The sequence below is a fragment of the Micromonospora sp. CNB394 genome, assembly GCF_000374985.1.
Classification (GTDB): domain Bacteria; phylum Actinomycetota; class Actinomycetes; order Mycobacteriales; family Micromonosporaceae; genus Micromonospora; species Micromonospora marina.
Genome location: NZ_KB895832.1, coordinates 57672 through 114490 on the forward strand (window position 1 = coordinate 57672; position 56819 = coordinate 114490).

Genomic DNA, 56819 nt, shown 5'->3' on the forward strand with positions numbered 1-56819 from the left:
CCCAGCGTCAAATCGTCCCGGTGTGGGATGGAGCACCCCGGCGGGCCCGGTCAGGAGCGGTAGCCCGCCGAGCGGTACTCGTACTCCCGGTCGTCGTCGCGGTCACCGGTGTCGCGGGTGAAGTCCCAGCCGCCGGCCGCCTCACGGCCCGGACGGCCGCCCACGGCGAAGCCGCCGATCTCCTGGCCGCGCCGCCAGCCCCGGAAGTATCCGGTGGTGTTCTCGGCGAGGCTCGCCGCGTTCCGGACGATCCGCAGAGGACGCTCCTCGCGCAGCGGGGAGCCCGGCACCAGGTTGGCCTGCGGTACGCGCTTCGGCAGCCCAGCCGTGGTCTCCGCGCCGACGGACGGGCGGGCCGCCTGCTCGGCCGCCTGCCAGCCGGTGTCGGCGGTGGTGGACCAGTCCAGGTCGGCCTCGTCGCCGTGGCCGACGAACCAGGCGGACTTCGCCTGCGCGAAGATCAGCAGGTCGCCGTCACCCTCGTCGGAGACCGGCGGCGGCCGGTGCTCCTTCGGGGCGGGGCGCCGCTCGGGCACGGCGGGAAGCGGGACGCGACCCGGGCCGCCCTGGTCGACCAGACGCAGCGGGGGCGCCTCCAGACCGGGGTCGACCGGCCGGCCCATCTCGTCGCGCAGCGCGCGGTCGGCGAGCGGCGGCGGCTCCACCAGCCGCAGCATCGGCGGCTCCTGCGGCAGGTCGTCGGCGAGCCACGGTGGCGTGACCCGGCCGGGGTCGCTCGGCGCGTCCACGCCCCGTCCGTACGAGTAGGTGGTGCTCTCCCGCTCCCGGGCGGTGTCGTCCTCGTTGTTCACCAGCGGCCAGTTGGCCCGCGAGCCGGGCGGCGCCTCCGGCGCGGGCGGACGCGGGGCCGGCACCGGGATGCTCAGGTCGGTGGCGCTGAACCCACCGGTCGGCGGTTCCGGATTCTGGCTCGTCTTGGGCCGGGGCGGGATGACGGTGCGCTGCCGCTCGGCCCGCGCCTTGTTGATCGCCGCGGTGGTGAGCGTCGGGCGGAACGGCTCGCCTGCCTCGGCGGGCGGGACCGCGCCGCGCGGGGACGGGGCGATCGGTGTGATCCCGGGGGGCGGCGGAGGCGGCGCGGAAATCGGCCGGTTGGTCGGGCCGTCCACCCGCGACGGCAGCGGCGCGCCGGTCGGCTCGGGTCGCGCCGGCGGAGCCGAGGACGGCCGGCCCAGTGCTGCCGCCGGGGCGACGGGCGTGACCGGGGCCGGGGCGACCGGCGGCGGCGTGACGGGCGCGGGCGCGACCGGTGGCGGGCCCAGCGGCCGGGGCGTCGTCGTGGCGGCCGGACCGGACACCGGCTCCGGACGGCTGCGCCGCCCACCGGGGAGCGGCTCGGGACGACTGCGACGGCCGGCCGGCTCGGGTGCCCCGGCCGGATCGGGACGGTCGCGGTGCGACTCGGCGATCGGGTCCGGCTGGATGGAGCGCACCGGACGGAGGTCGGCCGCCGAGTTCGAGGTCAGCTCGTCGACCTGCTCGCCCCGGCGGGCGGCGGCCCGGCGGCCGGTCGCGGGAGTGGGAGCGGTGCGTTCGGCGAGCGCGCCGACGAGCGCGTCGCAGCCGGCGTCGCAGGTCCGGACGGAGGCGACGGCCTGGCGTACGGTCTCGGCGACGGCCGCGGTGAGTGTGCGGTTGACGGTGGCCCGCCGGGGCGTCTCGGAGATGGCCACACGCAGCGCGGTCACCGCGTCGGAGACGGCCTCGGCGTCGGCCACTCCTTCGCCGGCCAGCTGCGCGACGACCGCGTCGGCGGCCAGCGCGCCGTCCCGGCCAGCACGGGTCGCGGGACCGGTGAGCATCCCCGGCTCGGGCAGCGCGTCGAGCACCGCCAGGGCGACCCGGTCGGCCGGATCCGGGTAGGCCCGCAGCGCGGCCGGGTAGAGCTCGCGGAGCACCTCGCGCAACGTCACCGCGGCGGAGTGCCGGCCGCTCGCCAGCGCCGCGTGCGCGGCCAGGACCTGCGTGTATCCGGCGAGTTCGCGCGGTGCCGGGAGGGTCACCGCGGAGAGCGCGCCGGCCTGGAGCGCACGGGCCAGTCCGACCGCCCGGCGCTCGGCGGGCGGGGACTGCATCTCCTCCAGGGAGTCGTCGTCGGCGAAGCGCTCGGCGAAGTCGTCCACCGAGTCGTCGTCCGCGATCGCCAGCGGCCGGCCGGCGGCGCTGAGCAGCGAGGTGACGATGTGGTCGTCGCTGTCCGCGGCGATGGCCGCGCCGCTGGGACCGCCGGACCGTTCCACCAGCAGCGCGACCAGCCGGGCGTAACCGGCGGGATCGTCACCGATCTCGCAGACGTGCAGCAGACGGCCTGCGTCATCGACCACAGCGGACGTCAGCGTCGTTCCGGCCGAAGCCGTTCGGTCGGCCGGATCTGCCGAGGCCAGACCGCAGTACACGCGCACGAGCGCCACGGCGTCGTCCTCCTCCCGGGACACAGGTCTTGCTCTGCCAGAGACTGATGCTCCCCGCTTGGGGTCAGTCGCGCCAGTCCACAACCGCAGAGATCTTGCCGACAATGGTGCGCCAACCCAAACTTGCGGTTTGTGCCCCGATTTTCTTCAGCCGGCGACGACCCAGGAAACCACCGACGCCGCCGTTTACGGAAGCGCGCAGCGCCTCGTCCAGGTCGTCCAGGCTGGAGCCCGCCGAGAGCATATCCAGCACGGCGGGTAGCCGTAGGGCGTACGCCAGGTCACGGGCGACCTCGCCGGCTTCGATGAGCAGCTCGTGGTCCCACGCGTCGTGGCCGCCGCGCAGGTTCTCCACGACCAGGTCGAGCTCGTACGTGTCCTCGTCCAGCGGGGCGATGTCGGCCGGCTCGAGCCGTTCGGACAGTTCATTCCAGCTGTCCAGCTGAGACAGATCGTTTGGCGCACCGGAACGGATGAAAGTGACCAATGACTCCGGGGTCTTGAACAGCAGGAGCCGGCCCTTGTGGGTGAGGAAGACCGGCACCTCCTCGTCGCCCGACTCGTCCTCGTCCTCGTCGTCCTCGTCGTCCTCGGCGTCGTCGTCGGCCTCGGCCTTGTCGTCGTCCGAGGCGTCGGCCTTGCCCTTGCGGCGGGCCTTGGCGTCCTTCTCCCCGTCCTCGTCGTCGTCCTCGGCGGAGAGGGCGGCGAACTCCTCGTCGAGGATCACCACCTCCTCGTCCTCCTCGGTCTCGACGACCTGGCGGCGGGCCAGGAACGGGTCGTCCTGGTCGCGCTCGGTGACGTCGGTCGGGGTCAGCTCGCGCGCCTGCCGGTAGGCCCGCAGCGTGAAGCCGGTGCCGGCGGGCAGGGCGATCTCCACCGGGTCGATCCGCACCTCGTCCCAGAGCGCGCGGTCGGCCGGCGGGCGGTCCTCCTCGACCTCGTCGGCCGCGGCGGCGGCGTCGGTGTCGTCGAGCTCGGGCTCGTCGGCGTCGGGCCGTTGGGGCGACTGGCGGGCCACGCTGACCTCCGTGTGCGTTCGGGTTGCCCACCCGACGGCGTCGGCCGCCGAGTGACTCTGCGCACATACCCTAGTGGGCGACGGTTCCGACCGGGAGTCGCACCCCTTGGCGTCGCGGCGGCGCGACAAGTAGCGTTGCTACGCATGAAGGCGCAGACGCTGCACGGACACCTGGACGCGCTGCTGCTCGCCGTGCTGGAACGGGGCGCACTGCACGGCTACGCGATCATCGAGGCGTTGCGGGCCCGCAGCGGCGGTGCGCTGGATCTGCCCACCGGCACCATCTATCCGGCGCTGCGCCGGCTGGAACGGGCCGGGCTGGTGGCGAGCACCTGGAGCACTGTGAACGGCCGGGAACGCCGCACCTACGAGTTGACCGACGCCGGTGGCCGGGCGCTGGCGGGGGAACGGGCCGGCTGGCGCGAGTTCAGCGCCACGGTCGGACGGTTCCTCGGCGCGGACGAGCCGCCCACCGCACCGGCCTGACCACCGCGCCCGGCCGCCTCGGGCCCCCGCCGACGGGCAGCCCGGGGTGCCCGGGCGGCAAGCCCGACGGCCGTCCGGTTCAGCCGGCCAGCCGGCGGTCGGCGAGCATCCAGCAGCAGGCCGCGCGGGCGAGGGCGAACCAGGCCGCCGAGACCACCACCATCCCGACGATCAGGGGCGGCCAGGTGAGCGCCGCGTCCCACAGCCCGACCGACCAGCCGAACAGCGCGCCCCCGGCGACCGCACCGACCAGCAGGCTGCCGGTCAGACCGACACCGATCACCCGGGCCGGGCGGACGAGCCGCGGTGATCCCCACCGGGCGACCAGCAGCGCGGCCAGCGCCAGCGCGGCGACCACCCCCCAGATGCCGTTCAGCGCGGCGGAGAGCAGCAGGTAGCTCTGCGGCGGTGGCGGACCACTGCTCCAGCTCGACCCCTGCCAGGTCAGATCACCGGCGGCGATGAGCACCACCGCCACCACGAGCGTGCGCAGCGCCAGCCGGTGCAGCGCGCCGACGGCAAGCTCGGCCTGGAAACCCGGCACGAGCTGGGCGTCGCTGCCGAACTCGGCGACCGCCCGCCGCTGCGCCTCCGCCCGCGGCAGGCCCCCGTCCCGGTACGCCTCGACGGCGTCCTCCAGCGCGTGCCTTGCCTCGGTCAGCAGGTCGGCCTTGAGCCGGTCCGGCCCGTGCAGCCGCGTGGACAACTCGTGCAGCCGGCGGTCGACCACTGCCTCCTCATGCACCCGCATGCGGTAAGCCTGCCACCGGCGGGCGGCACCCGCGTCAGGGAAAACCCCGATCGGCCGGGTGTCAGGGTGTGATCGCCAGGTAGCCGCGCTCCGCCGCCTCCTGGCGCAGCCACTGCTCCCGGTACCAGCCGGGACGTGCCACCAGCTCGTCGTGCCGGCCGCGCTGCACGATCCGGCCGCCTTCGAGCACCACGATCTCGTCCAGCCCGGCCAGACCGCTGAGCCGGTGGCTGATCAGCAGCACCGAGTGCCCGGCCGGGGTGGCGGCGAGCGCGGAGTCCAGCACCGCGTCGGCAGCCGCCGGATCGAGCCCCTCGGTCGGCTCGTCGAGCACCAGCACCGGCGGTGCGGCCAGCAGCGCCCGGGCCAGCGCGAGCCGCTGCCGTTGCCCGCCGGAGAGCTGCCCGCCCTGCTCGCCGACCACCGTGTCCCAGCCGTCGGGCTGCTCGTGTACCCAGTCGAGCAGGCCGGCCGCCCGGGTCGCGGCGACCAGGTCCGCCTCGGTGGCGTCCGGACGGCCGAGGAGCAGGTTCTCCTTGACCGTGGCGTGGAAGACGTACGCCTCAGCGAGCAGGCCGCCGACCACCCGGGGCAGGTGCTCGGCCGGTATCTCGGACACCGGCACGCCACCTGCGGTGACCTCGCCGGTGCCGGGGCGTACCGCGCCGGTGAGCACCGCGGCGAGCGTGCTCTTGCCGGCGCCGCTCGGCCCGACCACCGCCACCCGGCGGCCGGCCGGCAGGTCGAGGTCGAACCCGGCCAGCGCGGGGGCGGCGCCCGCCCGGTAGCGGACCGTCACACCGGAGAACCGCACGTCGTGGCCGTCGGTCCCGGGCACCGGCGCGTTCGTCGGCGTCGCCGGGGCGGGTGCGGTGAGCAGGTCGGCGACGCGAGCCAGTCCGGCCCGCAACTGGGTCCGCTGGCGTGCCGCCGCGACGAGCGCGAGCGCCACCTCCACGGCGGCGAGCGAGCCGACCGCGAGGACGCCGACCAGCACGCCGCCGACCTCGGCGCGCAGCGCCACGACCACCACGGCGGCGGCGGTGAGACCGGCCACGAGGACGCCGAGCGCGTCCACCGCGAAGCCGGTGGCGGCGAGCCGGCGTTCCAGCCGGGCCAGCCGTCCGGCCCGCTCGTCGGCGGCGGCGAGCGCCGCGCCGGTCGCCCCGAACGCGGCCAGGTCGGCGGCACCGTGGGTGAGGTCGACCGCGTCCACGGCGAGCGCGCCCCGCAGCGGGGCCACCTCGTCGGCGGCGCGGCGGGTGATCCGGGAGGCGAGCGCGGGGAGCGCCACGCCCGCCACGAGCAGGCCGATCGCGAGCACGCCGGCGGCCGGCGGTGAGATCAGCGCGGCGACGCCGACGGCGAGCACGCTGACCAGGGCCGCTGCCGCTCCCGGTACGAGGACGCGCAGGAGCAGGTCCTGGGCCGCCTCCACGTCGGAGACCAGCCGGCTCAGCGCGTCCCCGGTACGGCGGCCGGTGTCGCGCCGGGCGGCGAGCGTGGCGAAGACGCGGGCCCGTACGTCGGTGATCATGCGGAGGACGGCGTCGTGCCCGGCGAGCCGTTCGGTGTACCGGAACACGCCCCGGCTGACCGCCAGCGCCCGGACCGCGACGATGGCCACCGTCAGCCGGTCCAGCGGCGGCCGGCCGGCGGCGCTCATCAGCAGCCAGGTGGCGGTGGCCATCAGCGCCAGGCCGGCGAACTCGGTCGCGGCGGCGAGCAGCCCCGCGCCGAGCAGCCGGCTCAGGTACGGCCGGGCCAGACGCAGCACCGCCCGCTCGGCGCCGGGTAGGGCGGTCGTGGGCGGCTCCGGCGTGCCGGAGGGGGCCATGGGCACTCCGGTCGGCCCGGCCGGCTCGCGGCCCACCGGCGTGACGCCGTCGCCGGCGGTCACCGGGTCACCGCCGGGCGGGCGGGGGAGACGGGGATCATCGGGGCGCCACCGCTCCGGTGGCGGCCGTGTGCAGCTCGGTGACCCGGCCGTCCTCGACGCGCAGGATCCGGTCGGCGTCGGCGAGCAGCGCGGGCCGGTGCGCGACGAGCAGCGCGGTACGGCCGGCGACCAGCCGCCGGGTCGCGTCCAGCACCACAGCCTCGCTGGCGCTGTCCAGCCGCGCGGTCGGCTCGTCGAGGAGCACGATCGGTGCGTCCCGCAGGAACGCGCGAGCCAGGGCGACCCGCTGCCGCTGCCCGCTGGACAGGCCGTGGCCGCGCTCGCCGAGGCAGGTCTCCAGCCCGTCGGGCAGCGCGTCGACCACCTCGTCCAGCGCGGCACCGGTGACCGCCGCGGCGAGCACGTCGTCCGGGGTGTCCGGTGCGCCGAGACGGATGTTGTCGGCGAGCGACCCGGCGAACAGGTGCGCGCGCTGCGGCACCCAGGCCAGCTCGCGCCGCCAGGCGTCGAGGTCGGCCCCGGCCAGGTCCACCCCGTCGACTGTGACCCGGCCCGTGGTGGGTGCGACGAAGCCGAGCAGCAGGTTGAGCAGGGTGCTCTTGCCCGCACCGCTGGGCCCGATGATCGCCACCCGGTCGCCCGGCCGGACGGCCAGCGTGACGTCGCGCAGCGCGGTGGTGCGGTCGTACGCGACTGTCACGCCCTCGAAGCGGATCTCGCCCCGGCCGTCCGGCGCCGGACGCCGGGGCTCGGCGGTGGCGGCGGGTGCGTCGGCGGCGGAGAGCGTGAGCGCCTCGTCCAGCGCGGTGAGCCCTTCCATGCTGGCGTGGAACCGGCTGCCCGCGGCGCGCAGCGGCAGGTACGCCTCCGGGGTGAGCAGCAGCACCAGCAGCGCGGTGGAGAGCGTGAGGCCGCCGCCGAGCAGCCGGATGCCGACCGGCACCGCGACCAGCGCGACGGAGAGCGTGGCGACCAGTTCCAGCACCAGCGCGGACAGGAACGCGATCCGCAGCGTCTTCATGGTGGCCTGGCGGTGGCCGTCGGCCATTCGGCGTACCACGTCGACCTGCCCCCGGGACCGGCCGAACGCGCGCAGCGTGGGCAGCCCGGCCACCATGTCGAGGAAGTGCCCGCCGAGCAGCGACAGCCGCCGCCACTGCCGTTCGGTGGCGGCCTGCGCCTGCCAGCCGAGCAGCGCGCCGAAGATCGGGATGAGCGGGATGGTGAGCGCGATGATCAGCGCCGAGCTCCAGTCGGCGAACACGATCCGGGCCAGCACCGCCACCGGCACCGTCACGCTCAGCACGAGCTGCGGCAGGTAGCCGGTGAAGTACGGGTCGAGCGCGTCCAGACCGCGCCCGGCCAGCGTGGCGAGCTGCCCCGCGCGCTGCCCGGCGACCCAGGTGGGTCCGTGCCGACCGACCGCGCCGAGCAGGTCGGCGCGCAGCGCCGCCTTGACCGTGGCGGCGGCCCGCGCCGCCACCGTGCCCTGGGCCCAGCTCACAAGTGCCCGCCCGGCGACCGCGGCCACGAACCCGGCCAGCGCCTGCTGGTGCAGCCGCCCGTCGAACGCCGTCGCCAGCAGCGTCGCCAGCGCGGTGGCCTGCGCGACGACCAGTAGCGCGGTGAGCCCGCCCAGCACCGCGAGCACGGCGAGGTCGCGCCGGGCCGCGGGGACCCGGCGCAGCAGACGCGGGTCGAACGGGCGGCGGTTCACCAGTACACCGGTGCCCTGCCGTCGATCCGTCCCCGGAACACCCACCAGCACATCGCCTGAAAGCCTAGTAGGGCCGGCACGAGCGGTAGCGCGAGCCATCCCAACAGCGCCAGCGTCGGCCGGCTGGCGGCCGCTTCGGCCACCGTCAGCGACGCCGCCGGGTCGGTCGTGGAGACCAGGATCCGGGGCCAGAGCGCGGCCCCGATCAGCGGCGCGGGCAGCGCCAGCGCCGTCGCGGTCGCCGCGAAGGCCGTCCCGGCCCGGCCCCGGCGTAGCGCCGCGCGGGCCGTCAGCAGCGCCGCCACGAGCGCCAACGGCAGGAGTACGGCCACCGCCGGGCGCGCCACCGCGGCGCGTACCCGATCGGAGAGCAGGCCCAGGACGGTGGCCGAGGCGACGGCGACGAGCGCGGCGGGCACCAGGCCGGTCGCCAGCCGGGCGAGCGCCGGGGCCTCGGCGGCGGGCAGCCGGAGCGTGAGGAACGTCGCACCGTGCACCGCCACCAGCGCGAGCAGCGCCAGCCCGGCGGCGGCGACGAACGGGGTGGCGAGATGACCGGCGTCGACCACATGGCCGTCCGCGCCGAGCGGCACGCCCTGAAGCAGCCCGGCGAGCACCGCGCCCCAGCCCAGCGCGGCGAGCACGCAGCCGACCACCACCAGGCGGTCCCAGCGGGCGCGGGCGGTGGCGGCGGCCGGGCGGCTGCGCAGCTGCACCCCGGCGGTCACCAGCACCACCCCGGTCAGCGCGGCGAGCACGGCCGGGTAGAGGCCGGCGAGCAGCTCACCCTCCAGCCGGGGGAACGCGCCGAACAGGATGCCCACGGCCGCCACCAGCCAGACCTCGTTGCCGAGGAAGAACGGTCCGAGCGCGGTGAGGGTGGTCCGGCTGCCCGGTGCCGGGCCGCGTCGGGCCAGCAGCAGGCCGACGCCGTAGTCGTAGCCGCCGAGCACGAGGTAGGTGGCGAAGAAGAGGCCGAGCAGGGCGTACCAGGCGAGTTCCACGGCGGGCTCCCTCAGACGAACACGGGCTGGTGGTGGGCGTCGGTGTCGGGCGCGGGCGGCCGGCCGAGCGCGGGGTCGTGCGCGCCGCGGGCGGCGTGCCGGGCCAGCAGCATCCAGTTGGTCACCGCGAGCGCGCCGAGCAGCAGGCTGAACCCGATCAGCGAGGTGAGCATCAGCCCGGGTGAGACCGGCGAGACGGCCTGCGCGGTGGGCAGCAGCCCGTACGCGGCCCAGGGCTGGCGGCCGACCTCGCGGGCGATCCAGCCGAGCAGCATCGCCACGAACGGCAGCGGCAGGCCGAGCAGGATCAGCCAGAGCGGCGCCTTCAGCCGGATGATCCAGTCGCGCCAGAGCAGCGGCAGCAGGAGCCAGACGGTGCCGAGCGTGAAGCCGATCAGGATCATGAAGCCGAGGCCGACGTCGGAGAGCACCGGCGGTTCCCAGTCGCCGGGGCCGAACCGCGCGGTCCAGTCGGCGACGAGCGCGTCCCGGTCCGGCCCGCCGCCGAACTTGGTCGGCTGGAGCTGCCCGACCGGGCCGAACTGGGCGAAGCCGAAGCCCTGGAGCGTGGTGACCGCCAGGGCCGCGGTGACCAGGCCGAGCCGCAGCGAGGTGCGGAAGAGCGCGTAGTCGGTGGTACGCCGCAGCAGGTGCCAGGCGCTCACCGCCGCCATCAACAGGCCGCCGGTGACCAGGCTCGCCGAGATGACGTGGCCGAACGCCATGCCGAACGTGGGGTTGGTGAGCAGCGCGCCGAAGTCGGTGAGGTGGGCGACGCCGTCGCGGACCTCGTATCCGACCGGGTTCTGGAGCCAGGCGTTCGCCACCATGATCCAGAAGGCCGAGGCGTACGCGGTGACCGCCACACCCCAGAGCAGTGCCAGGTGCACGCCGCGCCGCAGCCGGTGCCACCCGAAGATCCACATGCCGAGGAACGTGGACTCCAGGAAGAACGCGACGAGCGTCTCGATGGCGAGCGGCGCGCCGAACACGTTCCCGACGTAGCGCGACAGCCCGCTCCAGTTCAGGCCGAACTGGAACTCCATGACGATGCCGGTGGCGATGCCGAGCACATAGTTGATCACGTAGAGCTGGCCCCAGAACCGGGTCAGTCGCTCGTACACCGGCTTGCCGGTGAGGAAGCCGGCCGTCTGCAACCCGACCAGGAGCGTGACCAGGCCGAGCGTGACCGCCACGAACAGGAAGTGGATCGAGGTGGTGGTGGCGAACTGGAGGCGGGCGAGGAGCAGCGGGTCCACTGTCGTCCTCCCATGGGTTGTCTCACTTGTCGTAGTCAACCTACACATAGGCTGCCTACCTATGAAGGTGCGCGAACCCGGAGAAGTCCCGTAGGGGCGAGGCCCGGATCAGCTCAGGAACAGGGCGACCGGAAGGGAGACGAGCGTGCCGGCGACCGCCAGCGCCATCGCGCCGAGCACCCGCGGCGGCCGGTCCGCGACGAGCAGCCGCTGCACGCGTACGTCGAGGTCGCGATCGCCGAGTCCGAGCGTGCCGGCCGGCTGGACCCGGTGCTCGGCGGCGGCGAACCGGCGCAGCGCACCGGCCAGCGGAGCCTCCGCGTGCAGCTCCCGGGCCTTGTCGTCGGCGCGCATCTCGACCAGCAGCGCCACCCGCGCGTGCGCGTCCCGCACCCACCGGAACCAGGGCAGCGCCCGGCACAGCGCGGTGAACGGCAACAGCACCAGGTCGTGCCGCTCCTGGGCGTGCGCCCGCTCGTGGGTGAGCACCGCCGCCAGTTCGGCCGGGTCGAGCAGGTCGAGCGTGCCCGCGCTCACCACCACCCGGGGACGCACCCCCGGCAGGCAGTACGCCGCCGCGCTCGGGTGGTCGAGCACCAGCGCACCGGGCACCGTGGGGTCACGCCGGGCCACCAGGTGCAACAGCTCCCGGTGCCGGCGCTGGGCGCGGACCGCCCCGTGCAGGCTGCGCACCGTCGTGGTGAGCAGCACCCCGCCGATGCCGAGACCGACGCCGACCAGGCTGAGGTGCACCGCGCCCACCCCGGCCGGCAGCGTGCCGTGGGCCAGGTCGTCGGCCAGGGCCAGCAGCGCGTACCCGGTCGCCCGGTCGTACGCGTCGAGCCCCAGCGCCATCGGCAGCCCCATGGCCGACAGGCCGAGCGCCAGCCCGACCGCCTGCCAGCAGATGATCGCCACCCGGGGTGCCCGCCAGGTCCAGCGCGCGGCGGCGAGGACCTGCGCGGTCAGCCAGCAGGCCAGGATGATCACGGCGAAGTGCAGGGCGTACGCCACGGCAGCCGCCCTACCGGTCCGTCGCCTCGTCGAGCGCTGGCCGACCGGGCCGGGGGTTCTCGACCCGGCCGGCCGGTCCGTCCTCGACCGTCGCCCCGGCCTCGGCGCCGAGCGCGGCGCGGAGCACGTCCGCCTCCGTGCCGGTCACCGAGCGGGCGAAGCGCACGAGTGCGGCGTCCCGGCTGCCGCCGAGGTCGAGGGCTTCGAGCATGAGCTGGGCGATGTGCGCCTCGCGGGTGGCGGCCGGACGGTACCGCCAGGCGCGGCCCTCCCGTTCGCGCTGCACCATGCCCTTGCCGGCGAGCCGGTCGAGCACGGTCATCACCGTGGTGTAGGCCAGTTCCCGCCCGTCCAGGGCGTCGGCGACCTCGCGCACCGTCACGCCGCCCGACGAGGCGGGCGCCGCGTCCCACAGCACGTCCATCACCGCACGCTCAAGGTCCCCCAGCCGAGTCACCCGTCAATCCTACCCCCGGTAGTAGAGCCCCTCCGCCGCCCCGGTTCCTGTTCCCGTTCCCGAAGATCAACACCAGTTCGGGGAGGTGGCGGTATCCGGGGTGACCTGATGCGGCCACTTCGCCGTGCTGGTGTTGTTCTTGGAGGTGCGGGAACGGGAAGTGGCGGCAACCCGGGTGGGAGTGCCGCCACTTCGGGCCGGACCGGACTGCGTCGAGTCAGACGCCCTTCGGATGCCAGACCGTCTTCGTCTCCAGCAGCGTGGTCAGCCGGGTGATGCCGGGGTCGGCGTACCAGTCGTGGCCGGCCGGGGCCCGCCGGAGCACCCGCTTGAGGTTCTCCGCGGCCTTGATCTCCAGGTCGGCGGCCAGCTCGGCGTCGGCGACGCCGGTCAGGTCGAGCGCGTTGACGTCCATGTGCGCGGCGAGCGCCGGCACGGTCTCGGTCAGCCGGCCGGTGAGGATGTTGACCACCCCGCCGGGCAGGTCGGAGGTGGCGAGCACCTCGGCCAGCGTCACCGCCGCCAGCGGCGCCGCCGGGGAGGCGGCCACCACCACCGTGTTGCCGGTGACGATCGCCGGGGCGACCACGCTCACCAGGCCGAGCAGCGCGGGCTCCCCGGGGGCCACCACCGCCACCACGCCGGTCGGCTCCGGCGCGGACAGGTTGAAGTACGGGCCGGCCACCGGGTTGGCGCCGCCGTACACCTGGGCGATCTTGTCGGACCAGCCCGCGTACCAGACCCAGCGGTCGATCGCCGCGTCCACCTCGTCGGCCGGGACGCCCAGGGCCACGAACTGCTCGCGCCGGCCCTCCAGCATCTCGGCGACCCGGTAGAGGATCTGACCCCTGTTGTACGCGGTCGCCCCGGCCCAGCCCTTCACCGCGGCACGGGCGGCCACGACCGCGTCCCGCGCGTCCTTCCGGGAGGCAAGAGACACGTTCGCCGACTGCACCAGATACGACCGTCCCGACTCGCTGCGCGGGAACTTCCCGCCGATGAAGAGCTTGTACGTCTTGCGTACCGCGACCCGCTCAGACATTGAGGTACCCCTCCAGCCCATGCCGGCCGCCCTCGCGACCGTAGCCCGACTCCTTGTAGCCGCCGAACGGCGACGTCGGGTCGAACTTGTTGAACGTGTTGGCCCACACCACGCCCGCGCGCAGGCGGTCGGCCAGCCACAGGATCCGGGAACCCTTGTCGGTCCAGATCCCGGCCGACAGCCCGTACGGCGTGTTGTTGGCCTTCTCGACGGCCTCCGCCGGGGTGCGGAACGTGAGCACCGACAGCACCGGGCCGAAGATCTCCTCGCGGGCGATCCGGTGCGCCTGGGTGACCCCGGTGAAGATGGTCGGCGCGAACCAGAAGCCGCGCTCGGGCAGATCGCACGGCGGCGACCAGCGCTCCGCGCCCTCGGCGGACCCGGCGTCGGACAGCTCCCGGATGCGGGCGAGCTGCGCGGCCGAGTTGATCGCGCCGACGTCGGTGTTCTTGTCCAGCGGGTCGCCGACCCGGAGCTGGGCCATCCGGCGCTTGAGCGACTCCAGCACGCGGTCGGCCACCGACTCCTGGACCAGCAGCCGGGAACCGGCGCAGCAGACGTGCCCCTGGTTGAAGAAGATGCCGTTGACGATCCCCTCGACGGCCTGGTCGATCGGGGCGTCGTCGAAGACGATGTTCGCGGCCTTGCCGCCCAGCTCCAGCGTGAGCTTCTTGCGGGAGCCGGCGACCGCGCGGGCGATGGCGCGCCCGACCTCGGTGGAGCCGGTGAACGCCACCTTGTCCACGCCCGGGTGCTCGACCAGCGCCCGGCCGGTGTCACCGGCGCCGGTGACGATGTTCACCACACCGGCCGGCAGGTCGGCCTGCTGGCAGATCTCGGCGAACAGCAGCGCGGTCAGCGGGGTCGTCTCGGCCGGCTTGAGCACCACCGTGTTGCCGGCGGCGAGCGCTGGAGCGATCTTCCACGCCAGCATGAGCAGCGGGAAGTTCCACGGGATCACCTGCGCCGCCACGCCGAGCGGCTTCGGGTCCGGGCCGAAGCCCGCGTGGGGGAGCTTGTCGGCCCAGCCCGCGTAGTAGAAGAAGTGCGCGGCGACCAGCGGCAGGTCGACGTCGCGCGACTCCCTGATCGGCTTGCCGTTGTCCAGCGACTCCAGCACGGCCAGCTCGCGCGAGCGCTCCTGGATGATCCGGGCGATCCGGAACAGGTACTTGGCCCGGTCGCGGCCCGGCATCGGACCCCAGACCTTCTCGTACGCGCTCCGCGCGGCGCGGACCGCGCGGTCCACGTCGTCGGCTCCGGCCTCGGCGATCTCGGCCAGCACCTCCTCGGAGGCCGGGTTCACCGACTTGAAGCTGCTGCCGGAGGCCGGGTCGACGAACGCGCCGTCGACGAAGAGCCCGTACGAGGGCTTGATGTCCACCACCGAGCGGGACTCGGGGGCGGGTGCGTATTCGAACATCGCGTTCAGTCCAGGGTGAAGTAGTCGGGGCCGGCGTAGACGCCGGTGGTCAGCTTGGTGCGCTGCATGAGCAGGTCGTTGAGCAGGCTTGACGCGCCGAACCGGAACCAGTCCGGGCTCAGCCAGTCCGCGCCGACTGTCTCGTTGACCATGACCAGGTACTTGATCGCGTCCTTGGTGGTCTTGATGCCACCGGCCGGCTTGACGCCGACCTGACGCCCGGTGGCGGCGCGGAAGTCGCGGACCGCCTCCAGCATCACCAGCGTCACCGGCGGCGTGGCCGCTACCGGAACCTTGCCGGTGGAGGTCTTGATGAAGTCGCCGCCCGCGAGCATGGCGAGCCAGGACGCGCGCCGCACGTTGTCGTACGTGGCCAGCTCACCGGTCTCCAGGATGACCTTGAGGTGGGCTGCCGGTCGCCCCTGGCGACCGCCGTCAGCAGAGCCGCAGGCCTCCTTGACCGCCTTGATCTCGTCGTAGACCTCGGAGTAGCGCCCGGCCAGGAACGCGCCCCGGTTGATCACCATGTCGATCTCGTCCGCGCCCGCCTCGACCGCCGCGCGCACGTCGGCGAGCTTGATCTCCAGTGGCGCCTGGCCGGACGGGAACGCGGTCGCCACGCTGGCCAGGTGCACCCCGCTGCCGCGCAACACCTCGGCCACGTGCGGGACCATCGCCGGATAGACGCAGACGGCGCCGACATGCGGGCAGCTCGGGTCGGCCGGGTCGGGGCGCAGTGCCTTGGCCGCCAGCGCCCGTACCTTGCCCGGGGTGTCCGCCCCTTCGAGGGTGGTCAGGTCGACCATCCGGATCGCCAGGTCGATCGCCTCGGCCTTCGCAGTGGTCTTGATGGAGCGGGTGCCGAGTTGCGCCGCCCGCTGCTCCGCGCCGACCTGGTCCACGCCGGGCAGCCCGTGCAGGAAGGTCCGCAGAGCGGTCTCGGATCGTCCCAGCTCGGTGAGGTCCGACCGGGCCGACGTCGTTGTCGCCGTCATGCCCCGAATAGTACGCACCCGCGAGTCGAGTGATCTTGGTCACTTGCAAGTGCCGCACGTGAGCGGGGTCGCTGGTCGGACCGCACCCGCCCTGAGCCGGGCCGGTAAACGGTAGGTTGAGCGATCGTGGACGTACACGTCATTGACCATCCGCTCGCCCAGACGCGGCTGACCGCCATGCGGGACGCCCGGACCGACTCGTCGTCGTTCCGGGCCGCGCTGCGCGAACTCACCACCATGCTGGTGTACGAGGCCGCGCGCTCCTTCCCGGTCGAGAAGTACTCGATCCAGACCCCGGTCACCGCCACCGAGGGCACCCGGCTGGCGAACCCGCCGCTGCTGGTGCCGGTGCTGCGGGCCGGTCTCGGCATGGCCGACGCCGCGCTCGGCCTGCTGCCCGAGTCGTCGATGGGCTTCGTCGGCCTGGCCCGCGACGAGGAGACGTACGAGCCCCGCGCGTACATGGAGTCGCTGCCGCGCGACCTCGCCGGCCTGCCGGTGCTGGTGCTCGACCCGATGCTCGCCACCGGCGGCTCGCTGGAGCACTGCTGTCGGCTGCTCGCCGACCGGGGCTGCACCGACATCACAGTGCTCTGCGTGCTGGCCGCGCCGGTCGGCATCGAGCGGCTGGAGCGCTCCGGGCTGCCGCTGCGCCTGGTCACCGCCTCGATCGACGAAGGACTGAACGACTCGAAGTTCATCGTCCCCGGCCTGGGTGACGCCGGTGACCGCCAGTTCGGCGGCATGCCCCGCTTCTGACCCGGCACACCGGGCGATTCGGCACACCGGGCGATTCGGCACTCCGGCGGTTCGGCGATTCGGCGTTCCGGCGATTCGGTGGAGAGGGCTCTATTCCCCCCGGGAAGGGCCCTCTCGCCGTGAATCGGGCGACCCCGGCGAGTCGATGCGCGGGGATGCGGGGAGGCGCTAGCGTTCCGGGCCATGACTGGTGTTGCGCTCGCCGAGGAGCTGCTGCTCCTCGCGTATGACGACGAAACCGGCAAGGCCACCATGCCGCGGATCAGCCTGGACCTGGGCATGGCCGCGGCGGTGCTGGTCGAGCTGGCCCTGGCCGGACGGGTCGCGTACGCGGACGGGAACCTGGCGGTGGTCGACCCGGCCCCGACCGGCGAGCCGATCGCGGACGCCGTACTCGCCAAGATGGCCGCGGACACGCCGCACAGTCCGTCGTCGTGGGTGCAGCGACTGCGGCACGGCCTGCGCGACCGGATCCTGTCCGACCTCTGCGGCCGGGGCGTGGTGCGGGACGTGGACGAGACCGAGCTGGGCTTCATCCACGTGCACCGCTACCCGGTGGCCGACGCCTCGGTCGAGGCGGACATCCGGCGGCGGCTGGCCGACGCGCTGACCAGCGGGCAGCTCCCGGACGAGCGGACCGCCGCGCTGGCCACGCTCGTTGCGGTGCTGCGGATGGAACCGGCGCTGGGGCTGACCGGCCCGGCCGCCGAGGACGCCGGCCGGCGCCTGGAGGAGATCGCCGCCGGCGCCGGGTTCTCCGGCACGGTGAGCCTGGACGACAGCGTGGTACGCCCGTCGATCAGCCTGGTCATCGCCGCGCTGGGCCAGGCCGTCGACGCCGCCCTGGGCAAGCGGTAAGGAAGGGCCCCCTTTTAACGCCTCCGGTAGAGGAAGGGCCCCTTGTTAACGCCAGGCGTTAACAAGGGGCCCTTCCTTCCATCCAGTGGTCAGAGGCCCAGGACGGCGGCGATCTCGTTGCGCAGCTCGGTGACGGCGGCCCGCGCCCGCTGCCGGGCCGCCGGCACGTCGCCGCCGCGCACCGGCTCCACCACCTCCAGGTACGCCTTCAGCTTCGGCTCGGTGCCCGACGGCCGGATCACCACCCGGGCCGCGTCGGTACGCAGGATCACCACGTCCGCGTCGGGAAGCAGGTCGGACGCCTCGGTCACCGGCTGCCCGAGCAGCGCCGCCGGAGTGGCCGCCCGGATCCGTGCCATCGCGTCCGCGATCACCCGCAGGTCCTCCACCCGGACCGAGAGCTGCTCGGTGTGGTGCACGCCGAACTCGGCGGCCAGTTCGTCGAGCCGGTCGAGGAGCGTACGGCCCTCCGCCTTGAGGCCGGCCGCCAGCTCGGCGACCGTCAGCGCGGCGGTGATGCCGTCCTTGTCGCGTACGTGAGCCGGCGCGACGCAGTAGCCGAGCGCCTCCTCGTAGCCGTACACCAACGGCTCCCGGCCCCCGCCGGCCCGGACGATCCACTTGAACCCGGTGAGCGTCTCGTCGTAGGGCAGGCCCCGGGCCGCCGTCATGGCCCGCAGCAGCGCCGACGACACGATGGTGGTCGCGTACAGGCCGGTCACGCCGCGCCGCATCAGGTGGTCGGCGAGCAGGGCGCCCACCTCGTCGCCGCGCAGCATCCGCCAGGACCCGGCGTCGCGTACCGCCACCGCGCAGCGGTCCGCGTCCGGGTCGTTGGCGACGGCCAGGTCCGCGCCGGTGCGGTCGGCGAGCGCGACCAGCAGGTCCACCGCGCCCGGCTCCTCGGGGTTGGGGAAGCTCACGGTCGGGAACGCGGGGTCCGGCTCGGCCTGCTCGGGCACCATGCCGGGCACGCCGAATCCGGCGCGCGCGAACGCGGCGGTCAGCACCGCGGCGCCCACCCCGTGCAGCGGCGTGTACGCCACCTTCAGGTCCCGCGGTCCGGCCGGGGCGACGACGGCGGCGGCCCGCTCGACGTACGCGGCCACCAGGTCGTCGCCGAGCACCTGCCCGGCCGGGCCGAGCGGCACCGCCGCGAGCGGGCCGACCGCCCGGATGGCCGCCTCGATCCCGGCGTCGGCGGGCGGCACGATCTGCGCGCCCGCGCCCAGCTCACCGCCGAGCTGCGCGCCCAGGTAGACCTTGTAGCCGTTGTCCTGCGGCGGGTTGTGGCTGGCCGTGACCATCACCCCGGCGACCGCGCCGAGCTGCCGGACCGCGAACGCCAGCACGGGCGTGGGCAGCGGCCGGGGCAGCAGCAGCGCCGGGCGGCCCGCACCGGTGGCCACCTGCGCGGTGCGCTCGGCGAACGCACGGGAGCCGCGCCGGGCGTCGTACCCGATCACCAGCGGGCCCTCGCCGCCCTGGGCGGCGAGCCAGCCGACGAGCCCGGCGGCGGCCTGGGTGACCACGGCGAAGTTCATGCCGTTGGGCCCGGCGCGCAGCGGGCCGCGCAGCCCGGCGGTGCCGAAGGTCAGCGGACCGGCGAACCGGTCGGCCAGGTCGGCCGCCGTCCCGGGCAGCCCGTCGAGGACCGCCCGCAGCTCGGCGCGGTCGGCCGGGTCCGGGTCGTCGGCGAGCCAGCGCTCGGCGCGTCCGCGAAGGTCGTCAAGGTCAGTGGTATCCGCCGCCATTGCCTCATGAAAGCACGGCGGCGGATCACCGCTGGCCGTCGGCCTCGACTCAGTTGGCCGCCGTGAGCTGGAACGAGCCGACCATCGCGTCGAAGATCGGCTTGCTCTCGGCGAACCGGGCGTCGGTCGAGGAGAGGTAGAACGAGTAGACCTTGCCGTCCTTGACCACGCCCCGCCAGATGCCGTGGCGCATGGACTCACCCTCGCCGCAGGTGTATTCGAGCTGGCCTGCGGTCTGGCCGGCGAGCGGCTGCTCGGAGACCGACACCTCGGTGTAGGGGGCCGGGCAGGTCTTGCTCTTGGTGCTGTTCTTGTTCAGGTTCCGCGAGGCGAACTCGGCCCAGCTGATCGAGGTGCCGCCCCACGGCTCGGCGATGACCCGCACCTTGCGGCCCTCGTCCTCCGGGTCGACGTAGTCGACGTAGAGGCCGCCGGTCTGCCGCTGCCAGCCCTTCGGCACCTGGATGGTCACGCCCTTGACGGTCTGCTCCTGCATCTCGGGCGCGGCCGCCGCCGAGGTCGAGGGCAGCGCGCCCACGATCGGCGGGGGAGCGTCGTCACCACCGCTGGTCAGCGCGATCACGCTCACCAGCAGCACCACGGCCAGGCCGCCGGCGGCGGCGAGCTGGACCTTGCGCGGCCACGCCTTCACCCGGCCGAGCAGGCCCTTGGCACCGCCGGCCGGGCCGCCACCACCGGTCGCGGGCGCGGTGGCCGGGGTGGTCCACGGCTGGCCGGTGCCGGGCACCGACCACTGGTTGCCGCCGCCGTACACCGGCTGGGTGGCGTCGACGGTGCGGCCGTAGGCGGTCGGCACCGCCTGGGTCGCGTCCGCTGCGGCACCCTGGCCGAGCCGGACCGTGGCGTCCGGCGAGATGCGCCGGGTGGCGTCCGGCGTGCCCGGCCCGGACATCGCACCGGTCGGCGTGTGCAGCGGGCCGGCCAGCGCGTCGGCGCTGGTCTCGTCGAGGGCGGCGGCACCCGCCGCGCCCTTCTCGGCCGTGGGCCGTTCACCGCGGCGCAGCGCGGCGAGCCGGTCGGTGAGCGACTCGTCCGGGCCGATCATCGCCCGGCCGCCGATCTGCCCGCTCGGGTTCGGCTTCGCGGCGATCGCCGGCGGCGTGGTCGGGCGCGGCACCGGCACCACCGCGTACGGGTCGGTGACCGAGTTGACGGCGGTGGCGGTGCTGGTCAGCGGGCCGGCGAGCAGCTCGCGCAGGTTGGCCCGGGCCCGGTGCACGTCCATCCGGCGGGCCGGGTCCTTCTCCAGCAGCCCCATCAGCACACCGGTGAGCGGGCCGCTGCGTTGCGGCGTGGCGGGCGGGTCCTCGACCACGGCGTGCATGGTCTCGATCGGGTCGCCCTTGTCGAACGGGGGCCGGCCCTCGACCGCGGTGTAGAGCGTCACGCCGAGCGAGAACAGGTCGCTCGGCGGCCCGAACTCCTGGCCCATGGCCCGCTCGGGCGAGATGAAGTGCGGCGAGCCGAGCACCATGCCGGGCGTGGTGAGCTGCACGTCGGTGGGCATCCGGGCCACGCCGAAGTCGGTGAGCACGCAGCGGCCGTCGGTGCAGATCAGCACGTTCGCCGGCTTGACGTCGCGGTGCAGCACGCCGATCGCGTGCGCCACCTCCAGCGCGCCGAGCAGCGCGATCCCGATCTTGGCGACGGCGCGCGGCGCGACCGGCCCGTCCTCGATCACCATGTCGGCCAGGCTGCGGGCGTCCAGCAGTTCCATCACGATCCACGGACGGCCACCCTCGGTGACCACGTCGTAGACCTGCACCACGGCCGGGTGCTGGATCGCGGCGGCGGCGCGGGCCTCCCGCAGCGTCCGTTCGTAGAGCGCGTCGCGGTCGCTCGGGGCGAGACCCGGCGGGAGGACGACCTCCTTGACCGCCACATCACGGCGCAGCAACGTGTCTGTGGCCCGCCAGACCGTGCCCATGCCTCCGTTGCCCACCGGGGAGCGCAGCGAGTAGCGACCACCGATGGTGGTGCCGGGCGCTGCGCGTCCAGTGGGAGGACTGGCCGGTCCGCCGCTCCACGTCGGAATCTGAGTCACAGAAAAGCCACCGGGGGATATCGAGGGGGCTGGGACACAACCCCACTATCTTGCTGGTTCCGACGCCCGATGCGAAACCCGACGCGGCGGGCGTTTGCCTACTCGACGGTATGTGGTCGCCCGTTCACCTCCGGTGGGTCGCCGCCGTGAGGTGTGCGGTATCCCTCACCCACCTGGCGGTCCGCGCGTCCTACCATCCGGTAATGAGCGATGCGCGGTCAAGCGAGTCGGGCTTCCCGATCCAGAGCGTCTACACGGCGGCAGACCTTCCGGCGGAGCTGGACGCCCGGCTGGGCGAGCCGGGCGAGTTCCCGTACACCCGCGGGGTCTACCCGACGATGTACACGTCCCGGCCCTGGACCATGCGACAGTACGCCGGGTTCGGCACCGCGACCGAGAGCAACGCGCGCTACCACCAGCTGCTGCGCGCCGGCACCATGGGCCTGTCCGTCGCGTTCGACCTGCCGACCCAGATGGGGTACGACTCGGACGACCCGATCGCGCACGGCGAGGTGGGCAAGGTCGGCGTCGCCATCGACTCCATCGAGGACATGCGCACGCTGTTCGGGGGCATCCCGCTGGACAAGGTCTCCACGTCGATGACCATCAACGCGCCCGGCTCGGTGCTGCTGCTGCTCTACCAGCTGGTGGCCGAGGAGAACGGCGTGCCCGGCGCGGCGCTCAACGGCACCATCCAGAACGACATCCTCAAGGAGTACATCGCCCGGGGGACGTACATCTTCCCGCCGAAGCCCTCGCTGCGGCTGGTCGCCGACACCTTCGCCTACTGCCGGGCCGAGGTGCCGAAGTGGAACACCATCTCCATCTCCGGCTACCACATGGCCGAGGCCGGCGCGTCGCCCGCGCAGGAGGTCGCGTTCACGCTCGCCAACGGCGTGGAGTACGTCCGCGCGGCGCTCGCCGCCGGGCTGGCCGTGGACGACTTCGCGCCCCGGCTGTCGTTCTTCTTCGTGGCCCGCACCACGCTGCTCGAGGAGGTCGCCAAGTTCCGCGCGGCCCGGCGGATCTGGGCCCGGCTGATGCGCGACGAGTTCGGCGCGAAGAACCCGAAGTCGATGATGCTTCGGTTCCACACCCAGACCGCGGGCGTGCAGCTCACCGCCCAGCAGCCGGAGGTGAACCTGGTCCGGGTGGCGGTGCAGGGCCTGGGCGCGGTGCTCGGCGGCACCCAGTCGCTGCACACCAACAGCTTCGACGAGGCCATCGCGCTGCCCACCGAGAAGGCGGCCCGGCTGGCGTTGCGGACCCAGCAGGTGCTGGCGTACGAGACGGACCTGACCGCCACCGTCGACCCGTTCGCCGGGTCGTACGTGGTGGAGGCGATGACCGCCGAGGTGGAGGCGGCGGCCACCGAGCTGATGGACCGGGTCTTCGACCACGGGTCGGCGGTGGACGCGATCGAGGCCGGCTTCCAGAAGCGGGAGATCGAGCAGTCCGCGTACCGGATCGCCCAGGAGATCGATTCAGGTGAACGGGTGGTGGTCGGCCTCAACCGGTTCCAGATCGACGAGGAGGAGCCGTACGAGCCGCTGCGGGTGGACCCGGCGATCGAGGCGGCCCAGGGGGAGCGGTTGGCCCGGCTGCGCGCCGAGCGGGACTCGGGCGCGGTCGAGCGGGCCCTGACGGAGTTGCGCGCCGCCGCCGAGGGGGACGCCAATGTGCTCTACCCGATGAAGGAGGCGCTGCGCGCCCGCGCCACCGTCGGCGAGGTCTGCGGGACGCTGCGCGAGGTGTGGGGGATTTACCGGCCCAGCGACCGGTTCTGAACCGTCCGCAGGCGGTCCCGCCGTGCACCCTCGATGTGCGGCGCGGGCCGCCTTCGCGTGTGCGAATCGGCGATTCGGGTAACCCGATCGGGTGAACGGGACGGACAGCCTGTGCGGTCGGGGGTCGGGCGCTCGTGTCACCGTCGGGAGTCTTCCGGCAGCCGAGGGTTGTCGGGCAATTGTCGGAGCGGCAGTTAATTGCCGCGACTAATGCGACAATTCGGAACGACGGGCCGATAATTGTGGTAGTCGAAACGGTTACGCGTTGTAGGAGGTGGAGGGCGGATGACGGCGTTCGACCGCGATCTACCTGCTGTCCCGCAGATATCCGACCCCTCTCACCAGGGCATTCGTGACGCTACGCGGTCCGACCGCTACGCGAAAGATGTTGCGCAGCGTCACCGCCGGAGGTCTAGGCTGTCTGCTGTCCGACCCGAAGATCCATCCACTTCTAGTGATCGAGAATTCGACGTGACGAGTGCGTTGACGCTGCCTTCCGGCGGCCTGCTGGCGTCGTCCCGGTCCGAGGCGCCGACCGGCTACCAGCCCCTGCCCTTCGAGCTCGACCATCTGCTCGCGCTGCGCGTACCCGGCCTCATCGAAACGCGCCGTCACATCCACTCCCACCCGGAGCTGTCCGGTGAGGAGTTCGAGACGGCCGCCCTGGTGCACCGCGAGCTGTCCCTCGCCGGGCTGAAGCCGCGTCTGCTGCCCAAGGGCAACGGCGTCATCTGCGACATCGACGGCCGCCCGGACGGGCCGGTGATCGCGCTCCGCGCCGACATCGACGCGCTGCCGCTGAGCGATTCGAAGGACGTGCCGTACCGCTCGACCGTCGAGGGCGTCTGCCACGCCTGCGGCCACGACGTGCACACGTCGGTGATGCTCGGCGTCGGCATGCTGCTGGCCCAGCTCGCCGACACCGGCCGCCTCGACGGCCGGGTCCGGCTGATCTTCCAGCCGGCCGAGGAGATCCTGCCCTGCGGGTCGCTGGAGGTCATCGAGGCCGGCGGCCTGGACGACGTGGTGCAGATCTTCGCGCTGCACTGCGACCCGAACCTGCCGGTGGGCAAGGTCGGCCTGCGGGTCGGCCCGATCACCGCCGCCGCCGACAACGTCACCGTCCGGCTCACCGGGCCCGGCGGGCACACCGCCCGCCCGCACCTGACCGTCGACCTGGTGGACGCGCTCGGCCGCCTGGTCACCGAGGTGCCGACGCTGATCAGCCGCCGGGTGCCGGCCAACAGCGGGCTGCTGCTGGTGTTCGGCCACGCGTCGGCCGGCACCCGTTACAACGTCATCCCGTCCGAGGCGTGCGCGGCCGGCACCCTGCGGGTGATGGACCGTGACACCTGGGACCAGGCGCCCAAGATCGTGGCTCAGGTGGTGCGGGACGTGCTCGCGCCCACCGGTGCCACAGTCGACCTGGAATACCTGCGCGGCCGGCCTCCGGTGACCAACGACGCCGGCGCGATCGGCGTGTTCACCGCGGCCACCGCCGCCGCGCTAGGCCCGGACGGCATCGCCGAGACGCCGCAGAGCATGGGCGGCGAGGACTTCTCCTGGTATCTGGAGCACGTGCCGGGCGCGCTCGCCCGCCTCGGCGTCGGCCGCAGCGGGCCCAACGTGGACCTGCACCGGGCCTCGTTCGACGTGGACGAGCGTGCCATCGAGGCCGGGGTACGCCTCATGGTCCAGACCGCGCTGCGGGCACTGGCGGCGGCGCGCTGACCGGACCACCGGGCGGCCCCGGCGGCGTCGGCACCGCCGGGCTCGGGCCGGCCGGCGGCGTCCGCCGGGCCCGCACCCGGCGTCGCCGCAGGAGCAGCAGCCACAGTGGTACGCCGATCACGACCGCGAAGGGCAGCACCGCGTCGAGCACGGTGAGCAGAACCCGGGCCGAGGCCAGGAACGCCGTCCAGCCGCCGCCCAGCCCGGCCAGGAAGCCGAGGTCCGCCTCCTCCTCGGCGGTACTGGCGTCCTGCCTCGACGGCCCCGCCCGCCGGGGCCGATACCTCGGACGTGACGCGTCATCGCGCCGGTTCCGGCAGACTGCGCTGAGGACAGCACGATTCGGTAGCTGAGGAGGCACGATGCAGGTGACCAAGTACGCCCACTCCTGTCTCCGGCTGGAGCACGACGGTGCGGTGCTCGTCGTCGACCCGGGTGTCTTCAGCGACCCGGCGGCGCTGGACGGGGCGGACGCGGTGCTGATCACCCACGAGCACCCGGACCATGTGGACGTCGCCGCGCTCACCCGGGCGTTGGAGCGGCGCCCGGTGCCGGTGCACGGTCCGGCCTCGCTCGCCGGGGTGCTCGGCGACGCCGCCGAGGCGCTGGTCACGGTCGAACCCGGACAGTCGTTCACCGTCGCCGGGGTGCCGGTGCGGGCGTACGGCGGGCAGCACGCGGTCATCCACCCGGACATCCCGGTGATCCAGAACATCGGCTACCTCCTCGCCGACGTGGTGTACCACCCGGGCGACGCGCTGTTCGTGCCCGACGCCGTGCAGGTGGACACGCTGTTCGCCCCGATACACGCGCCCTGGTCGAAGTTCTCCGAGGTGGTCGACTTCATCCGCGCGGTCGCTCCGCGCCGGGCGTACGCGCTGCACGACGGGCTACTGAACGACAACGGCTTCGGTGTGCTGGACCGGCAGTTCACGGCGATGTCCAAGACCGACTACCGCCGTCTGGAGCCGGGCACCCGGATCGACGCCTGAGCATGGCCGGGGTGCCCGTGGAGGTGATCCGGCAGCTCTACGCCACGCCGCCGGACCGGTTCGTCGCGGCCCGGGACGCCGCCGTCGCGCAGGCGCGGCAGTCCGGCGACCCGCGTACCGCCCGGGAGATCGGGAAGCTGCGCCGCCCCACCGTGGCGGCCTGGCTGGTCAACCTGCTGGCGATCCGCCGTCCCGAGCTGGTCGCCGATCTGACCCAGCTGGCCGAGTCGCTGCGCGCCGCGCAACGCGACCTGCGCGGCGGCACACTGCGGGAACTGTCCGCGCAGCGGCGCGCCGTCGTGGGCGCGCTGGTGGCCGAGGTACGCCGGCTCGCCGCCGCCGAACCCGCCGCGCCCCCGGCCGGCAAGCTGCCGCTGGGCGAGGTGGAGGCGACACTCAACGCCGCGCTGTCGGACACCGAGGTGGCCGAGCAGGTACGCGCCGGACGCCTGCTGCGGGCCAGCCACTACGCCGGGTTCGGTGAGGTGCCCCGCCCCCAGCTCCGGCTCGTGACAGGGGGTGAGGAGGCGCCGGTCGTACCGGATCGGGCGGCCGAGCGGGCCGACGCGCGCCGGGCCCGCGACGAGCGGGCGGCGCGGGCCGAACGGGCCGGGCGGCGGCGGACCGCGACCCGGGAGCTGACCCGGGCCCGCGCGGACCTCGACCGGGCCGAGAAGGAACTGGCGACGGCCGACGCGACCGAGCGGGACGGCGCCGCCACGCTGGACCGGATCGAGACCGAACTGGCCGAGCTGGAGCGTCGCCGGGCCGTGGCCGAGCAGGAGCTGAGCCGGGCCCGGCTGGCCCGCCGGGGCGCGGAACGGGCGGTCACCGCGGCCCGGCGCCGGGCCGGTGAGGTGGAGGCCGTGTTGGAGGCGCTCGACGCCGAAGAGGGGGATGCCGACAGCGGTGATCACCCGGCAGACTGAGCGTGATGAATGGCTTCGGTGGAGTGACGGCGACGGGCGGCCGATGACCCCGGAACAGCTCGCCGCCGCCTGCAAACCGCTCGTGCTCGAACTCGGGGAGGCGTTCGCCCGCTGCCCGTCCACGCTGCGCCGGGCGCGGCTGCTGGGCATCTCCGGGTGGGCCTTCTACATCACCGGGCGGGCCGGTGCGCTCGGTGACGTCCGCGCCGAGACGGTCGCCGCGGCGCTCGGCTTCATCGCGCCGGAGGCGGTCACGGACGGCTGGGACGCCGCCGCACGGACCGTCCCGCCGCTGGAGGTGGCCACCGCCAACCTGGCCGAATGCTGCCGGTGGGGCACCGCCCGGCTGGGCGACGGCGCGGAGTCGTCCCGGCTCGCCGCGCTGCTGGGCCGGGCGGTCGACGCGGCGGACGCCAGCGGCATGCCGCTGTTCGCCGCCTGGCGGGCCATGCGGGTGCCCGATCCGTCCCCGGGGGCGCGGGCGGCGGTGGGCATGCTCCTGCTGCGCGAGCACTTCGCCGGGGCGTACCTGCTGGCGGTGCGGGCCGCCGGGCTGACGCCGCTGGAGGCGGTGCTGGCCGGGCCGGAGGGCGAGGCCGGGGCGGCCGCGTGCGGGTGGGTGCCGCCGTACCCGCCGGTCGGGCCGCTGGTGCGACGCCGGCTGTGGGCCGAGGCGGTGACCGACCGGCTGGCGTCGGCGGCGTTCCGCGCGCTGGACGCCGCCGAGGGTACTGAGCTGCTGGGACTGCTCGGCGCGGCGCGGCAGCGCGCCCGCGGCGGATAAATGGGAGGCGACCCGCCCGGTCCGACTGCCAGGATCTGGCCCGTGACGCTCCCTGCCGGCTGGTCGGCCCGCCGCCCGACCCTCGACGACGTACCCGCGATCCTGGCGGTGGTGCACGCTTCCGACACCTTCGCCGTGGGCTACCCCGACTTCGACGACGAGGACGTCCGGTCCGCGCTGACCGCGCCGTTCGTCGACCCGGACCGGGACTCCTGGCTGGTCACCGACCCGGACGGCACGGCGGTGGCCTGGTCGATCCTGGCCAACCCGAGTGGCGTGGGCCGGGAGTGGGTGGACGTCCTCGTCGACCCCGACCGCGGCGCCGACCTGCGCGCCCCGCTGCTGGCCCGGCTGCTGGAGCGGGTCGCCGAACGGGCCGCCGAGCGCGGCCTGCCCGCGCTGACCGCGCGCACCGGGGTGTACGCGCCGGAGACCCGCTGGGCCGGTGAGCTGGCCGAGGCCGGGTTCACCCGGATCAAGCGCTACATCCGGATGAGCCGCTCGTTCCACGACCTGACCGCCGAGCCGGCGCTCCCGCCCGGGGTGACGGTGCGGCCGCTGCGCGCCGACGACGAGAACGACCTGCGGCTGTTCCACCGGATCTACGACACCGCGTTCCAGGACACCCCGGACCACGACCCGCTCGACTTCGAGCAGTGGCGGGACCTGCTGCCGTCGTACGGCAAGGTCTGGGACGAGTGGCTCCTGGCCGAGGTCGACGGCGAGCCGGCCGGCGCGCTCCAGTCCTCCGACCAGGCACTCGACCAGGACCTGGGGTGGGTGCGGACGCTGTCGGTGCTGCCCGCGTACCGGCGCCGGGGGGTGGGTGCGGCGCTGCTGCGTCGGGCCTTCGCGATCTACGCGGCGAAGGGCCGCACCGGCGCCGGGCTCGGCGTCGACCTGGCCAACCCGACCGCGCCGGTCACGCTCTACCGTTCCGTCGGGCTGGTGGAGGAGCGCTGGACCGACATGTACGAGCGGAGTGTGCCCGCCTCGCGGGTGTGACCCGGCACGCCCGTACCGGGGTCGCCGAGCGGCCGGGCGGCGCTCCGGCGCACACTGTCGGGGTGGGAGACGCGCTACGCGGACGCGGTGCCGGTGGGACGGGACCGCAGCTCGGTGACGTAGTCGTCCGGCGCGCCCGCCTTCTCCGCGGCGTTCGCCAGCTCCGAGAGGTACCACGCGGTGGGCAGCCCGCCCTCGTACCCGTCGAACACGTAGACCCACGCGGTCACGTCGCCGTCGAGCGTCGAGACGCGGACGGTCAGCTTGCGGTACGTCCCGGCGGTCACGCCCTCGAGCTCGTCGAGCTGCGCGGCGTCGTACGGGTGGATGTCGTAGAGCGCCACGAACACCCGGTCACCGGGGGACTCGACGACGGTGCTGACCGAGCCCTCCCACCCGATGACGTCCTCGCCGGCGAAGGTGAGCCGCCACCCCTCAAGCCAGCCGGTGCCCACCATCGGCGAATGCGGGCAGTAGGCGCGCATGCGGGCGGGATCCAGGTTCGAGCCGTAAGCAGCGTAGAGACCCACGGCGACGACGATAGCCCGGCTGGCGGGTGGGGGAGAATACGACAGTGCGTGTCGGACGGGACGGGGAGAAAAAGTCACTGTGAGCACAGACGAGGGGCGACTGCTGTGAGCGCGAGGAGTGCAGCGGAGCGGAGCCCCGCAGTCGCGAACGAAGGGATGGCTCTGTGAGCCAGATCGTGATCATCGGCGGCGGTCCGGCCGGGTACGAGGCGGCTCTGGTCGCCGCGCAGTTGGACGCCGATGTCACAGTGGTCGAGGCGGAGGGCGCCGGTGGTGCCTGCGTGCTGTCCGACTGCGTGCCCTCCAAGACGTTCATCGCCAGCTCCGAGGTGGTCACCGGCTACCGGGACACCGAGGAGTTCGGGGTGCACTCCGACGGCCTGGAGGCGGTCACCGTCGACGCCCCGGCGGTGCACGAGCGGGTCAAGCGGCTCGCGCTGGCACAGTCCGCCGACATCCACACCAAGCTGGTCAAGGCCGGGGTCGAGTTCGTCGCCGGCACGGCCCGCCTCGGCGAGGACACGCTCGGCCACACCCACCGGGTGATCGTCACCCCGGCCGGCGGGGGCGCGGAATACTCCATCGCCGCGTCGACGGTGCTCGTCGCGACCGGCGCGACCCCCCGCCAGTTGCCCACCGCCGTACCGGACGGCGAGCGCATCCTGACCTGGCGCCAGGTGTACGACCTGCCGGAGCTGCCCGAGCACCTGATCGTGGTCGGCTCCGGCGTGACCGGTGCCGAGTTCGCCAGCGCGTACCTTGCCATGGGCGTGAAGGTCACGCTCGTGTCCAGCCGGGACCGGGTCATGCCGCACGAGGACGCCGACGCCGCGTCGGCGATCGAGCGGGTGTTCCGCAACCGGGGCATGAGCATCCTGAACAACTCCCGCGCCGAGGCGGTCCGCCGCGTCGGCGACGGGGTGGAGGTGGTGCTGTCCGACGGCCGCCAGGTCACCGGCTCGCACGCGCTGATCGCTGTCGGCTCGATCCCGAACACCGCCGACCTGGGCCTGGCCGAGTACGGCGTGGAGCTGGCCCGGGGCGGCTACGTGACTGTCGACCGGGTCTCCCGTACCAATGTGCCGGGCATCTACGCGGCGGGTGACTGCACCGGCGTGCTGCCGCTGGCGAGCGTCGCGGCCATGCAGGGCCGCATCGCCATGTGGCACGCGCTGGGCGAGGCGGTCCGGCCGCTGCGGTTGCGTACCGTCGCCGCGAACGTCTTCACCGATCCGGAGCTGGCCACCGTCGGCGTCTCCCAGGACGAGGTGGACGCGGGCAAGACTCCGGCCCGTCAGGTGATGCTGCCGCTGTCCGGCAACGCCCGGGCGAAGATGGACGACCTGGCCGACGGCTTCGTCAAGCTGTTCTGCCGGCCGGCGAGCGGCCAGGTGATCGGCGGCGTGGTGGTGGCGCCGAAGGCCAGCGAGCTGATCCTGCCGATCACGATGGCGGTGGAGAACAACCTCACCGTCAACGAGCTGGCCCACACGATCACCATCTACCCGAGCCTGTCCGGCTCCATCACCGAGGCCGCCCGCCAGCTCATGCTCCACGAGCTGGAATAACCCCTCGCGCGGCGGTGCCGGGCCGGGCCAGTTGCAGCGCCAGGGTGGTCAGGAGGGCCGTCTCCGTCAGGATCAGCGCGCGCTCGATCAGGCCGAGCAGGGCACGGTCGCCGGGGTAGGCGGACCAGATCATCGCGGCCGCCAGCACCAGGCTGGCCACGGTCAGCCCGCGCAGCCAGGCGGCGGCCCCGGCGACCGGATGGCGGGCGAGCAGCCAGCCGGCCACCGGCAGGGCCAGGAACGACAGCACCGAGGCGTACCGGTGCACGTACGCGGCGGTGTCCATCGGCGTACCCGGCTCGTTCGTGGGCACCACGGCGGCGGCCAGCAGCCCGGCCGACCAGGCGGTCAGCAGCGCGAGCGGCACCCGGCCCGCACCCGCCCGGCGCAGCGACGGCAGCAGCACCAGACTGGCCGCCGCGAGCACCGCCATCGCCGTGTCGATGACGCCGCCGCGATCGGAGACGGCGAAGTCGCTGACGGTCAGCGACCAGGGATCCAGATCGTCGTTCACCTCGAGGTGACCGACCGTCGCGAGCACCGCCGCCAGGACGATCCCGCCGAGGGCCAGCAGGCCACTTCTCCGCGTTCCAGGCATACGGCCAGCCTGTCGCCGCGACCGCCCCAGACGGATCCGGGACCACCACCCACTTCACTACCCGGGTCGTCCCCTACCGGACCCCCGAGAACCGCGTCAGGTGAGTTCGGATCGAGGTGGATCGTCCGCCCGGTCTCCCGTCGGTTGCGCGGCGGCGATCGATGCCAGCATCTGCTCCCTGAGATGTCTGCGCTGCGCCGCGCGCTCGGCGTCGTCCCACGAAGGATCGATCCGCCGGGCCCTGGCCTTGGCGTCGTGCCACCTCGCCGCGTCGTTCATGGCCTGTGCTTCCTTCACGTCGATCAGGTGCTCGGGGTCAGCTGCCGGTCGAGTCGGCGGTGGCCTCGGCGCGGGTCTGCCGGTTGTTGCTGATCCAGGTCATCGCCCACCCGGCCAGCGCGAACCCCGCAGCGGCCACCCCACCGACCAGCAGCAGCCGCCACGCGGAGTGGGTCAGCGCCGTACCGCACAGGTGACCGACGAGCGTGCCGTAGCTGGACCAGGCCAGGGCCGCCGCCGCCTCGTACGGCAGGAACAGGCGGTACGGGTAGCGGCTGCGCCCGGCCGAGAAGCAGGCCGCCATCCGGCCGCCCGGTACGAAACGGCAGAGCAGGATCACCAGCGGCCCCGGTTCCCGCAGCCCCCGGGTGACCCGGGTGACCGCCCGGCGTGCCCTGCCGGGTGTGGTGGCGCGTGCCGCGCGGCGGGTCGGCGTACTGCGGCCGATCAGGTAGCAGGCGAGGTCACCGATGAACACGCCGGCCGCGCCGACCGCGATGGTCAGCGGCAGGCTGAGCCCGCCGTACACGGTCAGCGCCCCACTGGTGATCATGAGGAGCTGGGTCGGCACCACCGGGACGAAGGCGTCGGCGATCAGCAGGATCAGCAGCAGCGCGTACGCCCACATGGGCGACGCGACGTCAGAGATGAGTTCGGCCACGACCGCCACCTCGCCGGGGTTCTTCGTTCGACCGGATCGAGCCGGACGCCGTGTCCGTCGTCACCACCACCGGCCCCACCGCACGATGACAGCCGGCACCGGCAGGCCGTAGATAGGAAACGAGGCGGCCCGCCCGCGGGTGACGGGTCAACGGGGCGTACCACCCGGGGCAGGGCGGCACATCGTCGATTCCCGGCGTACCGTTTATCGCACGCGGCACCGGAGCCGTCGGGTCCGCCGTTTCCGATGCCCGGGCCGCCGCGGGTCGCCGGCAGGTCCCGTGCCGGCGACCCGCACCCGTCCTCCGAAATCCAGGTGCACCGTCGACATCCGCGCGCCTATCGTCCGGGCATGCGCAGCGCGGTAGTGACCACGACGCCGGGTGTTCCCGGCGCGCCGCACTGACGTTTCCGTCGACGAGGCCCCGGGGCGATCCGCTCCGGGGCCTCGCGGCGTTCCCGGCCTGCTCGCCTCCGGGTCGTACCCGAACAAGGAGAGCGACATGATCGACCACCGCAGGCTCGGCCGGGAGCTGGAGCTGTTCGTCTCCGATCCGCTCGCGGGCGCCGGGCTGCCGATCTGGCTGCCGGCCGGCGCCGCCGCCCGGCACGCCGTCGAGGAGTACGTCCGGGAGTTGGAGCGCCGGGCCGGCTACCGGCACGTCTACTCGCCGCCGCTCGGCAAGCGGGAGCTGTTCGAGCTGTCCGGGCACCTGGGCTACTTCGCCGACGACATGTTCCCGCCGATGCGGCTGAGCGCCGACGACGAGTTCGTGCTGCGCCCGGCGCTCTGCCCGCACCACGCGCTCGTGTTCCGCGCCCGCGGCCGGTCCTACCGGGAACTGCCGCTGCGGGTTGCCGAGCTGGGCGGGATGTACCGGGCGGAACGCTCCGGGGTGCTCGGCGGGCTGTCCCGGGTGCGGGCCATCTCGCTGAACGACGCGCACAACTTCTGCGCCCTGGAGCAGGTCGGCGACGAGGTCCGCGAGATCCTGCGGCTGATCGGCGAGGCGCACGCCGTGCTCGGCGTCCGTCCGGCCGGGTTCCGGTTGTCGCTGCGCGGGCCGGACCAGCGGTACGTGGGCGACGACGCGAGCTGGGCGCGGGCCGAGGAACTGCTCCGCGCCGCGCTCGACGGGGTGGACGTCGTCGAGGCGCCCGGCGAGGCCGCGTTCTACGGCCCGAAGATCGACATTCAGATCGTGGACGCGGCCGGCCGGGAGTCGACCATCTCCACCGTCCAGCTCGACTTCGACAAGCCGGAGCGGTTCGACCTGTCGTACACCGGCTCGGACGGCCGCCGGAAACGGCCGGTGATGGTGCACCGGAGTCTGGTCGGCAGCATGGAGCGGCTGTTCGCGTACCTGATCGAGGTGCACGAGGGCGCCTTCCCCGCCTGGTACGCCCCGGTGCAGTTGCTGCTGCTCCCGGTCGACGCGGCGCAGGCCGACGCCGCCGCCGGGCTGGCCCGCCGGGCCGAGGCGGCCGGGCTGCGGGTCGAGGTGGACCACGCCGGTTCGCTGGGTGCGCGGATCCGGGACGCGTCCCGCCGCCGCGTCCCGTACACCGGGGTTCTCGGCGCCCGGGAGGCGGCCGGCGGGTCGCTCTCGCTGCGCCTGCGCGACGGCCGGGTGCTCGACCCGATGCCCGCCGCGCAGGCGCTGGGCCTGATCGGGGCGGTGGTCGCGAGCCGGTCGGCGGGGCTGCTCCCGCCGGCCTGACCCCGGCCCGTCCGGGTGCCGGGAGGGCACCCGGACGGGGACCGGTGCCGGACCTGTGGCCGGGTCCACGTCAGTTCCCGACCGGCGTGCCGGCGCGCGTTCCCGGCGGGCCGGCCGGGGCGGGCGCCGGCACCTCGTCGGAGATCACCGCGCCGCTGAACTGCGCCCGGTAGAGCCGGGCGTACGCGCCTCCGGCGGCGACGAGCTGATCGTGGGTGCCCTGCTCGACGATCCTGCCCTGCTCCATCATCAGGATCAGGTCGGCGTCGCGGATGGTGGACAGCCGGTGCGCGATGACGAAACTCGTCCGGTCCGAGCGCAACGCCGCCATGGCCCGCTGGAGCAGCACCTCGGTCCGGGTGTCCACCGAGCTGGTCGCCTCGTCCAGGATCAGCAGCGACGGCTCGGCCAGGAACGCGCGGGCGATGGTGATGAGCTGCTTCTCCCCGGCGCTGACGTTGCTGCCCTCCTCGTCGATCACCGTGTCGTAGCCGTCCGGCAGGCTGCGGACGAACCGGTCCACGAACGTCGCCTGGGCGGCGGCGACGATCTCCTCCTCGGTGGCGTCCGGCCGGCCGTAGGCGATGTTGTCCCGGATGGTCCCGCCGAACAGCCAGGTGTCCTGGAGCACCATGCCGATCCGGCCGCGCAGGTCGTCGCGGCGCATCGTGGAGATGTCCACCCCGTCCAGTGTGATCCGCCCGGCGTCCAGCTCGTAGAACCGCATGACCAGGTTGACCAGTGTCGTCTTGCCGGCGCCGGTGGGACCGACGATGGCGACCGTGTGGCCCGGCTCGGCGACCAGCGACAGGTCGTCGATGAGCGGCTTCTCCGGGTCGTACCGGAACGACACGTGCTCGAACTCGACCCGCCCGTGCGGGTCGGCGACCCGGGCCGGCTCGGCCGGGTCGGGGCTCTGCTCGTCCGCGTCGAGCACGGCGAAGACCCGCTCGGCCGAGGCGACCCCGGACTGCAGCAGGTTGGCCATCGACGCGACCTGGGTGAGCGGCTGGGTGAACTGCCGCGAGTACTGGATGAACGCCTGCACGTCACCGAGGCTCATCGACCCCGACGCGACCCGCAGGCCGCCGACCACGGCGATCGCGACGTAGCTGAGGTTCCCGATGAAGAACATCGCCGGCATGATCAGCCCGGAGACGAACTGCGCGCCGAAGCCGGCCCGGAACAGCTCCTCGTTCTTGGCGTGGAAGGCGGCCTCGACCTCCCTCTGCCGGCCGAAGACCTTGACCAGCTCGTGCCCGGTGTACGCCTCCTCGATCTGGCCGTTCAGCTCACCGGTGTGCTTCCACTGGGCGATGAACTTGCCCTGCGACCGCTTGGCGACCTGGCCGGTGACCACCACCGACAGCGGCACCGCGACGAGCGCGACGACCGCCAGCAGCGGCGAGATCCAGAACATCATCCCGAGTACGCCGACGACGGTGAGCAGCGACGTGAGCAGCTGGCTCAGCGTCTGCTGGAGCGTCTGCGACACGTTGTCGATGTCGTTCGTGACGCGGCTGAGCAGCTCACCGCGGGGCTGCTTGTCGAAGTAGGGCAGCGGCAGCCGGTTGAGCTTGTCCTCCACGTCGGCGCGCAGCGTCAGCACGGTGCGCTGCACCACCCCGTTGAGCACCCAGCCCTGCGCCCACTGGAGCATGCTCGCGCCGACGTAGAGCACGACAGCGAACGCCAGCACCCGGCCCAGCGCGTCGAAGTCGATGCCGGTGCCCGGGATCACGTCCATCCGCGCCAGCATGTCGGCGAAGTTGCCGTTGCCCTCGGCGCGGGCCGCCTCCGCCGCCGCCTCGGTGGTGGTGCCCGGCGGCAGCTGCCGCCCGATCACCCCGCTGAAGATGATGTCGGTGGCGTGGCCGAGCACCTTCGGCCCGATGACGCTGAGCCCGACGCTGGCCAGGGCCAGCGCGAGCACGCCGGTGAGCTGGAGCCGGTACGGCCGCAGCCGCCCCAGCAGCCGGCGTGCCGACGGCCCGAAGTTCATCGCCTTCTCGGCCGGCATGCCCATGCTCATGAGCGGCGGGCCGCCGCCGGGACGCCGCCCGGCCGGTGGCAGCCGCGTCGGCTCGTTCTTCTGCTGCGGTACCGACGACGTCATCAGGCCGCCACCTCCGCCGTCTGCTGCGACGCCACGATCTCGGCGTACGTGGGGCAGCTCTCCAGCAGTTCCTCGTGTCGTCCCATGCCGACGACACCCCCGTCCTCGAGCACGATGATCTGGTCGGCGTCGACGATCGTGGAGACCCGCTGGGCCACGATCACCACCGCCGCGTCCGCGGTGACCGGCTTGAGGGCGGCCCGCAGCCGGGCGTCCGTGCCGAGGTCGAGCGCGGAGAAGGAGTCGTCGAACAGGTAGATCTCCGGCTTGCGGACGAGCGCGCGGGCGATGGCCAGGCGTTGCCGCTGGCCGCCGGAGACGTTCGTGCCGCCCTGCGCGATCGGCGCCTCCAGCCCGCCCGGCATCTCGGCGACGAAGTCGCGTGCCTGGGCGATCTCCAGCGCTGCCCACAGGTCCGCGTCGGTGGCGTCCGGGTTGCCGTAGCGCAGGTTGCTGGCGACGGTGCCGGTGAACAGGTACGGCCGCTGGGGCACCAGCCCGATCCGCCGCCACAACTCGTCCGGAGCCAGGTCCCGTACGTCCACGCCGTCGACCAGGACGGTGCCGGCGGTCGGGTCGACCAGCCGGGGGATGAGCGTCAGCAGCGTGGTCTTGCCGGCGCCGGTGGATCCGATGATCGCCGTGGTCCGGCCCGGCCCGGCGCGGAACGAGATGTCGTGCAGCACCGGGGCGCTCGCGCCCGGGTACTGGAACCCGGCGCCGTGTAGTTCCAGCTCACCCCGGCCGGTGACCTCGGTGACCGGGTCGGGCGACGGCACCACCGACGAGTCGGTGTCCAGCACCTCCTCGATGCGCTCGGCGCAGACCGCGGCCCGGGGCACCATCATCAGCATGAAGGTGGCCATCATGACCGCCATCAGGATCTGCATCAGGTACTGCAGGAACGCGGTGAGCGCGCCGACCTGGATCTGACCGGAGTCGACCCGCGCGGCGCCGAACCAGAGCACCGCGACGCTGGAGACGTTCAGCACCAGCATCACGATCGGGAAGATCAGCGCCTGGAGCCGCCCGATCCGCAGCGCGGTGGTGGTCAGGTCGGTGTTCGCCACCCGGAACCGGTCGGTCTCGTACGGCTCACGGACGAACGCCCGGACCACGCGGATGCCGGTGATCTGTTCGCGCAGCACCCGGTTGACGGTGTCGATCCGGGTCTGCATGAGCCGGAAGCCCGGCACCATCCGGCGGATGATCAGGCCCAGCGCGACGGCGAGCACCGGTACGCAGACCACCACGAGCCAGGAAAGCCCGACGTCCTCGCGCAGCGCCATCACCACGCCGCCGACGCTCATGATCGGCGCGGCCACGAGCATGGTGCAGCTCAGCAGCACCAGCATCTGCACCTGCTGGACGTCGTTGGTGTTGCGGGTGATCAGGGACGGCGCCCCGAACCGGGCGACCTCGCGGGCGGAGAAGGTGTTGACGCGCCGGAAGATCGAGCCACGTACGTCGCGGCCGAACGCCATCGCGGTCTTCGCGCCGAAGTACACGGCGGCGATCGAGCAGGCGATCTGGAGCAGGCTGACCAGCAGCATCCACCCGCCCGTACGGATGATCTGGTCGGTGTCGCCGACCGCGACGCCCCGATCGATGATGTCGGCGTTGAGGCTGGGCAGGTAGAGCGAGGCGATGGTGCCGACGAACTGGAACGCCACCACGGCGGCCAGCCATCGTCGGTACGGGTGCAGATGTGTGCGGAGCAGGCGGATCAACACGGATGGCTCCCCGTCGGCGGCTCGGTGTCGGACTCGCTGTCCCGGTTCAACCGACGGAGGTCCCCGTCGGACATGCGGGTGATGATTTCGATCAGGAACTCGCGGATCACCGCCCGGTTGGCCGGGTCGGCGTCGACCGACGTCAACGGCCGGCCGCTGTGGATCATGTCGATGATGGCGCGGGCGTGGTCGCCGCCCTTGTCGGTCAGGGTGAGCCGGACCGTGCGGCGGTCCTCCGGGGCGCGACGGCGGCTGACGAAGCCGTCGCGTTCGAGCGTGTCCACGATGCCGGTGAGCGTGGCGGGCCGGACGAAGCACAGCTCGGCCATTTCCCGGTGGCTCACGTCGCCGGAGCGGAGGAGGATCATCAGGACCCGCATGCCGGCGGACGTGAGCCCGTGGTGTTCGGCCAGGTATCGCCCCCAGTGCTGCTCGACGACGTGACCGGCGATCGAGATCAGCCGGCCGAGTGGTGCGTGGTGCAACGCGTCGGGGAAGCGGACGAGCGGGCCCATGTTCACGGGCGTCAGGTTAGCCCCCGAATCATCAGGGCCCAAACTATTTCTGAGAATCTCCTCAGCCACCCTCGGCGCGGACGCGCCGCCGGGCCGCGGCAGCTCATCCGCCGAGGGTCACCGCCAGCGCCGCGGCCACGAACACGACCTGGAGCACCGTACGCGCGCCGAGCGGCGTCACCGGGCGCCCGGCGAGCGTGAGGCGACGCCGCGCGGCTGACACGTTCGCCGGGAACATGGCGAGCGTCAGCAGTGCCAGCCCGGCTGCGGCCCAGCGCGCGGTGGCCGGGAACAGCAGGGCGAGCGCGCCGGCGAGTTCCAGCACTCCGGTCACGGTGACCAGCAGGCCGGGCCGGGGCAGCGACGGCGGGACCATCGCGATCAGGTCGCCCCGGCGGGACGCGAAGTGGGCCACGCCGGTCAGTGCGAACATCAGCGCCAGTCCGACCCGCAGCGCGGGGTGCCACCCGTCCAGGGCGTCCACGCCGAGCAGGCCGGCGGTCCGGGCCAGCGCGGCACCGGCGAGGAGTGCGATCAGGGGTGCCATGTGCCGATCCCTCCGACTGTCATCTTGTCGGTGACAAGATTGCGCGGCGCGTGCCATCTTGTCAATGGCAAGTTAGGGTGGCGGCATGGCCTCGTATCACCACGGCGACCTCCGTCGCGTCCTGCTCGGCACCGCGGCCGACGCGATCGCCGAGTCCGGGCCGGCCGCGCTGAGCCTGCGTGAACTGGCCCGGCGGGCCGGGGTCTCGCACGCCGCGCCCGCGCACCACTTCGGCGACAAGGCCGGGCTGCTCACCGCGTTCGCCACCCAGGGCTTCGACCTGCTCGCCGACGCGTTGCGGCAGGCCGGGGACGACCTGCTGGACACGGGCGTGGCCTACGTCGGGTTCGCGGTGCGGCACCGGGCACACTTCGACGTCATGTTCCGGCCCGAGCTGTACCGGGCCGGCGACCCCGAGCTGGCCGCCGCCCGCGCCCGGTCCGGCGAACTGTTGCGCGGCGGCGTGTCCCGGCACACCGGGCGGGAGCCGGACGCCGACGCGCTCGCGGCCTGGTCGATCGTGCACGGCTTCGCCACGCTCTGGCTCTCCGGCGCGCTGCCGCCCCGCCTGGGCGACGACCCGGAGGCCGCCGCCCGTACCGTGATCAGGCGGTTGTTCGACTGAGCCGGTGGGTCGGCGTCACCAGCTCGTCGGCAGCGGCATCCCCTCGGTGTACCCGGCGGCGCTCTGCACGCCGACGAGCGCCCGCTCGTGGAACTCCTCCAGGCTGCGCGCGCCCCCGTACGTGAACGCGCTGCGCACCCCCGAGATGATCTCGTCGATCAGGTCCTCGACGCCGGGCCGGTTCGGGTCCAGATACATCCGGGCCGAGGAGATGCCCTCCTCGAAGATCGCCTTCCGGGCCCTGTCGAACGCGCTGTCCTCGGCTGTACGGGCGCTCACCGCACGCGACGACGCCATGCCGAAGCTCTCCTTGTAGCGCCGCCCGTCGGCGTCCGTGTAGAGGTCGCCCGGGGACTCGTAGGTACCGGCGAACCAGGAGCCGATCATCACGTTCGAGGCGCCCGCCGCGAGCGCCAGCGCCACGTCCCGCGGATGCCGTACGCCGCCGTCGGCCCACACGTGCCGCCCCAGCGAACGGGCCGCCGCCGCGCAGTCGAGCACCGCGGAGAACTGCGGACGCCCCACGCCGGTCATCATCCGGGTGGTGCACATCGCACCCGGACCGACGCCCACCTTCACGATGTCCGCGCCCGCGTCGACCAGGTCGCGTACGCCTTCGGCGGTCACCACGTTCCCGGCCGCCACCGGCACCGGCGGGTCCAGCCGGCGGACCGCCCGCAGCGCCTGGAGCATCCGCTCCTGGTGCCCGTGCGCGGTGTCCACGACGAGCGTGTCCACCCCGGCCTCCAGCAGCGCGGCGGCCTTGCCGGTGACGTCGCCGTTGATGCCCACCGCGGCGGCGATCCGCAGCCGGCCCCGGTCGTCCACAGCGGGCTTGTAGAGCGTGGCGCGCAGCGCGCCCTGCCGGGTCAGCACCCCGACCAGGCGGCCGTCGCCGTCGACCACCGGCGCGATCCGCCGCCGGCCCGCCGACAGCCGGTCGAATCCGGTACGCGGGTCCGCGTCCGCCCCGACGGTGTGCAACTCGGTCGACATCACGTGCCGGAGCTGGGCGAACCGGTCCACGCCGACGGTGTCCGCCTCGGTCACCACGCCCATCGGCCGGCTGTCCGCGTCGACCACGACCACCGCGCCGTGCGAGCGCTTCGGCAGCAGGTGGATGGCGTCGCCGACGGTGTCGGTCGGGCCGAGCGTGATCGCCGTGTCGTGCACCAGGTGCCGCCGCTTGACCCAGCCGACCACGTCGGCGACGACCTCGATCGGGATGTCCTGCGGGATCACCGCCACCGCGCCGCGCCGGGCCACGGTCTCGGCCATCCGCCGGCCCGCGACGGCCGTCATGTTCGCCACCACCAGCGGGATCGTCGTGCCGGTCCCGTCGGTGGTGGCCAGGTCGACGTCGAGCCGGGAGCCCACCTCGGAACGGTTGGGCGCCATGAAGACGTCGTTGTAGGTCAGGTCGTGCGCGGGGACCGCGCCGTGAAGGAACCGCACCCGGCCATCATTCCCGCCCGGCGGCGCTCCCGCCCCCGGTGGTGGCTCAGACCACCCGGCCCCGCGCTGTCAAGAAGGGGCCCCTTCTCTACCGCACGCGTTAACAAGGGGCCCTTCCTTGCACCTCAGGCGATGGTGCAGATCGCCGCGCCGGCGGTGATCACCGCGCCGACCTCGGCCGCGAGCCCGCTCACCGTGCCGGCCTTGTGCGCGTGCAGCGGCTGCTCCATCTTCATCGCCTCCAGCACCACGACCAGGTCGCCCTCGGCCACCTGGTCGCCGTCGGCGACGGTGATCTTCACGATCGTGCCCTGCATCGGCGAGGTGAGCGTGTCACCGCTGACCGCGGCACCCGCCTTGCCCCCGCCACCCCGGCGGGCCGGCTTCTTCGCGGCGGGCGCGGCTGCCGCCGTACCCGCGCCGAGCCCGGCGGGGAGGACGACCTCCAGCCGCTTGCCGCCCACCTCGACCACGACCGTCTCGCGCCCGGCCGGTTCGTCGGCGGGGCCGGCGGCGGCGGTGAAGGCCGGGACGGTGTTGTCCCACTCGGTCTCGATCCACCGGGTGTGCACGGTGAACGGCTCGGCGGTGAACGCCTCGTCGCGGATCACCAGGCGGTGGAAGGGCAGCGCGGTGGCCATGCCGTCGATCACCATCTCGTCGAGCGCCCGGCGGGCCCGCTCCAGCGCCTCGGTCCGCGTCTCGCCGACGATGATCACCTTGGCCAGCAGCGAGTCGAAGTTGCCGCCGATCACGTCCCCGGCCGAGATGCCGGTGTCCACCCGCACGCCCGGCCCGGAGGGCAGGCGCAGGGCGGTGACGGTGCCCGGGGCGGGCAGGAAGTTACGGCCCGGATCCTCGCCGTTGATCCGGAACTCGATGGCGTGCCCGCGCGGCGTCGGGTCCTCGGTGAAGCGCAGCTTCTCCCCGTCGGCGATGCGGAACTGCTCGCGCACCAGGTCGATGCCGGCGGTCTCCTCGGTCACCGGGTGCTCGACCTGGAGCCGGGTGTTGACCTCCAGGAACGAGATCGTGCCGTCCGCGCCGACCAGGTATTCGACGGTCCCGGCGCCGTGATAGCCGGCCTCGCGGCAGATGGCCTTGGCGCTGTCGTGAATCTGGGCGCGCTGGGCGTCGGTGAGGAACGGCGCGGGCGCCTCCTCGACCAGCTTCTGGTGGCGGCGCTGCAACGAGCAGTCCCGGGTGCCCACCACGATCACGTTGCCGTGCTGGTCGGCCAGCACCTGCGCCTCCACGTGGCGCGGCTTGTCCAGGTAGCGCTCGACGAAGCACTCGCCCCGGCCGAACGCGGCGACCGCCTCGCGGGTGGCCGACTCGAACAGGTGCGGGATCTCCTCCATGGTGCGGGCGACCTTCAGGCCGCGCCCGCCACCGCCGAAGGCGGCCTTGATGGCGACCGGCAGGCCGTGGTCGACGGCGAACGCCATCACCTCGTCCGCGTTGCCCACCGGGTCCGGGGTGCCGGGCACCAGCGGCGCGCCGGCGCGCTGCGCGATGTGCCGGGCGGTCACCTTGTCGCCCAGGTCGCGGATCGCCTGCGGGGTGGGGCCGATCCAGGTCAGCCCGGCGTCGATGACGGCCTGGGCGAAGTCGGCGTTCTCGGAGAGGAAGCCGTAGCCGGGGTGCACCGCGTCCGCGCCGGCGCGGGCCGCCACGTCGATCAGCTTGTCGATGCGCAGGTAGCTGTCGGCGGCGGTGTCGCCGCCGAGCGCGTACGCCTCGTCGGCGAGCGTGGCGTGCAGGGCGTCCCGGTCGGAGTCCGCGTAGACGGCGACGCTGGCCAGCCCGGCGTCGCGGCAGGCGCGGATGACGCGGACGGCGATCTCGCCGCGGTTGGCGATGAGAACCTTGCGCACCTTGTGGCTCCTCCCGGGAGGTCGTTGCCGGGAGTTTAGCGGCCGAGCTGCGGAGCCTAACGATCGCTCAGTGTGGGATGCGGCACTGTAGTCAAACTTGGTTATTACGCTTGCCCCGTGTCGGCGACGCGGATGATGATTCTCGGCCTGGTCAGGTGGATGCAGCCGGTGCACGGCTACGACGTGCGCCGCGAACTGCTCAGTTGGAGCGCGGACAAGTGGGCGAACGTGCAGCCCGGCTCGATCTACCACGCGCTGCGCAAGCTCACCGACGAGGGCCTGCTGCGGACCGTCTCGGTGGAGCAGGTGGGCGCCCGCCCGGCGCGCACCACGTACGAGGTGACGGCGAAGGGGGAGGGCGAGTTCGAGACGCTGCTGCGGGCCCAGTGGTGGCAGGTCCAGGAGCCGCCTGATCCGTTCGTCGCGGCGTTCTCGTTCCTGCCGGCGATGCCGCGCGAGGAGGCCGCGGCGGCGCTGCGCAACCGGGCGAACCTGCTCCGGGCCGGGGTCGAGTCGATGCGTGCCTCGCTCGACTCGGACTGGGTACGCACCCGCAAGCCGGTGCACGTCGGGTGGATGTTCGAGCTGTGGCTGGCCCGGGCCGAGGCGGAGACGGCCTGGTGCGAGCGGATCGCGGAGCGGATCGAGTCGGGAGTGTCGTACCTGTCCGATGGGATGGAGCGTGCCGAGGGCTGGTCGGGCTGGACCGACGGCACCTGATGACACGACATAATCAAAGTTGACCAAAAACGCTATATCGCGTTAGCCTCAGCGGGAATCGCGGGGGATTCGTGCGTCCTCGCGGACGATCGGCGGCCGCTCAGGTCCGCCCGGACGACCAGGAGCAGAAATGATCGAGACCAGGGGGTTGCGGAAGTCGTACCGCTCCCGCGCGGGTCGCGAGACGAAGACAGTCGACGCGGTCCGCGGCGTCGACCTCGACGTCGCAGCGGGGGAGATCTTCGGTTTCCTCGGGCCCAACGGCGCCGGCAAGACCACCACGCTGCGGATGCTGGCCACCCTCATCGAGCCGGACGGCGGCGAGGCCACGGTGGCCGGTGCCGACCTGCGCAAGAACCCGGCCGAGGTGCGCCGCCGGATCGGCTACGTGGCCCAGGGCGGCAGCACCTGGGACGAGTCGAGCGCCCGCGAGGAGTTGGTGCTCCAGGCCCGCCTCTACGGCATCGGCAAGGCCGAGGCGCACCGCCGCGCCGAGCGCGCGCTCGAAGCCTTCCAGCTCGCCGAGTACGCCGACCGCAAGACCAAGACCTACTCCGGCGGGCAGCGCCGGCGCGTCGAGATCGCCCTCGGCATCATCCACGAGCCGAAGATCGTCTTCCTGGACGAGCCGACCACCGGCCTCGACCCGCAGAGCCGCGCGCACATGTGGGACGAGATCCGCCGGCTGCGTACCGAGGGGATGACCGTCTTCATCACCACGCACTACCTGGACGAGGCGGACGCGCTCTGCGACCGCATCGCGATCATGGACCACGGCGAGGTCGTCGCCGAGGGCACACCGGCCGAGCTGAAGCGGGAGATCTCCGGCGAAGTGGTGATCGTCGGCCTGGACGCCGCCACCACCCCGCGCGCCGCCGAGCTGTTCGACACCGAGGCGTACGTGAGCAAGCTGGAGACCGTCGACGAGGGCGGCCTGCGCCTCTACGTCGACGAGGGCGCCACCGCCATCCCGCAGGTGCTGCGCCGCCTTGACCACGCCGGGCTGGACCTGCGCTCGATCGAGCTGCACCGCCCCAGCCTCGACGACGTCTTCCTCACCAAGACCGGCCGCTCGCTGCGCGAGTCCTGACCCCCGGAGAAGCTGTCATGAAACTCGCCCGCGACACCTGGCTGATCTTCCAGCGTCAGACGCAACTGCTGCTGCGCAACCCGGTATGGATCTTCGTCGGCGTCTTCCAGCCGGTGATGTACCTGCTCCTGTTCGCCCCGCTGCTCAAGCCGGCGCTGAACGCACCCACGCAGGCCGCCGCATACAAGATCTTCGTGCCCGGCCTGCTCGTGCTGCTGGCCATCTTCGGCGGCCTGTTCCAGGGCTTCGGCCTGATCGCCGAACTGCGCGCCGGCGTGATCGAACGCTCCCGGGTCACCCCGGTCAGCCGGCTCGCCCTGCTGCTCGGCCGCTCGCTGCGCGACGTCGTCTCGCTGATCGCGCAGGCGATCATCATCACCCTGCTGGCGCTCGCGTTCGACCTGCGCGTGTTCATCGGCAACCTGCTCCTGGCGTACCTGATGCTCGCCCTCATCGCGCTGATGACCTCGGCCGTCTCCTACGGCATCGCACTCAAGGTCAAGAGCGAGGACGCGCTCGCCCCGCTGATGAACACCGTCGCGCAGCCGGTACTGCTGCTCTCCGGCATCCTGCTGCCGCTCACCTTCGCCCCGGGCTGGCTCCAGGGCGTGGCCAAGTGGAACCCGTTCTCCTGGGCGGTCGAGGGCACCCGCGCGCTGTTCAACGGCGACCTCGGCAACGACCGCGTCTGGCAGGGCCTCGGCATCATCGCGGTGCTCGCCGCCGCGGGCGTGTTCTGGGCCGCCCGCCAGTTCGCCCGCAGCGTTCGTTGAAGGAGGGGCCCCCTTTTAACGCCTCCGGTAGAGGAGGGGGCCCCGCTTAACACCCCACGAGAGCTGGCTCTCACTCACGGCGGGGCACCGCCCGGGCGCGCGTAGCGTAAGGCCCGTGCCCCGCCTCACCCGTGACCGGATCACCTGGCTGACCTACGCCCAGCTCGGCCTGTGGGGCTTCTTCCTCTACGGGTTCGGCCCGGTCGTGCCCTGCTCCGCGACGAGCAGGGCACCAGCGCCGCCGTCGCCGGCCTGCACAGCACCGGCATCGCTGTGGGCGCGCTCGCCGGCGGCGCGCTGTTCGCCCCGGTCGCCCGCCGCCTCGGCCGCGGCCCGGCCATCTGGCTCGGCCTAGCCGGCGTCGCCGCCGGTGTCTCAACGCTCGGCCTGCTCCGCCCGCTGCCGGCCACGCTCGCCGCCGTCGCTGTCGTCGCCACCTTCGGCATGATGGTCGTCAGCGGCGTCAGCGTGGTGCTCACCGCCCGGCACGGACCCGCCGCCCCCGCCGCGCTCACCGAGGCCAACGCGGCCTGCGCCGGCATGGGCATCCTGGCGCCGCTGACCATCGGCGCCACCGTCGACGCGGGTCTCGGCTGGCGACCGCTGATGGCCGTCGAGGTCGGCCTGATCACGCTCGTCGCCCTCGCGGCGCTGACCTTCCGGGTACGCGTGCCGCGACGCGGCCCCGCTGGCGCGGCTGCCGGTGCGCCGATCCCCGTCGCCGCCTCCACCCGGGTTCCCACCGTCCCCGCTTCCGGGGTCGCCGTGCCCGCTCCCGCCGTGCCCGCTCCCGCCGTGCCCGCTCCTGCCGTGCCTGCTCCTGCCGTCCCCGCTCCTGCCGTGCCTGCTCCTGCCGTCCCCGCTTCGGTCGTTCCGGCCTCCGGTGCCGCCGAAGCCGCCGTGCCCGCTCAGTCCGTCCCGGCTTCGGCAGTTCCCGCCTCCGGCGTGCCCGTTTCCTCCGACTCGGGTGCGGCGGGGCGGCTGCCGCGTGCGTACTGGATCGCCTGGGTCCTGATGTCCGTCACCGGCTCGATCGAGGTGTGCCTGTCGTTGTGGACCGCCGACGTGCTGCGGACCCACGCCGGGTTGAGCGCGGGCGGGGCGTCGGCGGCGGTCGCCGCGATCGTCTGCGGCATGTTCGCCGGGCGGATCGCCGGTGGCCGGGCCGCGCTGCGCTGGGCGCCGGTGCCGCTGCTGCTCGGCGCGCTCACCGTCTCGGCGGCCGGGTTCGCGCTGTTCTGGGGCAGTATGGTCGGCTGGCTCGCGGTCATCGGGCTGGTCGTGCTCGGGCTCGGCAACGCGCTGCACTACCCGCTGGCGATCTCGATCGCGCTCGCCGTCGCCGGTCCGGCCGCGGACAAGGCGGCGGGCTGGTCTGCGTACTCGATGGGTGTGGGTTTCGGGATCGCGCCGGTGGCGCTCGGGTGGGTGGCCGACGGCGTCGGCCCGCACCCGGCGTTCCTGCTGCTGCCCGCGTTCATCGCGGTCGCGGTGCTGCTCACGGTGCGGCTGGGCCGCGCCCTGCGTGCGCCGGGCCGCGCGGCTTGATCGACTCCACTACGGCGAGGTGGCGGCTTCCGGCGACCAGGGATACCGCCACCACGGCGAGGTTGTGTTCGGCCGGCTCAGAGCACCCGGGCGAGCGTGACGCCGTCGGCGATCGGCAGCATGACCGCCTCGACGCGGACATCAGCGGTCACCGCGTCGTTGAAGGCGGCGATCGCCCGGTCGTCGGCGTTACGCGGAGCCAGCACCCGGCCGTCGCGCAACGTGTTGTCGACGGCGATCACCGCGCCGGGACGCATGCGGGGCACCAGCTCGTCCCAGTAGATCGGGTAGCCGACCTTGTCCGCGTCGATGAACGCGAAGTCCAGGTATCGCTCGCGGGGTAGTTCGCGCAGCGTCTCGGCGGCCGGGCCGATACGCAGCTCGATCCGGTCCTGCACACCGGCGCGCTCCCAGTAGCGCCGGGCCACGCCCGTGTACTCCTCGGAGATGTCGAAGCAGGTCAACCTGCCACCCTCGGCCAGCCCTCGGGCGATCGCCAGCGACGAGAGGCCGGTGAACGTGCCCACCTCGACCGCCTGCCGTACGCCGAGCAGCCGGGTCAGGAACGTCAGGAACGCGGCCTGCTCCGGCGCGACCTGCATGACCGCCTCGCCGGGCAGGGCCGCAAGGGTCTCCTCGGCCAGATCCCGGACGACCTCGTCCGGGGTGGATCCGTGGGCCACCAGGTAGGCGTGCAGTTCCGGGGTGAGCGGCAGCGGCTTCGTGGTCATGTCCGGACGTTAGCCGAGATGTTCGATCTCCTGGCCCCCGGGCGCGACCTTCGTCCACAGGTCGACGATGCTCAGGTCCACCTCGGCGAGCAGCCGGCGCAGCAGCGGCAGGGACAACCCCACCACCGTGCCCGGGTCGCCCTCGATCCCGGTCAGGAACGCCCCGCCCAGCCCGTCGATGGTGAACGCGCCGGCCACCGCCAGCGGCTCGCCCGTCGCCACGTACGCGGCGATCTCCTCGTCGCTGATGTCGGCGAAGTGCACAGTGGTCGAGGCGACCGCCTCGGCCTGCGACTCGTGGGTGACGTCGATCAGGCAGTGCCCGGTGTGCAGGACGCCGCTGCGCCCGCGCATCCGCTGCCACCGCCGGGTGGCGTCCACCGCGTCATCGGGCTTGCCGAAGATCTCGCCGTCGAACGCGAGCACCGAGTCGCAGCCCAGCACCAGCGTCCGCTCGTCCGGCGAGGGCCGCAGCCGATCGCGTACGGCCTGTGCCTTCAGCCGGGCCAGCTCCAGGCACAGGTCCTCGGCCCGATCGGTCACCACCTGCGACTCGTCCACACCGCTTACCAGCACGTCGGGCTCGACCCCGGCGGCCTGGAGCAACTTGCGGCGGGCGGGGGACTGCGAGGCGAGCACGAGGCGCACCGGTACGGAGGTCGACACCCCGCCGACGCTACCGGCTGACCTTCGGCGGCGGGTCGTCGGCACGTCGGCGACGCCGCCAGAACAGGTAGCCGCCGCCCGCCGCCACCAGCACACCGAGGGTGGCGAGGCCGCGTGCGGTGCGGGCGCTGTCCCCCTTTTCCGGGGCTGCCTCCGCCGACGCCGGTGGCGTGACGTTCGAGGATTCGAAGCCGAGCGGCGGTACGTCGGCGGTGAGCGCGGCGACGAGGTCGATCACGCCGTAGCCGTACTGGTCGTCGCGGCCGGGCGGTCCCTTGTCGACGGCGGTGGCGGTCAGCCGGTGGGCGACTTCCTGGGCGGGGAGGTCGGGGTACTTGGAGCGGATGAGAGCAGCAGCCCCGGCAACGATCGCCGTCGCGCTGGACGTCCCCGTGCCCTTCGAGTACTTGCCGTCGTAGCTCGTGCTGTAGATATCGACAGCAGGGGCAGCGACATCGACCTTAGACCCTGTGACTGCAATTGGGGCGTGGTTCCCGGCCCGATCGGTACCGCTCACGGCGATGACGCCTTGCTCTGCGGCTGGATAACCGATCGTGGCGGCTTCAGGGAGGTTGCCAACGCCTGCGATAACGACTATGTCGGCGGCTAACGCATTCTTCACTGAGCGGATCAGCCTCTCGCTGGTGACGCCTGCGCTTGAGATGCTTATAACTTCGACATGTTGCGCGACTGCAAAATCTATCGCCTCAGCGAGTTTGTCGGCCTCTCCGTAGTTGTCTGACCTGGACGATACGATTGGAAGGATTTTGGCTTCCGGTGCTATGCCTAGTGCGCCGATCTTTCCATCAGAGCCATGGGCGGCGATGAGCCCGGCCATGGCGGTTCCGTGGCTGTTGGCGTCCTGTAAACCATCTCCTGTGCCCGTCAGCACATTCTTTCCCTTAAGTAGATTTCGGGAGAGGTCTGGATGAGGATCTACGCCAGTATCAGGTACGGCCACATGGACCCCGGCCCCACGAGAGATGTTGTGAGCCTCGTCCACCTTGAGGAAGGCCAGATGCCACTGATCTTGTCGGACTCGCGAAGCATCCTCTGGCGCGACTGGCTGCCCTGTCGGAATCGAGATGAGGCTGACGGCGGCCAAGATTGATAGGGCTATGCGCATGCTAAATCAGTCAACGATCTCGACCGATTGCTGGTCCTGGATCGATGGGGCCGTCGTCGGTTGGAGGTAGCACGACTGGACTAACCCCCTTGTCGGTCTCCCAGGGGTGGTCTGGATCCCATGGTCGAGACGGTCCACCCATCTCGTTTTGGCGACTGGATCGGCTGCTCGTAGAAGGAAAACCGCTAAGAGGTGGTCCGCCCATCGAGCCCATCGCTGAGTTTTTTCCAATTCCGGGGCGCGATCCAGCATTGCCAGTAGGGGCAGTGCCCGCGCCTCCGCCGCCGATGACGCCGCCTACGGGATTCACCCTGCGGGGCGTGGCATTTGGAGAGGATGGCTGGACGAGACCCGGGCCAAATGGTTGACCGATCAATCCGTTCGGCTGGGTACGAGGGAAGACGTTCTTGGGTACCTCGCCTGAAGCCGGTCTGCCCGTGGAGGGGTGAGGTCGAGTATCTCGCAAGGACGGGTTAGCGCCTAGAGCACGAGGAGTGGTGGGCGGAAGGGAGACCGAGTTTGGCAACGATGGGGAAGTCGATGGATTGTTTGGCATGGCAGAACTTGGAGAAGGGGTCAGAGTGGAACCGGCGCCGCCAAGGATCGGTCCGACGCCCATAGCGGGGGGAGTTTGTGGCCCTTGGCTAGAAGCGCCGCCGAGTGGCACTGGCTTCGGTCTTATACTTGGACCTGTCACGGCAACCGGAACGATTGGTGGAACAACAGGTCCGGTGCCGCCGGCCCCATAGACATCTGGGTTATTCGTCTCGATGCCAGGTCGAGGAACAGCCGGCGGGCGCTGGAGCATGACCTGGGCGTTCTGGAGTTCCCCGCTCAACCCCGTCATCAACCCGCGCGCCCGTATGTTCAACTGCTCCAGGTCGTCGTCCGTCACCGGAGGCCGTTCCGGCAACCGGCTGCCGGCTACCGCCTTCGGGTCGGCGATCGTCGCCTCGTACGCCTGCTTCTGCCGCAGCTTCTTCGCGTACTCCTCGTGCAGTGGTTGCAGCTCGGCCCGCGCGCTGCCGATGGCGCGTGCGGCGGCTGCCAGCGCGTCGTAGTTCGCGGCGGCGGCGTCGTGGGTGCGTTGTACGCGGTCGATGAGCTGGTCGAGTTCGGCGATGTACGCCCGCGCGGCGGTGTTGGTCTCCGGCGGCCACGCCTCGGCCAGGCCGCGTCGGTATTCACGCAGGCGGCTCAGGTGGGCCAGGGCGAGGTCGCAGACCTTGCGCCAGCCGGCGACCTGCTTCCACTGGCCGGCGGTGTCCTGGTCCTGCACGCACGCCCACATGCTGAGGACGTCCATCAGCCGCCAGTCGGTCAGCCCGGAGGTGCGTCCGCTGCCCCGTTCGATCACGGCAGGACCACCCGGCTCTGCTCACCGGCGGTGGGGTCGGCCAGTGGCGGCATCGGACGGGCGACGGTGCTCGACGGCCCGGCGAGCGCCCGTTCCACGTCGGCCACGCGGGCGGAGGAGAACGCGTCGGCGTCGCCGTAGCGGGCGGCGATCCGTCCGGCGGCGTCGGCGAGACGGCCGGTCGCGGGTGCGAGATCCCACACCGCGCTCACCGCCGCGGTCTGGGTGTCGTGGTGGGCCTGGAGGAAGTGGACCAGCTCGATGAAGGCGTCGGCCGGGTTGGGCACCGGGGCCTTCATGTCGTCGGCGATGTAGGACAGGTGCGGCGCGTAGTTGCGTGTCACCTCGTCCTGGAGGCGGTCGGCGAACTCCCGCATCTGCCGGATGTCGGCCTCGATGCCGCCGTAGCCGCGCAGCCAGCCGGCTGGCTGGTTGTCCTCCGGGATCATCGGAGCCTCCTGCCCGTCACCACACGGTTTCCCTGAGTGAGGTTAATGGCTCAACCGGGATCCCGGCAGCCCCGCCCGGCGCCGCGATCGGGAGGAGACGTCAGCGGGGCAGGCCGGAGGCCCGCCACGCGCCGGGGCCGGCGACCGGTCCGGCCAGGGCGGGGCGGGCGCTGCGCGCCCACTGCGACACGGGGGCCGGCGCGGCGGCCTGGGCCGGGCGGGTGCGCGCCACGATCGCGCCGACCAGAGCGGCCAGCTCCTCGGCGGTGGGCACGCCACGGACGATCCGCAACAGCGGCTCCTCGGCAGACATGACCCAAGGGTACGCGTCGTGAATTCGACCTTCGCCGTACAGTGGCGTGCCGACGGTGTGAGCGTCGCAGCGGCCGGGTACGGTTTCTGCGATGTCGAACGCTCTCCCCCAACTCGTCGCCGACCGGTACCGGCTTCTCACGCCGCTCGGTCAGGGCGGCATGGGCCGCGTCTGGAAGGCGCGGGACGAGGTGCTGCACCGGGACGTGGCCATCAAGGAACTGGTTCCGCCCCCCGGCCTCACCCCGGAGGAGCGCCGCGAGATGCGGGAGCGCTCGCTGCGTGAGGCGCGGGCGATCGCCCGGCTCAACAACGTCAACGTGGTCCGCATCTTCGACGTGCTGCGCACCGACGGCGATCCGTGGATCGTCATGGAGTACGTGGCGTCGAAGTCGTTGCAGGACACCATCGCCGAGGACGGCCCGGTCACCCCCGCCAAGGCGGTCGAGGTCGGCCTCGGCGTGCTCAACGCGTTGAAGGCCGCGCACAAGGCCGGCATCATGCACCGTGACGTCAAGCCGGGCAACGTGCTGCTCGGCGAGGACGGCCGTGTGGTGCTCACCGACTTCGGCCTGGCCACCATCCCCGGCGACCCCAACGTGACGCGCACCGGCATGGTGCTGGGCTCGCCCGCGTACATCTCCCCGGAGCGGGCCCGCGACGGCACGGCCGGTCCGGAGGCGGACCTCTGGTCGCTCGGCGCCACGCTCTACGCGGCGGTCGAGGGCAAGTCGCCGTACGCGCGCCCGTCGGCCATCGCCACGCTCGCCGCGCTCGCCACCGAGCCGATGCCGCCACCGCGCAACGCCGGGCCGCTCAAGCCGGTGCTCCAGGGCCTGCTGCGCAAGGACCCGGACGAGCGGATCACCGCCGAGGTGGCGGAGCGCATGCTGCGCAAGGCCGCCGGTCGCCGGGCCAAGAGCATCTCGCTGCTGGACGGCGTACGCCGGCCCGGGCCGAACGGCCCGCGTGTGCCGCGCCCACCGCTGGTGCCCGCGCCGCGCCCGGCCGACCAGGCCGAACGCGCCGCGTCCGGAGTCGCCGTAACCGGGGGTACGGCGGCAGCCGCCGACCCGGCGGCGCAGGTGCCGGCGCCCACCTCGGACGCCGGGCCCACCGCGAAGGTGACCCCGCCGCCCGCGGACCCGACGGCGAAGCTCGACCCCGCGCCGCCGGTCGACGACACGCGGGTGGACGAGAACGGCGTCGACCCGGCGCTGGACGAGACGCGGCTCGACGGCGAGCCGGTCGCCGACACCGCCGCGCCGGTGAGCCCGGCCGTGTCCGGCTCGGCACCGGTCAGCCCGGCTCCGGTGCAGGAGACGCCGTCGACCGGCCGGGCGACGGTGCTGCCGGTCGAGAAGTCCGCGTCCAACCGGCGCAACCTGCTGATCGGCGCGCTGGTCGTGCTGCTGCTCGTCGGCCTGGTGGTGGCCGTGCCGCTGCTGAACAACGGTGACGACGGCGACGGCGGTGAGCCGACTGCAGGCACCTCGGCGCCGGCGGCGCCGCCCGCGCCGAGCGAGAGCGCGTCGCCGAGCGCCCCGGCGACCAGTGCCTCGGCCGGCCCCACGCCGTCGGCCAGCCCGTCGGCCAGCCCGTCGGCCTCGGGGTTCACGCTGCCGGCCGGATGGCGCCTCTACACCGGCCCGAACGGCTTCAAGGTGCCGATCCCGGAGAACTTCCAGGCCCGGGTCGGCGGTGACAACGTCGTGCTCTACGAGGTCGGCGGCAGCCGCCGGGTGCTGTTCGTCCAGTGGACGTCGGACCCGAAGCCCGATGCGTACGCCGACTGGAAGGGCCAGGAGCCGTACCGCGCTTCCCGCGTCCGGGACTACGAGCTGGTCGACATCACCAAGTGCGACCCCTACTTCCGCACCTGCGCCGACTGGGACTGGCTGGAGACGCGCAACGGCGACACCCGCTTCCACGTGCGCAACCGTGGTGTGGCGACCGCCAGCAACCGGGGCTTCGCCTTGCGCTGGGAGGTGCCGGCGAAGGACTGGGACGCCAACCTGGCGAACTGGGAGATCATCACCAAGGGCTTCGTGCCGGACCGCAAGAACTGACCGGGAATCCCGCCGGTCACGAAACCCGCTCGCATGGCTTTCCGTCCTCGTGGGTATGAACCCCTCCGGCGACGGAAGGAGGCGCGACATGGGTTACCGACGGAGGTACACCGGCCCGCGGCTGGCACTGTGGATGCTCGTTGCGCTCGGCGACGTCGTACTGCTCCTGATCAGCGCCGGCCTGTCCGCGCCGGTCGCGGTCCTCGGCGTGCTGACGCTCACGGCCGCAGGTGTGGCGGCGTGGCGTCTGACGCGCCGGACGCCGGTGCCCGTTCCGGCCACCGCGCGCCGCAGAGCCTGACCTCGGGTACGACGACAGGGGGACCGCCCCGTGAGGAGGCGGTCCCACCCGTGTCCGCCGTACGTCAGGTGTTGTTGGCCAGGGCGATCAGCCGGCTGCGGTCACCGTTCCAGTAGTTGCGGTCGACGTTGCCGCTGATCCCGGAGACGGTACCCGAGTCGGTGTACTGCCAGAAGCTCCAGAACGGCGCGCCGGCCGGCAGCGTGCCGGGCGAGCTGGCCCAGCGGGCGAGCCACAGCGGGTGGTTGGCCCACGGACCGGTCCAGCTTCCCGTGCACTGGTTCCACCAACTCGTCGTGGTGTAGATGACCGCGTACCGGCCGGTGCGGGAGCGGTAGGTGTTCAGGAAGTCCTGGATCCAGTTGCGCATGCCGGTGGTGCTCAGGCCGTAGCAGTAGCCGCCGCTGTACGGATTGCCCTCGATGTCCAGCGCGGCGGGAAGCGTACGGCTGTCCGCCGACCAGGCGCCACCGTTGCTGGCCAGGTAGTTGGCCTGGGTGGAGCCGGCGGAGATGTTCGGCCGGGCGAAGTGGTACGCCCCGCGGATCACCCCGGCGTTGTAGGCGTTGACGTAGTTCGCGTTGAAGTTCGGGTCCTTGTAGCTCGTGCCCTCGGTCGCCTTGATGAACGCGAACTGGATGCCGGAGTTGCGCACGCTGGTCCAGTTGATGCTGCCCTGGTAGCGGGAGACGTCGATCCCGGGCGTGGTCGCGGCGGCGGCCGGTCCGGCGGTCGCCACGAGGGCCGCGGCCGCGGTGGCGGCGGCGGCCAAGCCGGCAGCGAGAAGTCGGCGTACGGAGAGTCTGGTACGGGCCATGGTTGCCTCCAGAGGGACGTCCGTCTATTGACGCCTATCTTTGGAGCTAAGTGCCCTAGATCGCAACAGGAGGAAAGGAAACTTTCATCGACCGGCGTCGTTCGCCCAGGTGGCGTGGCGATGGCGGATCAGCGGAGCGCGCTCGGGTCGATCGCCCAGCGGAACGGCTCGGTAACACTGAGCGTCTCGCCGGCCTTGGCGACGGCATCCTCGACGTAGTGCCCGCCGTCGAGCCGGTGCAGCCGCAGCGAGTGGCTGTCGCCGTCCTGCTCGACCAGCAGGTACCACGGGATTCGGGCGATCGCGTAGAGCTGCATCTTCAACACCCGGTCGGCAGCGGCATTGCCGGGCGAGACGATCTCGCAGATCAGTCGTACCTCGCCCGCTTCGATCACGATGCCCTCGTCGTCTGTGTCCGCGACGACGACGTCCGGGATGACCATGCGGTCGATGCCGAGCCGGACGTTCACCGCCTCGAACACCAGCAGCCCGAGCGGTCGGGCTGCCCGGCGCAGGCTGTCCACGAGGTTCCAGGACACCAGTTGGTGCCTCTTGCTCGGGGCAGGGCTCACGATCAGGCTCCCGTCGAGCAGTTCGATACGGTCGTGGCTGTCACCCAGCGCGAGGTAGTCGGCCTCGGTCCACGGCTCGACGTGCGAGCTGTAGGGCTCCAAGGGAGCTGCGCTCACCGACCTCACCTCCGCTTCGGCACCTCGTCCGATCAGTCTCACACTCTATGAGACTCGGCCGGTCGAACGACACGGCTCGGGGCGGTAGGCTCCCCGCCCATGCCCCTGATCGACGGTCTCACCACGCTCTGGGACACGCTCATGAGCGCCCAGCCGGACCCGCCGCCGCTGCTCGTGGTGCTCACCGCCGCGGTCGCGCTCGCGGTGGTCGTGGCCCGGCTGCCCTGGCGGATCGCCCGCAACGCGGTGACCATCGCGCACGAGGGCGGCCACGCGCTCGTCGCGCTGCTCACCGGCCGGCGGCTGCACGGCATCCGGCTGCATTCCGACACCTCCGGGCTCACGCTCTCCGCCGGCCGTCCCACCGGGCCCGGCATGATCCTCACGCTGCTCGCCGGGTACGTCGCGCCGTCGCTGCTCGGCCTGGGCGGCGCGTGGCTGCTGGCCGGCAACCGGATCACGCTGCTGCTCTGGCTGGCGGTGGCGCTGCTGCTGGCCATGCTGGTGCTGATCCGCAACCTGTTCGGCGTGCTGTCGCTGCTGGTCACCGGCGGCGCGGTGCTCGCCGTCTCCTGGTACACCTCGCCCGAGGTGCAGGCCGCGTTCGCCTGGACGTCGGTGTGGTTCCTGCTGTTCGGCGGCGTACGGCCGGTGTTCGAGCTGCACCGGCAGCGCGCCCGGGGCCGGATGCCGCAGTCCGACGCCGACCAGCTCGGCCGGATCACGCCGTTCCCGGCGCTGTTCTGGGTGGGCCTGTTCCTGGTGGTCTGCCTCGGCGCGCTGGCCGCCGGCGCGCTGCTACTGGCCGGACCGATCCTGGCCGACCTGGGCCTCACCGCCTGACCACCGCCGCCCGGCGTCGCGCCGCAACGAGCCGCGCAGCGGCGCCCGCAGCCGAGCCGCACCGCGTCGCTCAGCGTGCCGCCTCCCGGCAGGGCAGAATCGGATCCGTGCGATACGTGATCATCGGAGCGGGCGCGGTCGGCGGCACCATCGGCGTACTCCTGGCCGACGCCGGCCACGACGTGACGCTCGTGGCCCGCGGCGCGCATCTGGACGCGCTGCGGGAGCGGGGTCTGACGCTGCGCACTCCGGACCGTGACGTGACCGGCCGGCTCCCGGCGGTGGCCGGGTCGGACGGGCCGCCGCTGCCCGCCGACACCGCACTGGTCCTCACCGTGAAGTCGCAGGACACGGTGGCCGCGCTCGACACCTGGGCGGACGCCCCGGTCGAGGGCGGCGGCACGGCGGGCGAACGGCTGCCGGTCGTGCTGGCCCAGAACGGCGTGGCCAACGAGCCGGCCGCGCTGCGGCGCTTCGCCCGCGTACACCCGGTGTGCGTGTGGCTGCCCGCCACCCACCTGGAGCCGGGCGTGGTGGTCGCCAACGGCCACCCACATCCGGGCATGCTGCACATCGGCCGCTACCCGAGCGGCGCCGACGACACCAGCCGCGCGGTCGCCGCGGACCTGACCACCGCCGGGTTCGTCGCGGCGGTGCGCGACGACGTGATGCGCTGGAAGTACGGCAAGTTGCTCGCCAACCTCGGCAACGGCCTCCAGGCGCTGCTCGGCCGGGACGTCCCCGAGTCGCTGTCGAAGCGGGTACGCGCCGAGGGTCAGGCGGCGCTCGCCGCGGCGGGCATCGCCCACACCACCGTCGAGGAGGAGGCCGCCGAACGCGGCGACCGGGTGTCGCACCGGCCGGTGGGCGGCGCGGAGCGCTCCGGCGGCTCCACCTGGCAGAGCCTGGCCCGGGGCGCGGGCTCGGTCGAGACCGACC

The 56819-nt window shown here is 73.0% G+C and carries 53 protein-coding genes (1 of these 53 only partly in view); 21 read left to right on the top strand and 32 right to left on the bottom strand.

What is annotated here, in order from left to right:
- Nucleotides 1-50: 50 nt before the first annotated feature.
- A complete protein-coding gene (locus tag C569_RS0112285) occupies nucleotides 51-2456 on the bottom strand; it encodes a hypothetical protein (RefSeq protein ID WP_018786078.1) in 2406 nt (801 codons plus the stop codon).
- 40 nt (nucleotides 2457-2496) lie between these two features.
- The gene (locus C569_RS0112290) at nucleotides 2497-3453 is read right to left on the bottom strand and encodes a hypothetical protein (protein WP_018786079.1); all 957 of its coding nucleotides are present in this window, start codon (nucleotides 3451-3453) and stop codon (nucleotides 2497-2499) included.
- A 144-nt stretch (nucleotides 3454-3597) separates the two neighbouring features.
- On the opposite strand from C569_RS0112290, the gene C569_RS0112295 reads away from it, so the two are divergent.
- On the top strand, nucleotides 3598-3939 hold the full coding sequence (locus tag C569_RS0112295) for a PadR family transcriptional regulator (RefSeq protein ID WP_018786080.1): 342 nt from the start codon (nucleotides 3598-3600) through the stop codon (nucleotides 3937-3939).
- A gap of 79 nt (nucleotides 3940-4018) precedes the next feature.
- Here the strand turns inward: C569_RS0112295 and C569_RS0112300 are convergent, their stop codons facing one another.
- The 10 genes from C569_RS0112300 to deoC all read right to left on the bottom strand — a co-directional run bounded on the left by C569_RS0112300 (nucleotide 4019) and on the right by deoC (nucleotide 15501).
- On the bottom strand, nucleotides 4019-4690 hold the full coding sequence (locus C569_RS0112300; RefSeq protein WP_026268059.1) for a permease prefix domain 1-containing protein: 672 nt from the start codon (nucleotides 4688-4690) through the stop codon (nucleotides 4019-4021).
- 61 nt (nucleotides 4691-4751) lie between these two features.
- Nucleotides 4752-6527 carry a thiol reductant ABC exporter subunit CydC gene (cydC, locus tag C569_RS0112305; RefSeq protein WP_231394780.1) on the bottom strand — a complete coding sequence of 592 codons (1776 nt, stop codon included), beginning with the start codon at nucleotides 6525-6527 and terminating at the stop codon, nucleotides 4752-4754.
- A gap of 97 nt (nucleotides 6528-6624) precedes the next feature.
- Nucleotides 6625-8307 (bottom strand): thiol reductant ABC exporter subunit CydD, encoded by a 1683-nt coding sequence (gene cydD, locus C569_RS0112310; RefSeq protein WP_018786083.1) that lies wholly within the window; start codon nucleotides 8305-8307, stop codon nucleotides 6625-6627.
- A complete protein-coding gene (locus C569_RS0112315) occupies nucleotides 8304-9311 on the bottom strand; it encodes a cytochrome d ubiquinol oxidase subunit II (protein WP_018786084.1) in 1008 nt (335 codons plus the stop codon). The genes cydD and C569_RS0112315 overlap by 4 nt, the downstream gene beginning before the upstream one ends.
- Nucleotides 9312-9322: 11 nt before the next feature.
- Nucleotides 9323-10570, bottom strand: a complete 1248-nt coding sequence (locus C569_RS0112320; protein WP_018786085.1) for a cytochrome ubiquinol oxidase subunit I — start codon at nucleotides 10568-10570, stop codon at nucleotides 9323-9325.
- A gap of 108 nt (nucleotides 10571-10678) precedes the next feature.
- Nucleotides 10679-11584 carry a M56 family metallopeptidase gene (locus C569_RS0112325; protein WP_018786086.1) on the bottom strand — a complete coding sequence of 302 codons (906 nt, stop codon included), beginning with the start codon at nucleotides 11582-11584 and terminating at the stop codon, nucleotides 10679-10681.
- A gap of 10 nt (nucleotides 11585-11594) precedes the next feature.
- Nucleotides 11595-12041: a BlaI/MecI/CopY family transcriptional regulator gene (locus tag C569_RS0112330; protein ID WP_026268060.1), complete on the bottom strand. Its 447-nt coding sequence runs from the start codon at nucleotides 12039-12041 to the stop codon at nucleotides 11595-11597.
- 217 nt (nucleotides 12042-12258) lie between these two features.
- Nucleotides 12259-13083 (bottom strand): aldehyde dehydrogenase family protein, encoded by an 825-nt coding sequence (locus C569_RS0112335; protein WP_018786088.1) that lies wholly within the window; start codon nucleotides 13081-13083, stop codon nucleotides 12259-12261.
- Complete coding sequence (locus C569_RS0112340) at nucleotides 13076-14506, bottom strand: aldehyde dehydrogenase family protein (protein WP_018786089.1); 1431 nt, start codon at nucleotides 14504-14506, stop codon at nucleotides 13076-13078. Before C569_RS0112340 ends, C569_RS0112335 begins: the two co-directional genes overlap by 8 nt.
- A 5-nt stretch (nucleotides 14507-14511) precedes the next feature.
- On the bottom strand, nucleotides 14512-15501 hold the full coding sequence (gene deoC, locus C569_RS0112345; RefSeq protein ID WP_018786090.1) for a deoxyribose-phosphate aldolase: 990 nt from the start codon (nucleotides 15499-15501) through the stop codon (nucleotides 14512-14514).
- A gap of 126 nt (nucleotides 15502-15627) precedes the next feature.
- On the opposite strand from deoC, the gene upp reads away from it, so the two are divergent.
- Together upp and C569_RS0112355 are read left to right on the top strand one after the other, a co-directional pair.
- Nucleotides 15628-16260 carry a uracil phosphoribosyltransferase gene (upp, locus tag C569_RS0112350; RefSeq protein ID WP_018786091.1) on the top strand — a complete coding sequence of 211 codons (633 nt, stop codon included), beginning with the start codon at nucleotides 15628-15630 and terminating at the stop codon, nucleotides 16258-16260.
- A gap of 183 nt (nucleotides 16261-16443) precedes the next feature.
- Entirely contained in the window at nucleotides 16444-17118 is a 675-nt protein-coding gene (locus tag C569_RS0112355) for a GPP34 family phosphoprotein (RefSeq protein WP_018786092.1), read from the top strand.
- A gap of 89 nt (nucleotides 17119-17207) precedes the next feature.
- Here the strand turns inward: C569_RS0112355 and C569_RS0112360 are convergent, their stop codons facing one another.
- Complete coding sequence (locus C569_RS0112360; RefSeq protein ID WP_018786093.1) at nucleotides 17208-18872, bottom strand: phospho-sugar mutase; 1665 nt, start codon at nucleotides 18870-18872, stop codon at nucleotides 17208-17210.
- Nucleotides 18873-18921: 49 nt separating this feature from the next.
- Entirely contained in the window at nucleotides 18922-20937 is a 2016-nt protein-coding gene (locus tag C569_RS0112365; RefSeq protein ID WP_036345685.1) for a serine/threonine-protein kinase, read from the bottom strand.
- A gap of 203 nt (nucleotides 20938-21140) precedes the next feature.
- On the opposite strand from C569_RS0112365, the gene C569_RS0112370 reads away from it, so the two are divergent.
- Entirely contained in the window at nucleotides 21141-22724 is a 1584-nt protein-coding gene (locus C569_RS0112370; protein WP_018786095.1) for a methylmalonyl-CoA mutase, read from the top strand.
- Nucleotides 22725-23195: 471 nt separating this feature from the next.
- The gene (locus C569_RS0112375; RefSeq protein WP_026268062.1) at nucleotides 23196-24455 is read left to right on the top strand and encodes an amidohydrolase; all 1260 of its coding nucleotides are present in this window, start codon (nucleotides 23196-23198) and stop codon (nucleotides 24453-24455) included.
- Here C569_RS0112375 and C569_RS32285 read toward each other — a convergent pair.
- Nucleotides 24412-24816 (bottom strand): DUF4349 domain-containing protein, encoded by a 405-nt coding sequence (locus C569_RS32285; RefSeq protein WP_231394771.1) that lies wholly within the window; start codon nucleotides 24814-24816, stop codon nucleotides 24412-24414. The two genes, C569_RS0112375 and C569_RS32285, sit on opposite strands and share 44 nt — an antisense overlap.
- A 1-nt stretch (nucleotide 24817) precedes the next feature.
- Between C569_RS32285 and C569_RS0112380 the strand changes: the two genes are divergently transcribed.
- The 4 genes from C569_RS0112380 to C569_RS0112395 are packed head-to-tail and all read left to right on the top strand — an operon-like array spanning nucleotide 24818 to nucleotide 28165.
- On the top strand, nucleotides 24818-25447 hold the full coding sequence (locus C569_RS0112380) for an MBL fold metallo-hydrolase (protein ID WP_018786097.1): 630 nt from the start codon (nucleotides 24818-24820) through the stop codon (nucleotides 25445-25447).
- Nucleotides 25448-25449: 2 nt separating this feature from the next.
- Entirely contained in the window at nucleotides 25450-26376 is a 927-nt protein-coding gene (locus tag C569_RS0112385; protein ID WP_018786098.1) for a hypothetical protein, read from the top strand.
- A gap of 43 nt (nucleotides 26377-26419) precedes the next feature.
- Nucleotides 26420-27160 (top strand): hypothetical protein, encoded by a 741-nt coding sequence (locus C569_RS0112390; protein ID WP_018786099.1) that lies wholly within the window; start codon nucleotides 26420-26422, stop codon nucleotides 27158-27160.
- A 42-nt stretch (nucleotides 27161-27202) separates the two neighbouring features.
- Nucleotides 27203-28165: a GNAT family N-acetyltransferase gene (locus C569_RS0112395; RefSeq protein ID WP_026268063.1), complete on the top strand. Its 963-nt coding sequence runs from the start codon at nucleotides 27203-27205 to the stop codon at nucleotides 28163-28165.
- Nucleotides 28166-28239: 74 nt separating this feature from the next.
- Here the strand turns inward: C569_RS0112395 and C569_RS0112400 are convergent, their stop codons facing one another.
- A complete protein-coding gene (locus C569_RS0112400; protein WP_036345689.1) occupies nucleotides 28240-28695 on the bottom strand; it encodes a gamma-glutamylcyclotransferase in 456 nt (151 codons plus the stop codon).
- Between the two features lie 164 nt (nucleotides 28696-28859).
- On the opposite strand from C569_RS0112400, the gene C569_RS0112405 reads away from it, so the two are divergent.
- Complete coding sequence (locus C569_RS0112405) at nucleotides 28860-30263, top strand: NAD(P)H-quinone dehydrogenase (RefSeq protein WP_018786102.1); 1404 nt, start codon at nucleotides 28860-28862, stop codon at nucleotides 30261-30263.
- Here C569_RS0112405 and C569_RS0112410 read toward each other — a convergent pair.
- The 3 genes from C569_RS0112410 to C569_RS0112420 all read right to left on the bottom strand — a co-directional run bounded on the left by C569_RS0112410 (nucleotide 30241) and on the right by C569_RS0112420 (nucleotide 31801).
- Complete coding sequence (locus C569_RS0112410; protein WP_036345692.1) at nucleotides 30241-30861, bottom strand: DUF998 domain-containing protein; 621 nt, start codon at nucleotides 30859-30861, stop codon at nucleotides 30241-30243. The genes C569_RS0112405 and C569_RS0112410 overlap by 23 nt on opposite strands.
- A gap of 96 nt (nucleotides 30862-30957) precedes the next feature.
- Nucleotides 30958-31140, bottom strand: a complete 183-nt coding sequence (locus C569_RS30175; protein WP_051090483.1) for a hypothetical protein — start codon at nucleotides 31138-31140, stop codon at nucleotides 30958-30960.
- A gap of 37 nt (nucleotides 31141-31177) precedes the next feature.
- Nucleotides 31178-31801, bottom strand: coding sequence for a DedA family protein (locus tag C569_RS0112420; RefSeq protein WP_036345713.1), 624 nt, complete (start codon nucleotides 31799-31801; stop codon nucleotides 31178-31180).
- Nucleotides 31802-32264: 463 nt separating this feature from the next.
- Between C569_RS0112420 and thrS the strand changes: the two genes are divergently transcribed.
- Entirely contained in the window at nucleotides 32265-33521 is a 1257-nt protein-coding gene (gene thrS, locus C569_RS0112425; protein ID WP_369753423.1) for a threonine--tRNA ligase, read from the top strand.
- 70 nt (nucleotides 33522-33591) lie between these two features.
- Here thrS and C569_RS0112430 read toward each other — a convergent pair whose 3' ends face one another.
- The 4 genes from C569_RS0112430 to C569_RS0112445 form a co-directional block, all read right to left on the bottom strand.
- Complete coding sequence (locus C569_RS0112430; protein WP_018786107.1) at nucleotides 33592-35637, bottom strand: ABC transporter ATP-binding protein; 2046 nt, start codon at nucleotides 35635-35637, stop codon at nucleotides 33592-33594.
- On the bottom strand, nucleotides 35637-37370 hold the full coding sequence (locus C569_RS0112435) for an ABC transporter ATP-binding protein (protein WP_018786108.1): 1734 nt from the start codon (nucleotides 37368-37370) through the stop codon (nucleotides 35637-35639). Before C569_RS0112435 ends, C569_RS0112430 begins: the two co-directional genes overlap by 1 nt.
- Nucleotides 37364-37885: a MarR family winged helix-turn-helix transcriptional regulator gene (locus tag C569_RS0112440; RefSeq protein WP_018786109.1), complete on the bottom strand. Its 522-nt coding sequence runs from the start codon at nucleotides 37883-37885 to the stop codon at nucleotides 37364-37366. The genes C569_RS0112435 and C569_RS0112440 overlap by 7 nt, the downstream gene beginning before the upstream one ends.
- A 103-nt stretch (nucleotides 37886-37988) precedes the next feature.
- Nucleotides 37989-38432, bottom strand: a complete 444-nt coding sequence (locus tag C569_RS0112445; RefSeq protein WP_018786110.1) for a DoxX family membrane protein — start codon at nucleotides 38430-38432, stop codon at nucleotides 37989-37991.
- Between the two features lie 85 nt (nucleotides 38433-38517).
- Here C569_RS0112445 and C569_RS0112450 point away from each other — a divergent pair, with 85 nt between their 5' ends.
- Nucleotides 38518-39057: a TetR/AcrR family transcriptional regulator gene (locus tag C569_RS0112450; RefSeq protein ID WP_018786111.1), complete on the top strand. Its 540-nt coding sequence runs from the start codon at nucleotides 38518-38520 to the stop codon at nucleotides 39055-39057.
- 15 nt (nucleotides 39058-39072) lie between these two features.
- Here the strand turns inward: C569_RS0112450 and C569_RS0112455 are convergent, their stop codons facing one another.
- The gene (locus tag C569_RS0112455) at nucleotides 39073-40512 is read right to left on the bottom strand and encodes a GuaB1 family IMP dehydrogenase-related protein (protein WP_018786112.1); all 1440 of its coding nucleotides are present in this window, start codon (nucleotides 40510-40512) and stop codon (nucleotides 39073-39075) included.
- 125 nt (nucleotides 40513-40637) lie between these two features.
- On the bottom strand, nucleotides 40638-42389 hold the full coding sequence (locus tag C569_RS0112460; protein ID WP_018786113.1) for a biotin carboxylase N-terminal domain-containing protein: 1752 nt from the start codon (nucleotides 42387-42389) through the stop codon (nucleotides 40638-40640).
- Nucleotides 42390-42521: 132 nt separating this feature from the next.
- Between C569_RS0112460 and C569_RS0112465 the strand changes: the two genes are divergently transcribed.
- The 4 genes from C569_RS0112465 to C569_RS30180 all read left to right on the top strand — a co-directional run bounded on the left by C569_RS0112465 (nucleotide 42522) and on the right by C569_RS30180 (nucleotide 46520).
- Nucleotides 42522-43109, top strand: a complete 588-nt coding sequence (locus tag C569_RS0112465) for a helix-turn-helix transcriptional regulator (protein WP_018786114.1) — start codon at nucleotides 42522-42524, stop codon at nucleotides 43107-43109.
- A gap of 130 nt (nucleotides 43110-43239) precedes the next feature.
- On the top strand, nucleotides 43240-44199 hold the full coding sequence (locus C569_RS0112470; protein ID WP_018786115.1) for a daunorubicin resistance protein DrrA family ABC transporter ATP-binding protein: 960 nt from the start codon (nucleotides 43240-43242) through the stop codon (nucleotides 44197-44199).
- 17 nt (nucleotides 44200-44216) lie between these two features.
- Entirely contained in the window at nucleotides 44217-44972 is a 756-nt protein-coding gene (locus tag C569_RS0112475; protein WP_013284036.1) for an ABC transporter permease, read from the top strand.
- 171 nt (nucleotides 44973-45143) lie between these two features.
- On the top strand, nucleotides 45144-46520 hold the full coding sequence (locus C569_RS30180) for a sugar MFS transporter (protein WP_231394772.1): 1377 nt from the start codon (nucleotides 45144-45146) through the stop codon (nucleotides 46518-46520).
- A gap of 77 nt (nucleotides 46521-46597) precedes the next feature.
- Here the strand turns inward: C569_RS30180 and C569_RS0112485 are convergent, their stop codons facing one another.
- From C569_RS0112485 to C569_RS30185, 3 genes are read right to left on the bottom strand one after another with little or no spacing between them, the layout of a single operon-like run.
- Nucleotides 46598-47251, bottom strand: coding sequence for an O-methyltransferase (locus tag C569_RS0112485; RefSeq protein WP_018786116.1), 654 nt, complete (start codon nucleotides 47249-47251; stop codon nucleotides 46598-46600).
- A 9-nt stretch (nucleotides 47252-47260) separates the two neighbouring features.
- Nucleotides 47261-47917, bottom strand: coding sequence for a nucleoside triphosphate pyrophosphatase (locus C569_RS0112490; protein WP_018786117.1), 657 nt, complete (start codon nucleotides 47915-47917; stop codon nucleotides 47261-47263).
- A gap of 10 nt (nucleotides 47918-47927) precedes the next feature.
- Nucleotides 47928-49043: a S8 family serine peptidase gene (locus tag C569_RS30185; RefSeq protein WP_036345694.1), complete on the bottom strand. Its 1116-nt coding sequence runs from the start codon at nucleotides 49041-49043 to the stop codon at nucleotides 47928-47930.
- 806 nt (nucleotides 49044-49849) lie between these two features.
- Here C569_RS30185 and C569_RS35040 point away from each other — a divergent pair.
- Nucleotides 49850-50104 carry a hypothetical protein gene (locus tag C569_RS35040; RefSeq protein WP_018786121.1) on the top strand — a complete coding sequence of 85 codons (255 nt, stop codon included), beginning with the start codon at nucleotides 49850-49852 and terminating at the stop codon, nucleotides 50102-50104.
- 292 nt (nucleotides 50105-50396) lie between these two features.
- Here C569_RS35040 and C569_RS0112515 read toward each other — a convergent pair whose 3' ends face one another.
- Both C569_RS0112515 and C569_RS0112520 read right to left on the bottom strand, forming a co-directional pair.
- Nucleotides 50397-50849, bottom strand: a complete 453-nt coding sequence (locus tag C569_RS0112515) for a hypothetical protein (RefSeq protein WP_018786122.1) — start codon at nucleotides 50847-50849, stop codon at nucleotides 50397-50399.
- A 100-nt stretch (nucleotides 50850-50949) separates the two neighbouring features.
- Nucleotides 50950-51162, bottom strand: a complete 213-nt coding sequence (locus tag C569_RS0112520; RefSeq protein ID WP_018786123.1) for an acyl-CoA carboxylase subunit epsilon — start codon at nucleotides 51160-51162, stop codon at nucleotides 50950-50952.
- A gap of 91 nt (nucleotides 51163-51253) precedes the next feature.
- On the opposite strand from C569_RS0112520, the gene C569_RS0112525 reads away from it, so the two are divergent.
- Both C569_RS0112525 and C569_RS0112530 read left to right on the top strand, forming a co-directional pair.
- On the top strand, nucleotides 51254-53230 hold the full coding sequence (locus C569_RS0112525; protein ID WP_018786124.1) for a serine/threonine-protein kinase: 1977 nt from the start codon (nucleotides 51254-51256) through the stop codon (nucleotides 53228-53230).
- A gap of 88 nt (nucleotides 53231-53318) precedes the next feature.
- The gene (locus C569_RS0112530; protein ID WP_018786125.1) at nucleotides 53319-53531 is read left to right on the top strand and encodes a hypothetical protein; all 213 of its coding nucleotides are present in this window, start codon (nucleotides 53319-53321) and stop codon (nucleotides 53529-53531) included.
- 64 nt (nucleotides 53532-53595) lie between these two features.
- On the opposite strand, the gene C569_RS0112535 is transcribed toward C569_RS0112530, so the two are convergent.
- Together C569_RS0112535 and C569_RS0112540 are read right to left on the bottom strand one after the other, a co-directional pair.
- Entirely contained in the window at nucleotides 53596-54348 is a 753-nt protein-coding gene (locus C569_RS0112535; protein WP_026268066.1) for a GH25 family lysozyme, read from the bottom strand.
- Between the two features lie 128 nt (nucleotides 54349-54476).
- Entirely contained in the window at nucleotides 54477-55037 is a 561-nt protein-coding gene (locus C569_RS0112540; RefSeq protein ID WP_155945535.1) for a Uma2 family endonuclease, read from the bottom strand.
- A 99-nt stretch (nucleotides 55038-55136) separates the two neighbouring features.
- On the opposite strand from C569_RS0112540, the gene C569_RS0112545 reads away from it, so the two are divergent.
- Nucleotides 55137-55880: a M50 family metallopeptidase gene (locus C569_RS0112545; protein ID WP_018786128.1), complete on the top strand. Its 744-nt coding sequence runs from the start codon at nucleotides 55137-55139 to the stop codon at nucleotides 55878-55880.
- Nucleotides 55881-55987: 107 nt separating this feature from the next.
- A protein-coding gene (locus C569_RS0112550) for a ketopantoate reductase family protein (RefSeq protein WP_026268067.1) crosses the window boundary here: on the top strand, nucleotides 55988-56819 show its 5' portion. It continues 152 nt past the right edge of the window; the window shows 832 of its 984 coding nt (coding positions 1-832); the start codon lies at nucleotides 55988-55990; its stop codon lies off the right edge, out of view.

Coding starts and splice junctions, on each gene's coding strand:
- C569_RS0112295 (WP_018786080.1), top strand. CDS start 3,598: ATGAAGGCGCAGACGCTGCACGGACACCTGGACGCGCTGCTGCTCGCC.
- C569_RS0112390 (WP_018786099.1), top strand. CDS start 26,420: ATGACCCCGGAACAGCTCGCCGCCGCCTGCAAACCGCTCGTGCTCGAA.
- C569_RS0112340 (WP_018786089.1), bottom strand. CDS start 14,506: ATGTTCGAATACGCACCCGCCCCCGAGTCCCGCTCGGTGGTGGACATC.
- C569_RS0112520 (WP_018786123.1), bottom strand. CDS start 51,162: ATGTCTGCCGAGGAGCCGCTGTTGCGGATCGTCCGTGGCGTGCCCACC.
- C569_RS0112360 (WP_018786093.1), bottom strand. CDS start 18,872: ATGGCGGCGGATACCACTGACCTTGACGACCTTCGCGGACGCGCCGAG.
- C569_RS0112515 (WP_018786122.1), bottom strand. CDS start 50,849: ATGATCCCGGAGGACAACCAGCCAGCCGGCTGGCTGCGCGGCTACGGC.
- C569_RS0112535 (WP_026268066.1), bottom strand. CDS start 54,348: ATGGCCCGTACCAGACTCTCCGTACGCCGACTTCTCGCTGCCGGCTTG.
- C569_RS0112355 (WP_018786092.1), top strand. CDS start 16,444: ATGACTGGTGTTGCGCTCGCCGAGGAGCTGCTGCTCCTCGCGTATGAC.
- C569_RS0112380 (WP_018786097.1), top strand. CDS start 24,818: ATGCAGGTGACCAAGTACGCCCACTCCTGTCTCCGGCTGGAGCACGAC.
- C569_RS0112410 (WP_036345692.1), bottom strand. CDS start 30,861: ATGCCTGGAACGCGGAGAAGTGGCCTGCTGGCCCTCGGCGGGATCGTC.
- C569_RS0112430 (WP_018786107.1), bottom strand. CDS start 35,637: ATGACGTCGTCGGTACCGCAGCAGAAGAACGAGCCGACGCGGCTGCCA.
- C569_RS0112525 (WP_018786124.1), top strand. CDS start 51,254: ATGTCGAACGCTCTCCCCCAACTCGTCGCCGACCGGTACCGGCTTCTC.
- C569_RS0112475 (WP_013284036.1), top strand. CDS start 44,217: ATGAAACTCGCCCGCGACACCTGGCTGATCTTCCAGCGTCAGACGCAA.
- C569_RS0112335 (WP_018786088.1), bottom strand. CDS start 13,083: ATGTCTGAGCGGGTCGCGGTACGCAAGACGTACAAGCTCTTCATCGGC.
- C569_RS0112450 (WP_018786111.1), top strand. CDS start 38,518: ATGGCCTCGTATCACCACGGCGACCTCCGTCGCGTCCTGCTCGGCACC.
- C569_RS0112440 (WP_018786109.1), bottom strand. CDS start 37,885: ATGGGCCCGCTCGTCCGCTTCCCCGACGCGTTGCACCACGCACCACTC.
- C569_RS0112385 (WP_018786098.1), top strand. CDS start 25,450: ATGGCCGGGGTGCCCGTGGAGGTGATCCGGCAGCTCTACGCCACGCCG.
- C569_RS0112370 (WP_018786095.1), top strand. CDS start 21,141: ATGAGCGATGCGCGGTCAAGCGAGTCGGGCTTCCCGATCCAGAGCGTC.
- C569_RS0112530 (WP_018786125.1), top strand. CDS start 53,319: ATGGGTTACCGACGGAGGTACACCGGCCCGCGGCTGGCACTGTGGATG.
- C569_RS35040 (WP_018786121.1), top strand. CDS start 49,850: ATGACCTGGGCGTTCTGGAGTTCCCCGCTCAACCCCGTCATCAACCCG.
- C569_RS0112470 (WP_018786115.1), top strand. CDS start 43,240: ATGATCGAGACCAGGGGGTTGCGGAAGTCGTACCGCTCCCGCGCGGGT.
- deoC (WP_018786090.1), bottom strand. CDS start 15,501: ATGACGGCGACAACGACGTCGGCCCGGTCGGACCTCACCGAGCTGGGA.
- C569_RS30175 (WP_051090483.1), bottom strand. CDS start 31,140: ATGAACGACGCGGCGAGGTGGCACGACGCCAAGGCCAGGGCCCGGCGG.
- C569_RS0112445 (WP_018786110.1), bottom strand. CDS start 38,432: ATGGCACCCCTGATCGCACTCCTCGCCGGTGCCGCGCTGGCCCGGACC.
- C569_RS0112485 (WP_018786116.1), bottom strand. CDS start 47,251: ATGACCACGAAGCCGCTGCCGCTCACCCCGGAACTGCACGCCTACCTG.
- cydC (WP_231394780.1), bottom strand. CDS start 6,527: ATGGCCCCCTCCGGCACGCCGGAGCCGCCCACGACCGCCCTACCCGGC.
- C569_RS0112465 (WP_018786114.1), top strand. CDS start 42,522: ATGATGATTCTCGGCCTGGTCAGGTGGATGCAGCCGGTGCACGGCTAC.
- C569_RS30185 (WP_036345694.1), bottom strand. CDS start 49,043: ATGCGCATAGCCCTATCAATCTTGGCCGCCGTCAGCCTCATCTCGATT.
- C569_RS0112300 (WP_026268059.1), bottom strand. CDS start 4,690: ATGCGGGTGCATGAGGAGGCAGTGGTCGACCGCCGGCTGCACGAGTTG.
- C569_RS0112545 (WP_018786128.1), top strand. CDS start 55,137: ATGCCCCTGATCGACGGTCTCACCACGCTCTGGGACACGCTCATGAGC.